Origin of the sequence: Microcoleus sp. CAWBG58 (assembly GCF_020883045.1) — a bacterium.
Classification (GTDB): domain Bacteria; phylum Cyanobacteriota; class Cyanobacteriia; order Cyanobacteriales; family Microcoleaceae; genus Microcoleus.
Genome location: NZ_JAHRFA010000035.1, coordinates 1 through 53,449, shown reverse-complemented (window position 1 = coordinate 53,449; position 53,449 = coordinate 1). Strand labels below are relative to the sequence as shown.

Here is a 53,449-nt window from a genome sequence, read left to right as displayed (position 1 = left end):
TAGATTTAATATTAGTGGCACAGGCCGGAAAGCCTGTGATTTAGCTAGATTTAATATTAGTGGCACAGGCCGGAAAGCCTGTGATTTAGCTAGATTTAATATTAGTGGCACAGGCCGGAAAGCCTGTGATTTAGCTAGATTTAATATTAGTGGCACAGGCCGGAAAGCCTGTTTTTTTATTCTAAAACGGGCAAGATGCCCGTTCCACAACTGCATGAAGTTCTTGTGGAACGGGCATCTTATTTGTCTTTCAACATGGCAGTAAATATCAGCTACATATGCTGTAAAGTCTGTTACTAATCTGCTGTTAACTGTTGCCAGCCAACATCAAAATCATTAACACTAACACCCCGTTAGTTAAATAAAAGATACCAACAACTTGAGTTTCCAACCAGCCGCAGAGTTCTAGATGGTGGTGAAGTGGAGCCATTCTTAAAAGACGCTTGCCAATGCCATCAGGGCCTTTTGTAGCTTTATAATAAGTTACTTGAGCAATTACTGACACTGTTTCAATCAAGAAAATCCCACTGATTATTAATAATATCCAAAGGCTATTTGTTAATAAAGCTACCGCACCCAAAGCACCGCCCAAAGCTAACGCACCTGTATCGCCCATAAATACTCGGGCTGGATTGCGGTTGTGAGCTAAGAAACCTAAACAACTGCCGCTAATGCAGACACAAAATATCATTAATTCTGGCGAAGTTGATGCTAGAGATGCACCTAATCCCAAAAGTGCGATCGCACCCAAGCCTCCCATCAAACCATCGACGCCATCGGTAAGGTTAGTAGCATTGCTTTCGGCAACTAACACAAAACCAGCTAGCGGCCAAAACAAGAAACCTAAAGGCAATACCCAACCGAAAGGCAAAGCAATGTTTGTAGAAATAGTTGGATTGTGGAACATCAACCACAGACAAAAAAGAGCTGCAAAACCTACTTGCAAAGCCAATTTCATCCGAGGTGAAATACCTTTATTCGACTTGCGGCGGAGAATTTGCCAATCGTCGAGCCAGCCGATGAAACCGTAAGCTAAAGTTAAAGCCGATACGGCAACAACATCTGAGTTAAATCTCGACCAAAGTAATGCTACTGCGACTCCTGCTGGTACAAAAAATATGCCTCCCATTGTCGGCGTTCCCGCTTTTTTCAAGTGGGCTTGGGGGCCGTCTTCGCGAATTATTTGTCCGGCTTTCAGTTGCTGGAGTACGGGCACAACCAGATAACCTAAACCCGATGCAATAAGAGCACAAACAGCTAGTGGCATAAATAGCGATGCAGGCGCATCCAAAAATCTACCCGCTGCTACATCTAAACCGATCGCTACAATGCCGAGCCCCAAACCCAGCAGCAGGAATAAATTCCTGCCTGTAAGTTTGAAAGGCATAGTAAAAGGGATTTTCTCATCCACAAAGTTATCCATATCACTCCTCAACACACACCATTTGAGAATAAGCATTTGACAATTCGAGAATAGGGTGGGATACAGGAGATTGGGAAATCTCTTGGTTTTTCTTCCCTGTTTCTGGTTGATTCGTTGACCAGCCAAAAACGTTACAATCCCTAAACTTCAGTAATCGATTCTCCCCAAATTTTAGACTCAAGTTCGGCTTCCGGTTATTCACGAAGCTGCAAGTGAATCTAAAATCTAAAATCTAAAATCGACTCACCATTCTACAGTTATTCGTCCCCTACACCCGCATCATCTTCTGCTTCTTCTTCTAAATCATCGTAAGGACTGTCGTCAACTGCCATCAACTCGGAAATTTCTTCTTCGTGCAGATAGTCGGGTTCTTGGACATCCCTTGCTAAGAGGCGATTGTTAGATTCCAACCAGTCTAAAAGAGAAGATTGCTGCTTTAATGGAATTACATCGGCAGGTAAGTGGCGAGGTATTTGACGCAGAGATGGGTTGTACATGATTATCGGTTTCTAAAGACAAAGACGCGATCGAGATCGAGTAGAACTAATGTTGTGCCGACTGACTGCTCCTTCCATCGAACACTTGCAAATCGGGCATTTAGCAGAGCTAAGGCATTATACCACAGACACTCTTTGGTTCCGGATCGGATAGGATGGCTGACTGGTTCGGGCGATCGCCCCCAATCATGGGCGCCAGGATAACATTAAAATCCGATATTGCCAATCCCTCTTTAGCCATAAGTATTGTAATCTGAGGCGATCGTTTTTGAAAGTATCGCGGGACACTGGGCCAGCCAGCGGTTGGGTTACAACAGTTTCCTGGTTTTGCGTCAAAGCCTTATGGTGAAAGCTTTTTACCTTATTCAACCAATTCTCGAACAACAAATCTCAGGATGGATATAACAGCGGCGATTTTATACCACAAAGACGGTTACGACACCGGAGGGAAAAGACTTTTGGGGCGTCATTCAGCCGGAGAAGGATTTCTCAAAAGCTTAGTCCAACACGGTACTGCTGACTCTCTCTACTGTTGCACAGACAGCGAAGCAACTTTTAAGGAGTTTTGTTCGCGCATCCAACCTTGGCTGCAACAACCTCGGAAAGTCCGCTGGATTTCGACGGATCGACTAGATTTGCTATCTCAACCAGGTACAATCTATCGACCCGATCCCGCCCTTGCCGATATGGTTTGGGGGCGCAGATTTGTCAATCAGCGGGCTTACAGCGTTTGTGGCGTTACCCATACGATCGCCACTAAGTATGTCATGGAATCGATCGGCAATTTGATCACTGCACCAGTTCAACCTTGGGACGCCCTCATCTGTACCTCTAACGCCGTGAAAAACACAGTAGAAGGAGTTCTGAGGGAGTGGTCTGAATATTTAGCGCAGCGCAACGGCGGTCAACCGGAAATTTTGGTGAAATTGCCAGTTATTCCCCTAGGAGTGGATTGCAGCGCGTTTCCGCAGGGTGTGGAAGCAGTTCAAGCGGGCGATCGACAACGCCAAGAACTCGGCATTTCTCCGGGCGATATAGTCGTGCTATTTGTTGGGCGATTGACTTTCTCTGCCAAAGCTCATCCGGTACCAATGTACATCGCCCTGGAACGCGCCGCCCAACAGACAAAAGCCAAAATCCACTTAATTCAAGCCGGTTGGATCGAAGATCCGAGAGAAGAACCCGACTTTAAAAATAGCGCGAAAATCTTTTGTCCGTCTGTAAATGCTATTTTTGTAGATGGCAGAAAGCCGGAAATTAGAGTTAATATTTGGTCTGCCTCCGATATTTTTATTTCGCTTTCCGACAACATTCAAGAAACCTTCGGACTAACACCCATAGAAGCAATGGCCAACGGACTGCCGGCAATTGTTTCCGACTGGAACGGATATAAAGAATCAGTACGGCACGAAATCGACGGTTTTCGCATTCCCACACTCATCCCGCCGCCGGAAGCTTGTTTAGATTTAGCACTAAATTATCTCGACGGCAGTTTGAATTGGCCGACTTACATGGGTCACACTTCCCTAGCCACAGCAGTTGATATTGATGCCTGCACCAACGCTTTGTGCAAATTAATTGAAAACCCGGAATTGAGAAAGCGGATGGGCGAAAGTGCGAGAAAAAGAGCGAGAGATATTTATGATTGGAAAGTAGTAATTGCTGCTTACGAAGAGTTGTGGCGGGAATTAGCAGAAATTCGGGTTTCTGCACCAGAGTCTGCACCTGCAAAAGCCGGGAAGCCGCCTTATCCGCTGGGCGACGATCCATTTCGGGTGTTGGGTCATTATGCGACTAGAACTTTAACTGATGATACGATCTTGAGTCTGGGTGCGATCGCCACACCGGCATTGTTGAGAGAGTTGCACACAATTTGGTTTACGAGCTTCGGTCAAGACCGGAGAATCTCTGTTAAAGTTCAGATAGAGATGTTAAATGCGATCGAGCAAAAAGGTGCTCTCAACGTTGGGGAAGTTCTCAGGCGTTATGCCACAAACGAGCAAGAATCAGCATACCTCTATCGGACGCTACTCTATCTCGTAAAATTTGGTGTTTTAGTCATTGGGAATGGGTAATTGGGAATTGGGAATTGGGAATTGGGAATTGTTAATCCAATAATAACCTGCGGTTGAAACCGTTACTAAACAAACGATGTCCGCCGGACGCCGATTGAATATTAGAGTAAATGTAGGGTGCGAATGCGTACAGAGAAGCCCAATTATAAATCTGAGTAAAAAAACGATTTATTTAGTCTCCGTGCATAACTCATGAACTAATGACAACTGTCAACTGTCAACTGTCAACTGTCAACTGCCAACTGTCAACTGTCAACTGTCAACTGTCAACTGTCAACATATGCTTAAAAAATCTGCACTATTAGAGATAATTGCTGGTAAGAATCGCGGTTTGCTGGCAACTCCAAACGACAAACAGGTGATTTTAAGTGCGATCGCCCAATTGGAAGATTACAACCCCACACCGCGCCCTGTCGAAGCCGCAGAGCTTTTAGATGGCGATTGGCGGTTGTTGTACACCAGCAGCCGCGCCCTGCTGAATCTTGACGGTTTTCCGTTGTTGAAATTGGGTCAAATTTATCAATCCATCCGCGTCAAAGAATCCAAAATTTACAACATTGCCGAACTTTACGGCTTGCCTTACTTAGAAGGAATTGTCAGCGTCGCTGCTAGATTTGAGGCGACTTCGGAACGGCGAGTGCAAGTGAAGTTTGAGCGATCGATTTTGGGTTTAAGCAGGTTAATCGGTTATGAATCTCCTGCCAAATATATCAATGAAATTGAGTCGGGGAAAAAGTTCGCTGCTGTAGATTTTGGATTGGATACTCGCGAACAACAGGGATGGCTGGATGTTACTTATTTGGATGGCGATTTACGGATTGGGCGCGGGAATGAAGGCAGTGTTTTTGTACTGACAAAAGAGTGATTTTGTGAGGTGCGATTAAGTTTAGGAAGGAGGCGATTTAAATCGCGGCTGCAAAACCAAAGTCCGGAGGGTGCGCGGACAAACGAGATGATCGTTACTCCGTCGGTTTTGTCTGTTCTTTCTGTTCCATCGGCATTGACTTTCTGACAGCTAGCACCAACTCCGCTTCGGTACATCGATACAAGTCCCGCATTCGGAATACTTGCCAAACTTCCATTTTGGGTAATGTTCGACCTTTTTCCCAGTTGCGAATTGAAGATTCTGCACATTCGAGTATGTGTGCTACGTCTATAATTTTCAGCCCCGCACGTTCTCTTAAGGCTCTCAGATCCATTGCTGACTGAACCTTTTGACTAAAAAACCGTTAAGCTTTGCCGCTAACTCTTGACGGAAATGACTTGTGTGATGTTTAATCATAGTAGTAGAGGCGTTAGTCCATTCCCGCCAAGAAACTTACTAACGCCCTTTTCTGTAGTCCATAGAGAATACTAAACCATCATGCCACAAAACGGTTATCAAGACGGATTCTTCGCGAATCCTAGTGCGATCGCGTACCAAAAACGCTTTACCCTTGGGCGATCGCCAAACTGATGCCAAATATGCAGCGGACTGTTGTATGTCGGTTTCGCAGGCGATCGGATGCTGAGGGCCACTTGCTGTGTCTGCGTCAACTCGTGCCTCAAGCTTCGCTGCTGTTAGTGTTTGACTTGCAACCCGACTAACATTTGGGGCGATCGCGCGATCGCCCTCTAAAAGTAGGAGGTTTTTTCGCGCGATCGCCCTCTAAAATTGGAAAGTTATGTCAGTTTGAGATTAAACTACAAACTTTAAGCTAAGCTGCACAGGTTTTTATTGTTTAGCTAAAATCAGATAAGCTAGTATAAAACTATCCTTAACTTGTTGGTGAATTATGACTGTGACAACTGCAAAATTCATCCTTCCTGAAGCGGGTCAAATTCCACAATGGCAAGCCGCCACGTGGGAAGATTATATAGCGGCTTGCGAAAATCCGCCTTTAGCAGAAGCCAAAATTTTTTTTTACGAAGGATATCTTTGGATCGACATGGGTAATGAAGGGCCTCAGCACGCCAGATTTAACGATTTGTTTACTATCATATTTTTTGTGTGGTTTACAACTAAAATAGGACAAACTTTTGATTCTCTCAGCGGTTGTGTAATTGAGAAACCTCAAGTGGGTTCAGGTGCGCCAGATAAAGTTTTATACATCGGAGGGGATTTCCCGGAGTGGCAAAAAGGGGAACCGCGCCGCATTAATCTCAATCAATGGCGAGTTCCCGATTTAGTCGGGGAGATTTCTGATACTACTTTGACTAGCGATTTAGATGAAAAAAAGCGCTTGTATGCTGCATTAGGAATTCCGGAGTATTGGGTGGTAGATATTAAGGGCGTGAGAGTGTTGGCATTTCGATTGCAGGAGAATGGGAAGTATCAGGAATGCGATTTTTCGGTAGCACTTGAGGGATTGCCAATTGCTTTGCTTTCGGAGACTTTAAAGCTTTTGAATGAAGGAAATGGAACGGCCGCGATGTGGTTTGCTCAAAAAATTGGAAGTTTGTAGGTGAGAGACTATTCTTATAAAATACTATCTATAGCAGTCCTAAATCAGTCGCAAAATAGATCTAGACTAGAATTCTTACAGGGTGAGGCTCTTGCTCGCATATGCAAGCAAATCATTTAGGATTGCTATATATTTTTGCTATAATTAGTAAGAAGCCATCTTTAATATAACCAATACTTCTTCTCTCACATACTATGCAAATTGTTTTGTCACCTGAAGTCGAAGCCCTCGTGCAGCGTCAACTGACGACTGGCAAATACAAAAGTGCGATCGAAGTTATACTCGCAGGTATTCAACTACTCGAACAACAAGAAGATATTTATCAAGGACGACTGCAAGAACTTCAACGAGATGCACTAATTGGTCAACAAGCATCCCAATGCGGTGAAGTCGTAGACGGTGCAACCGCAATGACACAAATCCGTGCTAATTTGCGATCGCGCTATACTTCATCAGAAGCATGACTCCAAAATTTCGCCTCACTCAACCGGCAATTCAAGATATCGAGCAAATTGCAGACTACATCGCTAGTCAATCGGGACTAGATAAAGCCGATTACTTTTTAAGCAAGCTCGACGAAAGATTTGCCAAAATTGCTCAGTTTCCCAACCTTGGACGACAACGAGACGAGATTTTACCTGGCCTACGCAGTCTCCCGATGATAACTATCTCATACTCTATATGCCGATCGGACAGGATGTAGAAATCTTTCGATTTATCAGTGGTTATCGAGATTTGTCAGCCCTGTTTATTGATGCTGATGATTGAATTAAATCCATCTTAAAATAATAGATGGTTTGGCAGTCGCAAAAATTACTGATTTTCATAACTTGCATAACAAAATTTTACCACAAACTAAAAAACTCACACCTCAAAAATGCTGCGACTCTCCCAAACTCAACTCAAAATCCTTGAAGAATGCCCCCGCAAATTCCAGCATAGCTACCTAGAACTCCTGGCAACTACTGCCTCCCCCGAACACAAAGAAAAACTCACGTGGGGCAGCCACTTTCACCTTTTGATGCAGCAGCGAGAACTAGGATTGTCGATAGAATCCATCACCCAACAAGACCCAGAATTAGGACGATGTGTGGCAGCTTTTATCAACGCCGCCCCCGAATTGTTTGCGAATTCAGAAAATAGCGACCAAATTTTTCGCCAAGCGGAACACCCCCGGATTCTAATTTTTCAAGACTACCTGTTCACCGTTATCTATGACTTGCTAATAGCCGAACCAAGCGCGGCCCAAATTCTTGACTGGAAAACCTATCCCCGCCCTCAAAAATCAAAATGGATAGCCGAAAGTTGGCAAACCAGACTATATTTATACGTTCTAGTAGAAACTAGCGACTATTCCCCGGAACAAGTTTCAATGACATACTGGTTCGTACAATTGCAAGGAGAAGAACCGCCACAAAAACTTACTTTTTCCTACAATCAAATAGAACACGATCGCACAAAACAAGATTTAACCGAATTATTGCAGCAGCTAACCTACTGGCGACAGCCCTATACTGAAGGTGGCGAATTCTTCCCTCAAGTACCAATTATTTCCAATCTTTGCGATTCCTGTCAATTTGCTACTCGCTGCAACCGCACCCAAGACTCTACAGCTTCCGCATCAAATCTTCCAGCAGAAACTCCCACTAATTGGTTGCCAAATCTTGCTATAATCGAGGAAATATCTATTTAACTAAAGCTCGGTCGGGGCGGGTTGAGAGATATTATGGGTGTGAATTAAAGTTTGTTGGCGAACCCGCCGCTACTATAATCGAGGAAATATCTATTTAACTAAAGCTCGGTCGGGGCGGGTTGAGAGATATTATGGATTTGAATTAAAGTTTGTTGGCGAACCCGCCCCTACTATAATTATGGTTAACTTACTCGACATGGCATAATATTATGTCAATCCTGAACGCATTGGAAGACGAAAAACCCAGTTTATACGAAGTTTTGCATTCAGTAACTACAAATCTAGGAAAAAACCCGGTTTCTGAGGTTTGGAATTATAAAATTTTTTCGATCGGTGGGGGCAGGTTTATAGATATTGTCGATTTGAATTAAAATTTTTTGGTGAACCCGCCCCGGCTTGAATTAATGAATTAACTAACCTATGACACAACTACTTCAAGAATGGCAAAATAAACCCTTAACTCAACCCCCAGACTGGTTGATTAAAACTGTCAGAAATTGCGCGCCCGAACTCCCAGGAAACTACGCCGCTGCACTTCTCTGGGATAGAGGAATTCAAAACCCGGAAGAAATACCAGGTTTCCTGAATCCTCAATTTTACCAACCAGCAAGTCCGTTTGAATTCGGATTAGAAATGAACTGGGCGATCGCAAGAATCCAGCAAGCCAGAAATAACAGCGAAAAAGTCGCTATTTGGGGAGATTTCGACGCCGACGGGATTACCTCCACTTCGGTACTTTGGGACGGATTGGGAGAGTTTTTTGTTCAAAATGACCAACTAACTTATTATATTCCCAACCGATTAACAGAATCTCACGGTCTTAATATTCCCGGAATAAACAAGTTACATGAGTCTGGAATTAGCTTAATTATTACCTGCGATACTGGTAGCACAAATATCGCGGAAATCGAATATGCTACCAGCTTAAACATTGATACAATTATCACCGATCACCATACATTACCGGACGATCGCCCGCCAGCGACGGCAATCATCAATCCCCGCTACTTTTCGCCCAACCACCAACTGTTTAACCTGTCCGGCGTTGCGGTAGCTTACAAATTAATCGAAGCATTGTACCACACATTGCCGGATATTCCGGAGCGACCGATCGCAGATTTATTGGAGTTAGTGGCGATCGGCTTAATTGCCGATTTAGTCCAACTTACAGGAGATTGTCGCTACCTAGCACAACTCGGCATCGAACAACTGCAAAAACAAATCACAAATCCCACCCGTCCGGGAGTTGCAAAATTACTCGAACTGTGCAAACGAGCGGGCGATCGCCCAACCGACATTTCCTTCGGCCTCGGCCCCCGAATCAACGCCGTCAGTCGCATTCAAGGCGACGCCAGCTTCTGCGTAGAACTCCTCACCAGCCGGGACAAAAAACGCTGCGAAGAACTAGCAAATCTAACCGAAATTGCCAACACCAGGCGCAAATCTTTGCAAAAAGATGTGGCAAAAGATGCAGCCGAAAAACTAGCAAAACTAGACCTCTCAACCACCAGCGTCATCGTCCTCAGCGACCCACAATGGCCCGTAGGAGTATTAGGATTAGTGGCGGGACAAATCGCCCAAGAATACGGCCGCCCGGTAATTTTATTCTGCACGGAAGGAAGTGAAGAAATCAAAGAAAGTATTCCAGAAACTAAATTTATAGATTCTTTTGAGTCGGATTCAGAAACACTTTATCAATCCCAAATCAAAAATCAAAAATCAAAGATTGCCCGCGGTTCTGCCCGTTCAGCCAATCAAATTGACCTTTACCAATTAGTCAAAGACCAAGCGCATTTATTGGATAGATTCGGCGGTCATCCCTTCGCAGCAGGCTTGAGTCTCCCAGTTGAAAATATCCCGCTATTTACAGATGCTATAAATCAGCAACTGCGACAGCAATACAGCGCAGATAGTTTGACAGCGGCACCAGTTCTAGCAGACTTGAAAATTACAGTTGCAGAATTAGGCAAACAGTTATTTCAAGAACTGAAATTGCTTGAACCCTGCGGCATGGGCAATCCCGCACCAAAATTGCTGATTGAAAATTGCTGGTTTAAGAATATCTACAATAGAAATATTAAAGATTCACAGGGAAAAGAAGTAAAGTATATCAAAACTTCTTTTGAAATTTGGGATGAATCTAGTCATGCAGGCTTTCCCGGCATTTGGTGGGGGCATTACCGAGATGAAGTTCCCGAAGGGCGGTGCGATGCGACTGTCGAACTCGATTTCAATACTTATACGTCGAACTATGAAGTGCGGTTGATCGCAGTGCGGGAACGCACGGATGACAAACAAGTTAGTTCCCAGACTAAAATTGATTGGATATTTGACTGGCGGAATAGAAATAATGATGAAGAGTTATTAGCAGTTAGCACAAACTTGGAATTTGAAATACCGATCGACAATCTAGCTGACAATTCACCAATGCTCGATCGCGAAAACTCGATTATCCTCAAAGAATGCCCCGCAAGCTGGGACGAATTGCGCGTCTGGTTTCGGCAAGCACAGCACACTCAGAAAAAACTCGCGATCGCCTATACTTTACCTCCATTGCTACCACCGCAGCAAATCTGCCAACAGCTAATTGGCATCGCCAAATACCTCAGCCGCACCAACAAACCCGTCACCCGACAGCAACTCCGCCAAAAACTCGGCATCAGTGACACGTCGCTGCAACTTGGATTCACAACGTTAAAACATCTCGGTTTCAAAGTCAATTATCGCGATCGGGCTTTTCACATCACCAGACAACCCGAAGCCAGAGAAATCGGAACTCAAACCTCCAAACCCTTATTCTCTAGCCCCTCAACTCAATTCTTAGTGCCAAATTCCCCCATCGCCGCCCGTTACGCAGCGCAATTCCTAGCCGCAGTCTCCGAAGAACAATTCCGGCGAAAATATTTCTGTGAAGTACCTCTTTCTACCATTGTGTCGATCGCCCGAGAGACCGTTTTCCAAGAAGATTATACAGACACTCTCTTTTAATTGAGACCTTGCACTTTTTTCCGTAATATCAAATCCGATTGCATCGTCCTGTATTCATCTCTATCTTCTCTCTCTGTGTCCTCTGTGTTCTCTGCGGTTAAATCATCTGACGATACAACCGGAAACGATATAACAGGCTTTCGGGCCCGTCCCACAGATCGAATCAGTTTTTTGTCAGGCAAACAGGCAAAATCTTAGATAGTAAATGCTTCCAAACTGTACCCAATTTAAATTCTATATCTCAATCATCTCAATCATCTCCCCCCCTCTCCCATTCTCCCCCTCTCCCATTCTCCCCCTCTCCCATTCTCCCCCTCTCCCCCTCTCCCTCGCAGGGCTGATTCCTGACATGGATGTCGCATCTGAGTTTTAAGAAATATCTTATACCAATTTTAAAAAAGAATGCAACAGTATTCTTCTTTCCCCCCCTTAGCAAGGGGGGGGCTAGGGGGGGTCGAAGACTGTTGCACAATTTTAGAGAATTGGTATTAGTTCTGAATCGATGCCGATAAAATAAGTGGTAGGGCAATGGGAGTTATCCGTTGCGAGTCACGCTCAAAACTCAAAACTCGTAAATCAATACGGAATGCGGGAAACTCAGAGACTTTAGTCCTGAGAGGGAAGCGACGCGAGGGACTTGAGTCCCCGTGTTCTTTATTTTTTCTTAAATATTTTGTGGAGCGAGGTTGAGATGTCTAGTATAATAGCCAAAAGTAGACAATTCAAGCAATATTCAGGAAAACAGAGGTGAATAAAATAAAAAAAATAATGGGAGTTCAGCCAGTATTGCTGTCTCCTAACAAAGAGCTTAAAGCTTTGTTAGAGTATCTCTGTCAACAATCTGGCAAACTGTATAATAGTGGCGTTTATTTGGCTCGTCAGATTTTTTTTAAGACCGGAAAACTGTTGACTGGAAAGTTTGACTTGTCTGTTGAATCGTCAGTTTCAAAATCAATGGTTGCTAAATCATTGCCATCAACACCAATGCAACAAACATTGATGTCTGTCACCGAAGCCTTCAAATCTTTTAAAGAATTAAGAGATTTGTACATCAAAGGTCAATTGCATTTTAAGCCCAAGCCACCGGGATACCTGAAAGGGTCTAAGCTGTTCAAAGTAGCTTATCCTAATTCTGGAGGGTTAAGACCGAAACTTGTTGGCAATCAGTTAAAATTTTCCTTGGGTTTGACGGTGAGAAGGTGGTTTGGAGTTTCTGAATTCTTTCTACCTATGCCATCAAATCTTGATTTTTCTGATGTTAAAGAGTTTACAATTCTCCCTAATAATGGTGCTTTTTATCTTGAGATGTCCTACGAGGTTGAAAAAAAAATACATAATCTGGACATTAATCAAGCGTTATCAATTGATTTGGGAACGGCTGATAATTTAGCAGCTTGTGTCGATACATTAGGAAACTCCTTCTTGATTGATGCTCGTGCTATGAAAGCGATGAATCAATTGTGGAACAAGAAAGTAGCAACGAGAACAGAAGGAAAGCCAGAAGGTTATTGGGATAATTGGCTAGACCGTGTAACCCGCAAACGCAATCACCAAATACGTGATGGTATCAATAAGGCTGCAAAGTTGATCGTCAACCATTGCCTGAAATCCGGAATTGGCACGCTGATAGTTGGGTGGAATGAAGGTTTCAAGTCTAACAGTAATCTCGGCAAAGTGAATAATCAAAAGTTTGTTCAAATGCCTTTAGGTAAACTGAAAAATAGGTTAAAAGAACTCTGTGATTTGCATGGCATTAGGTTTGCTGAAACCGAAGAAGCGTATACGTCGAAAGCTAGTTTTTTGGATGGAGACTCCCTGCCCCAATATGGTGAAAAACCATCTGGGTGGAAAGCATCTGGAAAACGAATTAAACGTGGCTTGTATCAGTCAGCTAATGGCAGGGTGGTGAATGCAGACTTAAATGGTGCTGCCAACATTCTGAGAAAAGTAGCCAGTAAGTTAGGTGTAGGCTTAAACCAACTGGGTAGACGGTGTTTGACGACTCCCAGCGAGAGTTAGACTTTGGATATTACCAAAGCCTATTCTGTCCGCAGAATCTCGGTGTCTTTAGACCTGAGAGTGTCAAAACTTACCACCCCAAACCCAAAACTTCTCCATCGCTTTCACTCGATCGCACATCTCCAATATAAAACCCCTATGCTCCTCTGTCCCCGCTGCCAATTTGAAAATCCCAATCTAAACAAGTTTTGTCAACAATGCGGAAATTCCCTAACTTACAAAGCTTGCCACCAATGTGGAACCCAAGTCGCTGTTAGCGCCGAATTATGTCAGAATTGTGGCGTCACAACAGGTCAAGTGTGGCGGGCGATTATCTGCGGTCGATCGAACTTTCCAGCAGGCGAGCTAGACGAGTCAACTATACTATCAGCCGAGCTTACACAAAAAACCGAGAATTTTCCAGAAACCCGATCGACCCAAAACTCTCCCCAATCGATCGCAGACACCATTAAAACAGAAATCACCGCCGATTCTCCACAACTTGATGCGGCCGAATCCAGCAGCCCAGAAATTAGTGGCGCTGAAATTGTCGTGGGGGCGATCGCCACCGAATCCTTTCAAACAGACCAAAAAAGCTCTAATACAACACCAGAACGCGAAATAACCCCATCGGACAACATTTTCACGACCGTACCACCGCCAGAACCAACCCAGGAAGCAACAGAGAACCCCGAGGGCGCATCTCCCCCATCCCCAACAATCTGGGCCCCCTATTCCGAATATTTAATCCCTTCCCAGCCAGCAGGAGCGTATCTAGACAGCCAGCAGCGCTACCAACTCCTAGAAACCTTGCCAGCAAGAAAACCCTCAGACACAGTATCAGCAACAGTATTGGACTGTCAGCCGCTGCAACTGTCACCCCTCAAAGCAATGCTAGCAGCCAACTCTGCCAGCGTCGCCAAACGCACATCCCCCTACACCGCAGCTATCGAAGCCGGAGAAAATGCGACCAATTCCGCCTTAGCAGAACTTTGCCAAGGCATAGCTGAACCTTATCTGGCACTGCGGTGGCACTTCTCTCACAACCTGCCAGTCATTCACGATAGCTGGTCAGACAACCAACAGGCCGTACTGCTGCTAGAAGACTGTTCGCAATGGCCGCTGCTGGTAGAACGCTGGAGTCAACCCGAAACTTCCACCCAGCAAATTGTGTACTGGCTGCACGAAATGACCGAACTTTGGGCGGCCCTCGAACCCTGGCGCTGCCGCCAAAGCTTGTTGGAACTGACAAATTTGCGGGTCAATCCCGACTCTTCCTTTTCCTTTGCCTCTTTGCGGTTGCAATACCTCTATCCCGAACCCGCCGGCTCAAACCTGCAACTGGTAGATTTGGGGCAATTGTGGCAGGCGATATTTAACCAGTCCGAGCGCACTCAGTTTGGCGCCTTGCTCGAACTGCTGCAACAAATGTACAAAGGCGAGATTAACACTATAGAAGAATTGCGATCGCGCCTGGAAACCGTTCCCCTCGAACTCCAACCCGCACCTTCACCAACCTTAACCCCCACCCGTTTCCAAACAGACATCCCCGATAACTCACCCCCCGAAGTTGTTGGTGAGGTCTTAACTCAGCCCATGCCCGTCCAGATTTACAGTTTAGAAAACGCAGGTCTCACCGATGTCGGCCGCACCCGCGAGCACAACGAAGACTTTTTCAGCATCTGGACTCAGCTTAACAAACTCGAAACATCCTTCGGTCGCATCTTTCAAACCAAAGGGCTTTACATTCTCTGCGACGGGATGGGCGGACACGACAGCGGAGAAGTAGCCAGTCAATTAGCCGCTGAAACCCTCAGAGAATTCTTCCAAACCAGTTGGGAAAATCAACTACCCGAGCCTGATACCATTCGGCAGGGAGTGCTGCTAGCCAACAAAGCCATCTTTGAAATCAATCAAAAGGACGGTCGCTCTGGCATCGGCCGCATGGGTACAACCCTAGTCGCAGTCTTAGTTCAAGACACCAAATTCGCCGTTGCTCACGTCGGCGACAGTCGTCTCTACCGACTCCGAAAGGGACAGACACTAGAAAAAATCACCTCAGATCACGAAGTAGGCCAGCGCGAAATTAAGCGCGGGGTTGACGCCGAAACTGCTTATTCCCGTCCCGACGCCTATCAACTAACTCAAGCCATTGGCCCGCGAGACGGCAATTTTCTCAAGCCAGACGTGCAGTTTTTAGACTTGTCCGAAGATACTTTATTGATTTTGGCTTCCGACGGTTTGACAGATAATGATTTGTTAGAAACTCACTGGCGTGAAACTCTCGCACCTCTTTTCAATCCCCAAGCTAATCTCGAGGAGGGAGTTGCCGACTTGATTGAACTGGGCAACACGCGCAACGGTCATGACAATATCACGGCAATTATCATTCGGGCACAGGTGGGCCCATTTCGATTTTAGACTTTCGATGCTCCAAACTTTTTCTTTGCCGCTCCCAAGCCGGCGGCTGCCAGAGTTAAACCTGCAATTGTTGCAGGTTCGGGAACAGCCTCAGAGTTTTCAGAGCAAGGCTTGACTTCCTCTGCTATTACATATCCGCTGTGGAGGTACATTCCGTTTGATAGGACACCACCATTTTGCTGCCAGCTCATACTGCCTTCTGGCCCCTGGCTATTCCCAAATATTGCCAGATTTGGAAGTCTTCGTATATTTCCAAATACCCAATTTCCCCATACTGTAGGTTCTGCGGAACCGAAAGGGAAAAAACTTGCCGTAACAACTTTTAATTGAGATCGTGGATCCAACGGTGCCCACAACAAAGGTGAAAGTATATTAGCTCTGTCAAAGCTAGCCTGGGACAAGTTCCACGACAGCCCGAATAAAGTTACAGCAAAGTCCTTTACGACAAACCATTTATCGCTAGCCTTAATTTCTAAAGCAGGTTGTCCCAACATTGTTGACGGAAAAATAGCTTCATAAGGAGTCGATTCATCATAGCTGAAAGAGCCTACAGCTACAGGAGTATCCACGCCTTGAAAAAAAGTTAATTTCACTGATGCAGCCTCTGCTGATTTGACTGCTGTCGCCCCCCATCCAAGAACGGTAGCAGCAGCAACAGCAACTTTTTGCCAACTTTTAATCATGTTATTTCGTCCTTAATTTTGATACAATTAAGTAGATATGCTTCGGCAACTAACTCGATCTATTTATCAGTAATAGTACGCGAAATATTTTATTAAAGTTAGATATCAATAGCATCTTTGTGCAATCTTTAATAAAAAATGTGCTTTAATAAAGGTTTGATAAAGCTAAGGGTTAAAATTCTTGTAATAATACCTACTTCGGGAAAGATGCAACAGATCGATCTCTAGTTATTACTTCCTGTTTCAATAGCCAGCTATGACAGTTGGCGCGGGCAAAAAAATTGCCTACCCAGAAGTGGGGCAACTCTTGCTAGTTATTAGCAGATTAATCACATCAATCTAAAATGCTGCTGACTCTTTTAGATCCAGAAAAAAATACCCCTCTGCAACAGTGGAGTTTCGAGAACGAGTCCATTGTCCGCATCGGCCGCTCTCCTGAAAATCATGTTGTGATTCCCAATGCTTTGGTGTCGCGGGATCACGTGGAATTGCAAAGAGTTAAAAGCGGTGCTAACCGCCAGTGGTATTTAGTCAATTCCGGGACAAATGGCACTTTTGTTAACGGTACTCTCATGTCTCAGGGTTGGATATCCGACGGTGCCCTGATCCAATTGGCGCGGGGCGGCCCAATTCTGCATTTCCAAGTTCTGACTATTCAAGTCGGGGGCAAAATTGAGGCGATCCCTACTTTCAATCCTGGCACGCCGCAGTGTACCCACGCTGGAAATCCGCCGGGTAATTTATTCTGCATCCACTGTGGGGAACCGATTAAAGTCGATCGCACAATCCGCCACTACCAAGTGCTGCGAACTTTGGGCCAAGGCGGTATGGGAACAACAACTTTAGCCTGGGATCGACAGAAAGCCAAAGCTCAACAACCGGGAAGTTCTCCCGCAGCTTCTCTGGTAGTTCTCAAGGAAATGAATGCTGACATGGCTCAAATAGTCAAAGCTCAAGAACTGTTTGAACGTGAAGCTAAAACTCTCAAAGCGCTGCACCATCCAGGCATTCCTCAGTTTTTTGACTTTTTTGTCGAAGGTGGCAAAAAATATTTGGTGATGGAAATGCTTCACGGCGAGGATTTAGAAAAACGCATTTACAATCGCGGGCCAGTTGTTCCCCAACAGGCGATCGAGTGGATGATCCAAACCTGTGAAATTTTGGACTACATTCACTCTCAAAAACCCCCGATCGTCCACCGCGATATTAAACCTGCCAATTTGCTAGTGCGCCACCGCGACAATGGCATTACAGTGCTGGATTTTGGCGCCGTTAAAGAAATCGGCACTCCTCCGGGCACTCGCATCGGCGTTGAAGGCTACACCGCACCAGAACAAGACCGGGGACAGCCTCTCCCTCAGTCAGATTTATATGCTATTGGGCCGACTTTGATTTTTTTGCTGACAGCCCAAAGCCCTCAAAAGTTTTACGGAAAAATTGCTAGAGGTTACGGATTTAAGCTCGAGAATATTCCAACGATCGCCCCGAAGTTGCGGGAGGTCATTCTACGAACCACCGCAGCTAAACCTGGGGATCGCTTTCAAACTGCTCAACAATTAGCTAGGGCTCTAGCCACTTGTCTGTGAACGAACCTGACGGTCAACGGAGTACCGTTAGACCGCAGGCTTCTTTTTCCTTTTCTGCAAAGGCTTTTTTGAGTGACGGAGTTCCCCCGCCACTTTGATGATTCAGACCAATTTTTCTAATAAGTTTAGCTGAGTTTTCATCTCGATCCAAAGACTCACCGCATTGACAAGAATGCCACCGCTGAGACAATTCTTTCGGTACTTTGTTGAGGCAGTTCCAACAATATTGAGAAGTTCCCTTTGGATCGACGAACAAAACATTTTTACCCAATTTCCAAGCGACATACTTGAGAACACTAGCAAATTGACCGTGAGCAGCATCAAGCATTGATTTATTCAAGCCACTTTTAGCTGACTGACCGTTCGGCAAGTAAACTAAATTGCCATCCTCGATATCAGTCTTAGATTTGGCACGTCTAGTTAGATTCTTGAGACTCAAGTCTTCAACCACCAAAACATCGCATTTGCCAAACAGCTCATGTGCAACTTTGAATTGAAAGTCAAGTCTCGCCCTAGCTACAAATTGATGCAGCCTATAAATCCTGTCCTTGATAATTTTCCAGGGTTTAGAACCTTTAACTCTCGACGCTAGTTTTGCTTGAAGCCTTGCTAATTTCTGAGCCGACTTCCTCAAGAATCTAGGATTCTCAACTCTTTCAACCTTAGAAAAATAGACGTAATTGGTTATCCCCAAGTCGATACCAAGAGTGTTTTTATCAGTCGGTTGAATTTCTGCAACCGCTACGGGAACTGTCTTATCTTCTAGCGTCAGGCAATATACCACCCGTCTGCTTCCCTGATAACTGTCCCCGTCTTAACTTTAAATCCTGCTGGTATTGAACGATGGAAAACCATCGGTATTTGACCTATCTTCGCTAGGTTAACACAAATTCTATTTTGCTCATCCTTGATAATATCTAAATTATCTAATTGAGGATAAGTAAAAGATTTGTAGTAATGGAATCCCTTGAATTTAGGTTTGCCTCTGCGATTGCCATTTTTGTCAGGCGTGGTGAAGTTTGAAAAGGAAGTTTCCACTCGGTTAACCACATCCTGTAAAACCTGGGAATTCAAGGCTTTGTAATCAGAAAACAGTTTTTTAGTGTTTTTCAGATCCGCTAACTGAATGGTTTGCCACTGCACCTAACCACTCTCAATGTTTGAAAAAACATCACCTTTCCTGGTCAAAGAATTGCCTGAGGAATCCTTCTTTCTACCATCTCTAGTTTGCACTCTAGTCAAAGGAATATTTTGATAAATCTCCTCGACAGAAACTATGGATGCAGTTAAGGGGCAGGCGTTAACAGGTGTTCTCGTCGCTTCCCACCATCTAAATCTTTCACTCAATCGGTAGTTGTACTGACGGCGACAGAGTTCTAGGTGAGTAGTGATTGTTCCTAATTGGGCTTTTGTGGGTTTGAGGCGGTATTTGTACGTGAGTTGCATTGGAAATTTTCTTTTTTCGACCTGCCCACAGTATATTTGGTGTATGCCCGAAATTCAACACCGATATCAAAAGAAATATGAAAAACGACTTTGTGTTCTTCAGACAAGCTGTCAACTATCAACTGTCAGAAGGAAGAGATAAGAGGGAAAAAGTTAGCGACGGAAAATTTATTGATGAAATTTAGCCGATCGCTTTTTTATTTTAATTTCTCCCCCAACCAAAGTCGTCGGTTTCCTCTGTTATTCCTCGTCCCAACCTTCTACAGCTATCAACTCGCTCACGGGGTCTTGCATGGAAAAATCAAACTCTAGGAGCTGCTGTTTCCAGTAAGGCCATTCATCTCCATAAAGTAGAGCTATTTTCCAAATGCTGTCTGTTGGCTGGATAATGCCAGACGTGACGAGAGAATGCACCTGACGTTGGAACTTAACCATCGGCTGTATAACCTGCTGGCTCATAATACCTCTTGAATTGTTTAAATCTTGTGTAATTACCACTTCCCAGCGCACACTTATTACCGCAGTTTCGCCAAGAACAGTCTCGCCAAGATACGTGTAGATTTTTGTCGGGAAGCTACATATTCAACTTGTATCTTAACACAGTTCATTTTGACAAGGGGCTATAAGCAGGACTGAAGAGTCAAGACCGACTGCAAAGAATTAATCATCTTTGGAATGTCCCGCTATATGCTGTCGATCGGCAGTAGGAGGTTTGCCTCCTTGATTATTTCTACATAATAGCAGATGCAATGGCTGCTGAAGGCTGGTTTTTGACAAGGCTGAGGTTCCGAGAAACTGCAATTACTGCTTGAGCGCTGCTACAGCTTAATTTTGGCTTTCGGGCGAGTAAACTAAACCCCACGCACTTGTTTCAGCTTCAACGCTGGCTTTGCTGTGAGAGGGGAGTCCGATCCGACATCTACTAATTATAACTCTACTTACGGCAAAGGTGGTCAAAAATTGTTGGATACTGTTGATCGGCATCCCCGCGACTGTCGATCGAACATTGTAGACCGCCCGACACAGGCGTGCAAGTAAGTTCCGAACCCATCATCGTAAATCCCAAATCTCAAATCTAAAATTGTATGACTTGGAAAAGGCGACACATTCTCACTCTGGCTGATTTTACCTCCGACGAATACGACACGGTGCTGCAAACTGCCGCCAGTTTTCGGGAAGTGCTAGGCCGCCGCACCAAGAAAGTGCCGGCCCTGCAGGGTCAAGTGGTCGCGAATTTGTTTTTTGAACCTTCTACTCGGACTCGCAACAGTTTTGAGTTGGCGGCGAAGCGGCTGTCGGCGGATACGCTGAATTTTACACCGGGAAGTTCTTCTCTGACGAAGGGGGAGACTATTCTGGATACGGCTAAGACTTATCTGGCGATGGGAACGGATTTGATGGTGATCCGGCACGAACAGGCTGGAGTTCCCAGTACAATTGCTTCAGAAATGGATCGCTTGGGTTCGAGAGTCAGCGTTCTCAATGCTGGAGACGGCCAGCACGAACACCCGTCGCAAGGTTTGCTAGACTTATTTACTATTTGTTCTTTGTTAGATGCCGAACGTCCGCGACTAGAACTTTTAGCGGGCAAAAAAATTGCTGTGGTGGGGGATATCTTGCATTCCCGGGTAGCGAGGTCTAATATTTGGAGTTTAACGGCTTCGGGGGCTGAGGTTCATTTAGCCGGGCCGCCGACTTTGTTGCCGCTGTTGTTTGCTGAGTGTGGCAATGGTAGGGAAGGTAAGTTATTTTTGCACTGGCAGCTTGAACCTGCTTTGGCCGATGCTGATTTTGTGATGACTTTGCGGCTGCAAAAGGAACGGATGAGCCAGCATTTGCTGCCGAGTTTACGAGAGTATCATGCTTTGTATGGAGTTACGCGCGATCGGCTGAAACTTTGCAAGCCGGATGTGAAGGTGTTGCACCCGGGCCCAGTTAACCGCGGCGTGGAAATTAGCTCGGATTTGATGGACGATCCGCAATTTAGCCTGATTTCTCAGCAAGTTACCAGTGGCGTAGCGGTGCGGATGGCTTTACTGTATTTGATCGGTGGCGGTAAAGTTTAGGTTCTCAGTTGTTAACGATATAACTTCGGATCTTTGATTATTTGTCACCATCAAAGGCCTCTTGAAAAATAATCGTTACCAAGACCAGCTTGGTAACGATTCAAACTCTTTCTAGAAATGTAAATTGCTCTAGTTAAGAATTAGTCAAGCCACGCAGTAGAAACCCAGCCGCCACCTTTGAGCTGTGCCCAGCCGTGTCTGTAACGACCGGTCAATTTCACATTGTCTCCATCGTATAACTTGCCGATGACATGAGAACAGCGAGTGGCTCGGTGGCGGATATTCAGTCTGCCACCATTGGTGGCAACTTCGGCGTAGCTGTGATGACGGTGACCGCCCCCGCAGCGCTTGTAGTGGCAACCTGCCTGCGCTTCGCCACTCACACTCAGAATAGACAGGGCTACTGCCAGACCTGCAACGCCTACCACGGCAGATTTAGGAATTTTCAATTCCAGTTGGAGCTCGGACTCTGGAGATTCATAAGCAACAAAAGAGTGGCTCAATGCTAGTGCTTCCATAGTTTCCTCGTGATTGTGATTAACGTTTTTTCGTGCAAACTCACTTTATACTCCCCATGCCTAAAGGCGAAGGGATTCTTGATAAATCCGAATCTGGATTTTCACTCGTGGCTATCAAATCGCCCCTACCCACTCAGTTTAGATTTCTCCAAACATTGCGTATAGTTTTTTGACGCTTTCAGACCATCGCTAGCCAAAAGATATTGTACGCTCTACAACCTGCCATTATTTGCTCTTTAACTATTCCGAATCTTCTTGCGTCGGATATGTCAGTTGCCGGGATTTCTCCGTACTAGGATGTTTCAAGACGTAGATGGTTTCTTCTACTTGCTTTGGTGACTTTAACACAACTATTTCGATTAGTGTGTAAAGAAATATTCAAGAGGGTTGAAACCGCAACGGACTTTTTCCGGTGTCGGTAGCCCAAGGCTTGCGTCTGGTTCTTTGGTCAGAACAGGCGCAAGAGGGAGGTTGTTACCGTCTTGCTTTTGCCGAGTATAGGCCAATTTGGCTCAACTCTGCACAGGTATATCATGTCATTTAAGTAGCTTGGTGGAGCAAAAAATAAATAAAGTTTACATTTTCTGCTGAAAATTTGGACTGCGCCGATCGCAATCGGGGTTAAATTAAACTTAACTGTATCATTCAAAAGGGAATAGAGTCATCGCTTTGAGTTGAAGATGGCTGGCAGTGAGTTGGGCATGATACTGCTTATTTTTGCGTGCTTACTGATTGAGTTGCTACAGCCCGATCGACTGTTCGATCGCACAAGTCTCCTACTCATCTTCGGGCACCGTGTCAATTTGGTTCGGGCGAGTTATATTGACCCGATCGCACTGTTACAGCCGTTCGGGGCCATAGACATCTTGCTAAAGATTGACTTTTATGTATCCATGACAAAGATGCAAGATCGATCGCTCGCGACTTGATTTGTGTCAAGATCGATCGAGTTCTCCAGCACCATTTCTTTCGCAATGAACTATAGCGCTGCGCTTTCGATCGGCACAATTCCTCAACGGAATAGTAAAGACAGTTTTGCCATTACCTTAGCTCCTTTGTCTGTAGAGGAAATCTACACTTTGGCAGATGACCCAGCGAACGGAGCCGTGGTAATGATGAGCGGTACAGTCCGCAACCAAACTGACGGTCAAGCTGTAGTTTCGTTAGAATATCAAGCCTACGAACCGATGGCCGTGCGAGTATTCCAGCAAATCGCTACTGAAATGCGCCGCCAGTGGGTCGATGTCAATCGGGTGGTCATTCACCACCGCGTCGGACACTTGCAGGTGGGGGAAATCAGTGTGCTGGTGGCTGTGGGCTGTCCCCACCGGGGGGAAGCCTTTGCAGCTTGCCAGTACGCCATAGATACGCTCAAACACAATGTACCGATTTGGAAAAAGGAACATTGGGCAGATGGTTCTAGCAGTTGGGTTAGTATTGGATCGTGCGAAGTTACCGGTCATTAGTCAGAAGTCGATCGCAGTTTCCGAGTCCAGGAACCAATCGCGATCGGGCAGCGTCAAACACAGTGGAATGTTCGATGAGCCAATTCCACACATGAGCGAATTTATTTCCGTGTCCTGGTCTGCGGTTGTGGCGACCGTTCAAAGAGTGCAATTGCCATCCGAAAAACTCTCTAATTATGACTTAGTGTTGCGGTGTCAGGAAGGAAATCGACCTGAGAGCACTGCCTTTTCAGAACTTTTGAAGCGGTATCAGTCCCACGTAGACAGGGTTCTGTATCACCTGGCCCCTGACTGGCAAGACCGAGCAGACTTGGCTCAGGAAGTCTGGATTCGAGTTTATCGCAATATTAACCGCTTGCAAGAGCCAGTTAAATTTCGGGGCTGGCTGAGTCGCATCGCCACTAATTTGTTTTACGATGAGTTACGCAAGCGCAAGCGGGTGCGAACTCCGCTGTCGTTAGACGTACCCCGTTCTCTGGAAGATGGGGAGATTGATTGGGAACTTCCGGCCGACAGTCCGGGGCCGGATGAAGATTTGACAACCAGAGAATTTTACGATCAGTTGCGAGTGGCGATCGCAGATTTGCCGGAAGTATTCCGCACGACAATTGTGTTGAGAGAAATTGAAGGTTTAGCCTATGAAGAAATAGCGGAAATGACTGGAGTTTCTCTCGGAACGGTCAAGTCAAGAATTGCTAGAGCTCGCCAAAGGTTGCAGTTACAATTGCAAAAATATCTCGACGGTCATTAGCAAGGGTGATTTCCGAGGCGGGTTAAGAAGATTTGGTGAAGTTTGCTGTGACATCAAAGCTTCTATTTTACAATATAAATAAGCAGTAAATCATTCTAATAGCGAAGAGATGCTTCCGCTAATTTTACAAGTGGTGTGAAATATGAATTCTAAATTTGAATCGGATAAAAATCAGAATCATCAAGGTATTGGGGATTCGCTCGCCCAAAGTCAAGGTAACAACAGTTATCCCCAAGGAAATGTAACTACTATGATGCGGGATAGCTTTGAATTGTTGAGTGCCTACATCGATGGCGAAGTGACGGCGGCAGAACGCCGGGAAGTTGAGGAATTGCTGACAAACGACCCCACGACGAAGCGTTTGTACTCGCGACTAATGATGATGCAACAGGCTTTTGGGTCAATGCCCGTACCTGCTGCGGAACAATCTGCACAGGATTTGGCTGCAAAGATTGTGCAGCGCGAGAAACGCCAGACGAAACGGATTTGGGTTTTGGGTGGAGGTGCGATCGCAGCTTTGTTGGTTGCAGCAGTGGCTGGTGTCGCTGGCAGCCGTCAATTGTTTGCTCCCCAGTTTGCTACATCCCCCGTTCCTGCTGAATCTGACGGTTTGATTGTAGCTTTAAACGAGCCTGTAGTAGAGATTGTTAATCCCAACGATTTGATGCTTGGGGTGAATGCACCGGTGATGGATATTCCGAAAGCTGTAGTAAGCCCTCACAAGTCATCGCCCAAGGCGCAGTAAAATTTCTGTTTTGATCGATAACGGAATATTTTTTAAGAAGGCCGGGCGGTTGAAACGGCTTCTATACAAATAAAGCCCACTCCAAGGGGGTTGAATACCTGGCGGTTTGAAACCGCGTCTATACAAACAAAACCCACTCCAAGCGGGTTGAATACCCGGCGGTTTCTTCATTCCGCAGAGGCGGAATTCGTTTGTGCAGTCGCGGTTTCAACCGCCGTCTTATTTTTTGGAATTGGGCTTCATTGAATAGATTGCGATCGGGTTTTAGAGTAATGTGCACGATCTTTAGTTCTACAGTCCTGGACGCACGGGTGGTCAAAAACCGGGTTTTTTACGAAAAGACGCCTTATAGGCTATAGATTACGCAAAAAAACCGGTTTCTTTGGTCTTAATGCGATCGCCAACTGTTCTAAAAACTTTTGGCTATTATATCATTTCTACTGGGTCTCCAGTCTAAAGGTGAACGGGAGGGCGATCGATCGCAATTAAACTCGATCGCCAACGCCCCTAAGTAGGCAGCCAGAGGCCATCGGCATAGGGCCTGACTTCTGTCCAAGGGCGATCGCGCTCTAACTCTTGACTCGCTTCTACCAGCCATCAGAGTTCTTCTATAGTGCATCGCCTCTCACTTCTAGCTTGCTTAATTCTTTCTCGTCCCTCCTCAGAGGCTTTGAGGGTCGTCATTGTATAATTTACTTATTTATTTGTCAATGTCAGTTTTCGATCGGTTTAGCGATCGCCAACTGAGTTTGTCAAGACGCGAGCAACCAAGAGACAATGATAAGGACTACAACGGGAGCATCCCTATTTCGTAAAAACCGTTCGTTTTTTGTGCTTGAGTGCGATCGTCCCCCACAGCTAAGCCTGTATATGCCAAATTGGCTCTATATTTCCAGGGATCCAGATGTTCGCACTCCAGTCTAAGAAAGCCACTCCTTTTTTAACTAAAAAATTACCCATTAAATAATGACAAAGGATAGCAATCTAATGAGAGATAACATGGATGAAATTCCGTCAGGTGGGATAGGCATAAAAGTCCTTGGGAAAATAGCCGATGAGCTAACATATACCCGCACTTATGACAGTCGAAACTGTTTGTTCCTGATGAAACATTATCAACCCCAAGACAGCCCTCAAGCTAGTGGTGTTAAGCGACCGATCGATGTTTTAAATAAATGGTTTCCAAAACAACGAGATACCGAATCCGAAGCCTGTTCAAACCAGCCACTTCAAAAAATTAGCCTTACAAGCAATTCTGATATCAAGGCGGTTGATAAAGTTTTATCTTGGGTCGATCAATTAGAGCATCTACCGATTCCAGAACCAGTTTTTCACCAATGGAGACTTGCCACAATCGAAGGATTTACAAATGCTGTTCGCCATGCTCACAAAGACCTGCCATTAGCAACTCCAATCGAGTTAGAAATAACAGTATTTCCAGAACGCCTAGAAATCAAAATTTGGGATTGTGGGAAGCCCTTTGACTTGGAAGCAAAATTGCAAGGAGAATTGGCAGAAACAAGTCCGTTTACCTGGAACGAGCTGGGATTTACTCTTCGCTAACATGACTGTACGCACGGGTGGCAACAAACCGGGCTTTTTACGAAAAAATGCCTTGTAACCTGCATATTAAGGAAAAAACCCGGTTTCTTTGGTCTATGCCTAAGTTTTAAATTTACCCTAAATAAAGTTTTTTGTCTTGACTGCTAATGCACATGGGGAGACTGCTTCAGCAGTATTGTTGAATCAGAAATATGAGGTACATTCGGCCGCAGATGGCGAGACTCATTTAGCATTATTTGAGGAATTCAACCCGATGATAGTAATTCTCGATTGGAATTTGCCGGATACTACACGCTATCATCTGTGCCAGGAAATGCAGCGCCGTATTAATGTTTTTGTGGTCATGGTTAGCAGCCGTACAGACCAAGCCGATCGACTTAAAGTTCTGTCCGCAGGTGCTGATGATTATATCTGCAAACCATTTGGTCTGGCGGAGTTGGCAATTCGGATCGAAGTTGTGTTGAGACGCATGAGGTGTGTGACTCCATCACGGATTGTATTCGATCGATTTGCGATCGATCCAGCGCGTCGGGAAGTAACACTGAACGACACAGTTATCAGGTTAACAGCGATGGAATTTAAGATATTGCATTTTTTGGCAAGTCATCCGGGTGAATCTTGGAGCCGCCAACAAATAATCGAAAAAATCTGGGGTTGGAAATCGATGTACGCATCAGAAGAGAGAGTGGTGGACGTGCATATAGCGGTTTTCACAAAGATTCGCGGACGTTGTTGGGAAGAGAGCCCTCTTGATTTCAGCGGTTATGTAAGCTGTCAGCCATACCTCATCTTTTTGAGAAAGGCTATATCAGCCAGATTCGCAAGAAAATGGCTAAAGTCGATCGGGCTGTGGCGCAGTTGATTCAAACTGTTGATACAAAGTAAATGATTTTCTAGAAACTTCTTGAATAATTAGGTAAAAGCTGGTAGTGTAGACTGAGAAGAAAAATGCTTTAGCGACTAAAACAGCTAAGACCATGGTCACTTTGAGTCATTATCATTTCCAGCAAATGTTGAACCATCAAGCTGCTGTTAAATATGGCAGTTTTGTAGTAGGCATAACGGAAGAATAAACATCAAAAACCAGTTCAAAGTGTGGACAGAAATTCAAATGGCGCTTTCAATATCTTGTTGAAAGCTTTGAGAGATACCTCCTTGACAGGAGAGCTTGCAGCTTTTTCTGTATTGCCATACAGGGTAGTATCAGGCTTAGTCCTGGATTTGTCGGGTTAAATGTATTATAAAACTTCATTCAGTTTGTAAGCAGGGATAAGCGATTGTGGTATCCAGTAATCAGGATGTTAAAAATAAAACTATCAAACTACGCTAAAACAATAATAAGTTACACAACCGCATGGGGAGGCGTCCAAGCCCTCTGGCATTGCCACATCCGGCATGACAGACAGAAAGTCGTTTGATTATAGTTGACTACTCCCCACAATCGCCGAGCCCAAAGAAGGAGGTTCAGAATGCAGCTAACAGAACGTCACATCATCAAATCTACCGAACACCGTTTTGCTCAGATTGACGAACTAGCTTTCAAATCGAAGAATCTTTACAATGCTGCCAATTATGCGATCCGTCAAAGCTTTGTGTATGGATGGGGCTACATCAATTACAACGAAATGAATCGTTTGATGAAATCTCACGAAGCTTACAAGGCAATGCCCGCCAAAGTAAGCCAGCAAATCTTGATGTTGTTAGATAAAAACTGGAAATCATTTTTTGAAGCTCTCAAAGCTTACAAAAAAGATGCCTCTAAATTTACGGGTCGTCCCAAACTACCTAAGTACAAAGATAAAGTAAAAGGTCGAAACATCCTGGTTTATACAAAGCAAGCGATTAGTAGCAGGCAGTTAAAGAGTGGAATTATTAAACTATCGGGTACTGAGATTTCAATCAAAACCCAAATAAATCCCGAACAAATCTGTCAAGTTAGATTGGTTCCCAAATGCGATGCTTATGTAATTGAGGTAATTTACCATGAACCGGAGCCCACCGCGAACAATAACAACTTCGTAGCTAGTATTGATTTGGGACTGGACAATTTAGCGGCGCTAACTTCAAATCAACCGGGATTTATGCCTTTGTTGATTAACGGGCGACCATTAAAGTCAATTAACCAGTTCTACAACAAACGTAAGGCCCAATTGCAGTCTCAATTAAAAGGAAATCGCTCCTACTCATCACGGATTCAACGCTTGACCCGGTGTCGCCACCAAAAAGTAGATAATTACTTGCATCACACCAGCCGATTAATCGTCGATATTTTGACGGCGCATCAAATTGGGACGCTAGTAATTGGCAAAAATGCACAGTGGAAAACCGGAATTGAATTGTCCAAACGAACTAATCAAAACTTTGTCAGTATTCCTCACGCTAGACTAATTGAGATGTTGGAATACAAAACTAGATTGGTGGGAATTAAAGTGATAGTTCAAGAAGAATCTTACACCTCTAAGTCGAGCTTTTTGAACCTAGATCCAATTCCTGTTTACGGACATATTGATGCGTCGAATGTCATATTTAGTGGCAGGCGAATCAAAAGAGGATTATACAGAACATCAGTTGGTAAATTAATTAACTCCGATGTTAATGGTTCTTACAACATCCTCAGAAAAGCAATCCCAAATGCTTTTAGCGATGGGATAGGGAGCTGCGTAGTTCAGCCGAGGCGGGTTAATCCGCTCAAAGTAAAAGCGAAGGGGGAGGGACTCGAAGCCTCTCATGTCTATAAATGACTATACTTTTACCAGCTATCTGTTCGAGATTACGGTTACAGATTCGATCGCAATACGCTTGGGATCTGAATACCGGGCGGTTGAAACCGCGTCAATACAAACACTCACGCGACGGGAGCGGGTTGAAGAATAAGGTAAGACGCGGTTGAAACCTCCGTCTTATCTTATTTAGTGAAAAACCGATTTTCCCACGTCCCATCGGGCAGCCAGATGCCTCCTAGAGCGCGAACGCGATCGGGTAACATGAAGTATGTCCAAGCTGTGCCTAAGGGTTTGAGGTGTCGATCGCAAATTTCGATTTCTTCCCGCTGATATTCGTTTTGGGTCGGTTCCCGCAGCGGATGATAGTCTTCCAGTCTGTCTAAATCGTCCAAAATAGCGGAATTCGCGAAACAGAGGAGAAAACCGCAGACGATTCCCTCTCCGGCCACCATTGCAGGATAGCCGATCGACAGTGCAAAAAGTTGGCCGCGGGCGATCGCGGGCAAAGCATCCACAACCTTTCCCTCGCAGTAGCGCAGATAGTTGCACTCCCCCGGTTTGAGAGTGCCGTAGACAAAGACTTTCATCGGGTAGGGCCTAATCGCTAGTTTTTGCTATATTAGATGCCTAAGCTAATAGTTTAAGTCTCGCGGGCGATCGCGACCGCAATCTTGATAAATTTCGTTGTTTACCCTTTCTTATAATTCATGACTCTAGCAGTTAGTTTTATTGCTTTTGGACTTCGGCCCTTGTACCTGAGCTCTTTTTTGCCCGACTTACCCCTAGACGGCTTGTTTTCCACTCAAGGGATCATGGTGATGCTGCTAGCCGCCTATGCGGGGGCGATGTGGATGTTTCTCACCAGTGCTCCCAAGGTACACACGGTGATGGTATCGGATCTCGCACAGGCGAGGGAGTTCTATGAAGGTATGCTAAGCCTCCCTGTAGCAGAAGTGCCGCTGCATTACTACTACAATTACGAGCAAACCTTGGGGACAACGGGTATCGACCCCCTGTATTTGTCGCCCAATGTCGGGAGGGGAACGAGCTCTCAAACGATGGGGAGTCCCGAGGGTTTGTGGTATCAGTTGATGAAAAATACGCAACTGCATATTATTAGCGGGGCTGGCGCAGGCGAAAAAAATCGCGAACGTCATGTTTGTTTCGATCGCGATTGTTTGGATCAGCTATTAATGAGAGTACAAACTCGCGGGATTAGTTATAAAATTCGCCGGGAAAAGCCGCTTAATTTTTTGGTTAAGGATTATGATGGCCGAGTTATAGAAATGGCTGAGGTTAGTAATTAGATCGGAGTTTGTCGGTTTTGCGGACTGAAGTCCGAACGATCGAACCAGGTTTGTAGTGAGGACTTCAGTCCGCATCAAATTCTGAGGACTGAAGTCCTCACTACGAACCTGGTTTGTCAATTAATCTTAGCTTAAACGCTGGATTTTTCCGCTGTCGCCGCTGCTTTAATCTCTGCAACTGTCTTGCGGCTGAAGAGTTGGAAATATGAAGAAACAAAGAATTCTTTGACTGGGAAAACGACCAAAGTTAAAGGATTGATTGTGACGATGATATTGCGGACATCGGCTTTAGCTTGTTTGACAATTTGCTGCGCTACCCAGTCAGGAGACATAATGCCGATCGGATTTAAGTTGCTTTTGAACGGCCCTAAAATCAGTTTGCGGACGATACATGGCGCATCCAGCCGTCGCAGAGTGACTAAATCTCCGAGAGCTCGCTTGCTGAGTTCGTACAGGGGACTGACAGCGGGAAGCACTTCTGCTTCGGAAGTGTTGATCCAGACTTCTTTGCAAGCTATATTTTCATTAGTGCGAACTGTTAAGAAAAACAGTTCCATCAGCCGCCACGCCGAAAAAGTGTTAATTTCGTAGGAATTTGCGATCGCCTCTCCGGTTCTTTCTTTGTGTACGTTAATCCCGTGATTGATGACGAGAATATCGATTTTTTCTAACAATTTAGCTAAATCAGCCTCTTCGCCAGCGTGCCAAGTTACGGTTTTTACAGGCAAAATCTCGCCGTCTGCATTCACACTAATTTCCTCATTTCCAGAGGAGAGGGCGATAACTTTTGCACCAGCTTTGTGCAGGTGTTTCAGAAGCAAACGCCCCAAGGTTCCCGATGCGCCCGTGACGGCGACAGTTTTGCCTTTGAGAGAAAGTGCTGTACCCATAAGTTTATCTATTAAGGTGAAAGTACCGCAATAGTAAGCATTTTGATTGTCGAAATGATGCTTCCAGTGGTAAGGTTTATTCACAAACCATTTACCCGGGATAGTTTGGAAGTTTCCCGGTTGGTGGGTGATGTCGGTTAACTCGTCTGCGCCTTTGATACCGATCGCGCGGGCGATCGCACTCAACAAAAAGCTTAAAGTATAAATACAACCCGCTGCTGCGCCCCAGTGATATTCCGGCATCCAGAAATAAGCCGCCACCCACAGCAACAAGCCCAAAACCATCATCGCCGCAGCTTCGGGCACATCGTGACGCCAGTGCGCTTGCTTGTAAATTGTCTCGCTAACGGGCGTCAAATTCGGGCGGAAAACGCGGTGATGCCAATTGTGCAGCTTTTGCAGTGCCGGCACATAATGAGACGCGACGTGATAAAAATCTCGGATGATTTCTGCCCAACAGACAGAAGCTATTGCTAAAGCGCCGACTATCCAGTAATTTACCATGCTCGCAGAATTTATAAATTTGAGATATTATATCATGTCCCGTTAATTACCATCATAAAAACCGTTTGTAGTGAGGACTTTAGTCCTCTCTTTGATGCGGACTAAAGTCCTGACTACAAACCAATTTAATTGTTTTTTTTCGGATATCCTCTGAGATATTGTCATTTTGAAATGATAGCTCAAAATGGCTTTTCTGGCTAGTCTGGAAGTTGACTCAGGCGTTTTAAAATCTGTAAAACGCGGTACAATTCATTGCCTAGATTGGAAATTGTGAATTGATTAGATAAGGAATACTGAGGTATTTCGCCTCTGACTAATTTGACAAAACTGAAGTTAGCACCTGTGGAAATCATCCCAAAAGAAGGAGTTTCTGGATTCGGATCTGCCAGCATATATGTCAGGAGTTGGGAAAGTGCTTCGTCTGTGGAGAAAGCAAGTTGTTTGGATTCAATGACTGTCACCCACAAATTTGCTTTCATAATTAAGATATCTATTCTGCCTTCGATGATTCTGCCTTCGTCTTCTTCTTGAATTGCGATGGATTTTTCGGCTTTTACTTGAAAAGGAGACTCAAAGAGACCGGCAATAAACAAAATCGGGCTGATGATTGTTAGCTTGACTGCATTCTCCAACACAGGCGGGGTGTCTACTAAGTTAAAGTATATGTCTTGGACGCGATCGAGTAATTGTTTCTCAAAGTCAGTTACTTCGGGCAAGTTTTCTTGCCATTCTCGGAAAAATTCTAGATTCCGAACTCGCTGCAAACCGAAGTTGTCTATTAAATAGCGGAGGTTAATATCTCTTGCTTGTAGTTTTTGCATCAGGATTGATAAAAGTTTTTATGGTTATTCGTAAGTTTAGCACGATCGGGATTTTGAACCGCAGATAAAGGCAGATTAACGCGGATTAACGCAGATGAGATACGAGGTGTGTTTATGGGGATTTACGATCGCCCTTTTCCTGTTTTTGGGCGGCTTGCATTTCCAGTAATTGCGGTACTGTGACAAAGCGGTATCCCTGCTGTTTGAGTTTGGGAATAATTACAGATACGGCCTCGACTGTTTCCTGCCGATCGCCACCGCCGTCATGCAACAATACGATCGCCCCCGATTTTGCTTGAGACAGCACGCTGCGGGCGATCGCAGATGCCGGAGGTTGCAGAAAGTCCTTAGGATCGATCGACCACATGACTACTACATAATTTTTCTTTTTGGCGTAATCCGCAAAACCGTTATTTAAGCGGCCACCGGGAGGACGAAACAACAAACTTTTCGCCCCAGTCGATCGATAAATATGAACACCAGTATTATCAATTTCATCGGCTGCTGTTTTTTCCGTGACGTTGTGATAAAAGTGATGCCAAGTATGATTGCCGATCGCATTTCCGGCCTTTACTACTTGTTTGGCAATTTCTGGATTTTCTCGCAAATTTGCACCCAAGCAGAAAAACGTAGCTACCGCGTTATGTTTCTGCAATATCTTTAATATTTTCAAAGTTTCCGCAGTTGGGCCATCATCAAAAGTCAGGGCGATAACTTTCGAGTTGTTGATACTTGCTTCGTAAATAATTTGTCCGCGAAATTGCGCCGGCGGTGCGAAAACTAAAGGTTCTACGAGAGGTTTCGGAGACGGAGTTGCGACGGGAGAAGGGAGTTTTTGGGGTTTGGGCGGTTTCAGAAGGTTTGGCGGGGGATTGCCAAAAGGGGGGATTTGGGCGATCGAATTGGAATTCGCAGTTTTTTGGTTTTCAGCAAACAGGAAAATTAGGGCAAGGGCTGCGACAACTATAAAGGTTTTAATTGCAGATTTTTTAGTGAATTTGCGAGTCATGCACTGTACTATTTGCTGTTAACGATCTAATTATCGCTTACAGCTTTGTCAGCTTGAGAGTTGGCTAAATTAAGTTTTGTTTAAAAACAGCCATTTACGCCACGCCAAAACATTCAGATAAAAGTTTGGCGAATCTTAAAATTATTGTATTTTGGGGCCAATATATCCAATGATTATCTTTCCCGGCCCTAATTCTGTGCAGAAATGAAGTCGCCAAGCTCCCGGTGTCATGCGGACGTGCAAACTAAAAATACGCTTTGTTCCGTCAAGACATTTAATATTTAGCTGCTCTTTAAACTGCTTAAGCCTTGACTCACTTTCTGGAGATACCTTGCTAGGAAGCTGCTCCAAATTGAGCGCTCCGTCTGTCCAATTTTTGGATAAGGTATCAAGCTCAAATAACTTTCTGACAACTTGTCGTAACATTGTTGGATCGACAACGCTTTGTATCTGTGGGTTGACGCAAGCGCAAAATTCCAGGTTGGAGAATAACTCAACTCGACGGTTCCAAAGCTCCAAACCATCAGCAACTCCTGTTTGCTGACGCTTTTTAATCCAATCAGCGTGTTCGAGAACGTGGTTTTTCTGACTAGCATGAACAATCTCTACACTTTCTTCTATCAGCTCCCTATTCTCATCAATTTGTATCAATTCTAACTTGATGCGGCTACCATTCCACAGCGAATCTGAATTCAGACTAATTGCCAATGTTTCAAGATAGTGAGCAACTTTAAAGCCTTCTGCTTGGCTGCCCTGTAAACTTAACTCACAATCTGGATCTTCAACTTTTATTTTAATATTTAGATCGGGAATATCAACGGATAAAGGAGTTTTAGTTGCCAGAGTTCTCAGAAAAGTCCGCTCTTCTCTATTAACTGTAGAATCGTTGCGCCAACGAGAAAGAGGATAGTTTTCTGCAAGAACCATAGCGTGAAAATCTGCTTGAGTGCGGATTCCCTTGAATCCCCAGCGTTTAGCTTCACGCATCGTACTAATTAATTCTGACATCCATTGTTGTGCTGTAGAAATATCAGGAGCAAGATTTCGCGCGGATAGCTCATTAAACACCATCTCCAAATCCATGGCTTATGCTCCTTCCACCGCAGGTTGCAACAAAATCTCCAAACTGTTATCCCACTCATCAAAAAAACCATCCGGCCAGCGATCAATTCGTCCGTTGCGATCGATTTTAGGAGATACTACATCAGTCACAGCTTGTCCTTCTTGATTTTGACGCTGGAAGTAATGCAACTGAACATCCTTCGGGTCAAGTTTTCCCCCGTGAACCGCAAGGCGAATCCCATTTAAAACATGATCGCTGTGAGTTTCGATCGCAACTTGAACGCCACCGCTAGCTGCCAAAGCTAACAATTCACCCATTTTAACTTGTCCTTTGGGATGGAGATGCGCTTCAGGATTTTCAATTAAAATGATTGTACCCGGTGTTGATGCAAGTGCCGCTACAATAATCGGTAAAGTGTAGCTAATTCCAAATCCCACATTAGTTGCACGGTAAGGATTGCTATCTCCATAGGAATATTGAAAACTCATCAAATCGACATCCGATTTGGCATCAATTTTAAGGCGCGTACCCGGACTCACTTCTCCCATCCATGCCTCAACTTGGTCTATTAAATCCATTGATTGTGCTGTGGATTGATCTTTTTGTCTTTGAGTCTTTAATTTTACCTCTGGATGACTGAGACTGCTATTGGGAATAACTTTCCGTCCATTAATAGCCAGAAAATGAGCTGCATATTCACCCTTGATACCTAGTTGACCGAGCTGTCGTACTTGGTAATCCGACATTTCATTAAATGAGCGCGGCCCGATCCGTTCAGCCTGAAGGTAGTGAAAATTATTGCCAAAAAGATTAGATTTATACACTTCCGAGGTAACTTGTTCCAATGCAATATTCAATACATCTACTACCTCTTTGTCATATTTAAAATGCCATACCGCCTCACTGTTGTTTTTCCAAACAATATTAAAACCAATAAAATCGTCTTTTGCTCCCTCAAAAAGTGCATCCTGAGCCGTGCCAACTTTTACAAAATCGCCATTAAGTGCCAACCCTTTTCCTGGCAATAAACCCTGTTGATAAGATTGGCGCAGCAGCAAAAGCGATTGCATGACAGAAGATTTACCAGTGCTGTTTAAACCTGAAAATAACGTTAAATTTTTGAATTTTAATAACTGATTCGCAAAAGGTTTAAAGTTGAGCAAGTGCAGTGAAGTAATCATGCCAGAACCTCCTGAATTATTTGTTCAATTATCCTAAATCTATACTCAATTTTTTCCGCTGCTTGAGAGATAGAAGTCAAAAAATCTCGATCGCTATCTACATAATTTCTAAATTTTTCAATCAATTGCTCCTTATGCTGCTTCAATATATCAAGTTGCTCGTCGTCAAGTAAACTGAGATTAACAGACCAAACTTCAAACAAGGCTTTATTAATTGGAAACTTTTTTTTCTGGTTTTGAGATACTTTACGGAAGGCGTTTTTTTCAAATATTTCCCATGCTGCAACCATCGCCTTTTTGAAACTATTTTCAATGGTTCCTAATTCGGCTTCGGACATATTATTAACCTTGGATAAGGCTTTAGTCAAAAATAAATCTCTTGTTTCAGATTGATAATTTTTATAAGATGTAAGCATAAAGGCTAAAGAACCGAGTATAAATTCCCGATCTTCCATCCGCATTTTTCGCGAATCACTAAGATTAGTAACTTGCTCGAATTCATTAGATTTAGCAAGTTTAGCTAAGAATTTTGTTGCCTTACCAGGGTTGAGAGCATGGCGGATTTCTTGAGGAGACATCGGCAGTCCACCTGTATTAATTCGTTTAAAAATATTATATTTAACTTCAGGAGGCGTACCTTTTTCAATCAAATAAACTGTGACCTGAGTCTCTTCAATTCTTCGCTGGTATCTGCGTTCTATTTCATCGTAAGTTTTGTCCTCTAAATTGAGCAGGTATTCTAGTCCGCATAACTTCAGTGTTTTATCGCTCATAAATTGCTTGAGAGCAGATAGCCGCTGCAATCCATCCACAACTAACCATTTATCTTCATCAGTTGCATCTATATAAAAAGCTGGTAATGGAATCCGAATCAGGATAGATTCAATCAGTCTGCTTTTTGCGTCATCTTTCCAGATGTTTGCATGGCGCTGAAAGTCGGGTGCTAAGTCAAGAGCTTCCTCATTGATTCTTCTTAGGAGTTGCTCGATGGTTGGTTCTCTGGTGAAAATATTAATTTCATCAGGATCGTATATCAATATGTCGGTTTCATAAAGTTCATCACCATTATCTTCTTCTTGACTCAAATTTAAGTCATTAATTATTGAATCTTGGTTCGATACTTGCTGTTCTAGTTCTGGCTGACCTACCATAGGAAATACTCCTTTGTGTTAATTTTTATTATAATTTCGTATTGTCCTAATAAAAATTGGATGACGCTGCGATCCTAACAAGAAGGAACATTTCCAAAAATTATCGCACAAATTGCCGTTTATAGAGACGCTACGAATTGCGTCTCTACAAATAATTGTACTACATCCGGCAAGTTTGCCGCGCCCTTTCATCCTCCGGTTCTTGCCAGCCAAAAGAAAAATGGCTCACCGCATTAATTTGTGGCGTTGCAGCACGAATTGCCCGCATTTGAATCTCCAAAGACGGACGATTTTTCAGAGGTTTTCCCCAATCTCCGGCGATCGCAGGAATGATTTTTGCTCCCGGAGGTGCTAAACTCAAAGTCCGCTGCACCTGCGGCACAATGCAGCTTACATCCCCACAATTGCCGTAAGACATCGCGTGAAATTCTACACCAGCCGGAAACCTGTCCCAAGGCTGCAATCTCGAATCAAATCCCCCTTGATTTATCTTTTGATTTCCATTGGGAAAAAATACTGCTCCTACAGGAATCCCCATCCTTTGAGCTGGTTGAGTTGCCATTCCAAAAAAATCTAAAATCCCTTGGACTGCGTGACCAACGCTTAGTTGCCAGAGGTCTTTTTGCAGAATGCTGGTATCTGGAAGTGGCGGTGTTGGTGTCGGTTTTGGTGTGGGAGTTGCAGGGTTTGGCGATTTTGTAGCGGGAGTTATTGAAGCTGCTTTTGATGTGGCATTTCCCCTTCTAGAAGCTGGAGTTGCTACTGGGATGGCTCGCGGAATTCGCCCCTGCCAAAGAGGTTCTTGCTCGGTTGGATACTGTTTGACTACGGCTTGAACGTCATTAGTATTGATAAATCCTTTAGTCAAATATCGCTGAATTAAGTCTCGTCCTTGCTGATTGTTCGCTCGCTGCAAAAGCATTTGCTGCGATGCTTGGCCGTAAATCCACAAGTCTTGAACTTTGGTTGCAACTGAAGCAGATCCGACACCACGGACATAACGAATGTAGTCGAATAACATTCCTTGTGGCCTGCGCTTGACTATTTGATTTACCAACAAAGAATAGTCTTGCTTTGCTTGCGGATTGTAGGGATCGACAAAGGCGTGGGTGGCGTGACTTTCTCCGGTTTGATCGTCTAAACCTGCGTCTTGAATTACTGTTAAACTTGTCTGATTTTTGCCGTTGAGGGCGAGGGTTTGCTGTCTGTCGGAACGCTGAGCGTAGGTATAGCCAAAGTTCATGGTAAATAACCAGGCATATACTTTTAATCCTCGCTGTTTACCTTTGGCGATCGCCTTTTCTAGCAAATCATACTTTTCGTAGCCGCGATTTCGCAAAACAGAAGGCCAAGCAGTCGGGTTTTCTGCGGCTGGAAGCAAGACTTGACCGTCATAAAACACTTCGACATAGACTTGATTGTAGCCTTTGTTGACAACCTTATCTAATACGCGATCGATCTCTCCAGGCCTGACATCGCAGGGATACAATCGCAGCCAAACTGCTTGGGTTTCGGGCCAAGTTTTTTGGCGGCATTCTGCGATTTCCCGCGCGTGTTTGCTCAAGACGGCAAAATATGCTTGCTGGGATTCTGGTTTTCCTGACAGGGCGGCGCGACGCAAGTCTTCTTTTTGATTGACTTGCTCTTTGGATAATTGGCAATAGGCTGATGTTTGGGCAAAAGCTGGTTGATTTTCGATAAATGGCAAAACAAGCTGGCTGATGAAGCTACTGGTTAAAACAGCAGTTACCGCACTTAAACAGCGTCGCTGGGATTGAAAGTTGGCGATGCGAGTTGGTGCAATTTTCATGGGATAATTGAATCTGGTTTTTTAGTTCAAATTGGGTGGCGATCGCATTTTTGGCGATCGCGCAGACGCACAGCTACAAATTTTCTACTTTTTTTTACCTTAACCCCGTTCAACAACGGGTGCAAGCCCCCCGATTGAGTTGTCGAGATCCCTAATTTTAGATCCAAGTTAAATTTCCCCGATTAATCTGTGGAGTCAATCTAAAATCTAAAATCGACTCACCTAGTTATGGCACAAGTCGATCGCACAATGCAAACGTCAATGGCGGCGAACCCTACAGCAAAATCCTGCAAAAAAAGCGCCTGGGTACAGCCGGCGCTAAAAGCAGTTCATATTTCTACTAAAAATTGTTGCTTATCAAAAATTAAGGATAAAAGATGAATTATTCAAATTATTTTTTATCCCTAATTTTTGAGATTAAGCTCCTCTATTGAGAGCAGCTTCTACTTGCTGAAATTCTGACTCAAGACGTTTTTTCAACTTTTCAGGAACGGGACGGTTTGGATAGGAACTGTAATGTCCAGCCAAAGAGTTTAATGCCGTCCGCATTGTGGTGAAAGATGCCAGCTTGGTAAGAGCGGGATCGCGGCGGTATGCTGCGAAAAAATCATTGATATTTGTACGAGCTGCGGCTTGAGCGGCTGCTTTTTCCGGCGTGCCTTCTGGTAAAGTAAGCGCTGTTCTCAAACTGCTGACTAATCCTAATGTATCTTTGCTGTAGTCTCCGCTCAGACTGGCAGGAACATTGGTACAGCCTGCTACGCCGATGACAACAACTAATACCAGAGCTAACAGACGGGAAATGTAATGCTTCATAAAAAAATCGGTAAGTGGGAAACTCAGTCACGAAGAGTGCTGAGAGAGAAACGACTCGGCGGTTTCAACCGCCGTAAATCTTTCCATTACCGCCTTGGGATTGCTAGATTTGGTGTACTTTTGTAGTGTACTTTCGATGGGACAATTACCATCTCAAACTTCGCAACCCTGTACGCATAATGTTCGCTCCTTTTTGACACTCTCAGGGCTGAAGCCACTGAGATTCTGCTGACAGAGGAAGCTTTAAATCTTACTCTCGCTACGACCGTCAAACGCCGTCTACCTAGTCACCCAAATTAAATTCAGGTTTCTAGCTACTTTTATTTTTTTAACGCTTTCCGAGTCCATCGCTCAGCCAAGATGCGGTACGCTCAACAACCTGCTATTACTTGCCCTTTACTGTCATACTGTCATCAAATTTGCACTCGATCGTTGTTTCCAGGGGCGGGAATTTCACGCCAACTAGGATGTCTCAACACGTAGATGGTTGTTCTTACTCACTTCCCAATCAGAATACAATATTTCAATAGAAATAGCAACAAAGAAAGACACGGGGACTGAAGTAAAGATCGCCGCTTCCCTAGGAAGGGCTGAAGCCACGCTCGTTTCTCGCATCCCGTATTAATTTTTATGAGCATCCCTTTCGGGGTAATGTTAGCTTCGACAAAGTTAACGGCCGGTACTATATTTAGGACACTGATTTAACCCAATAAGTCTGTTTAATCCTAAATTTCTAGAGCAAGGAACTAGCTTCGCATCCCTTGGTAGGTCTTTAAACTCTTACCATTAACGTAGTACGCAAGGTACTTAGTCTGGTCAACTGTGGTTTAAGTCTTAGGCTGGAAGCTCAGTGTCTTTAGACCTGGGTCGTTGACAAGGGTTAGAAAATTGGAAGCGCAAACGGCAATCAAAATTAACCTTTATCCTATCTCGAATTGACCTAATTATGTCAACTTTTTAAGTTTTTTGCATCAATACCATAAAACAGAATTTTTGTCAATATCACCAAAATTAATTGATCGATCTCAAATCTAAAATCAATCCCTCAATCAATCTCAAATCCAATAAGCTGTGGAGCATTTAAACCACTAACAAGGCCCTCCGGGTGCGTCAGCTCTCGCTTGCTTACTAGGCAAGGAAAACGAGAAAGGACTGACGCACCCTACAATACTATTTTAAATGCTCCACAGCTTATCTCAAATCTAAAATTGATTGATTTGTCCGGAAACGACGGAGAGAATTTGAGTTTGTCGCAGCCACTGACTGTCAAAAGCGCCTAGATGAGTCGTTGTAATCAGAGTTTGAAATCGTTCTTGAATTGTTTCTAAAAGTTGATTTTGGCGGCTCAGATCGAGTTCTGCCAGTACGTCGTCGAGCAATAGTAAAGGTGCTTCACCGACGACTTCTTCAATAAGCTGCAATTCGGCTAATTTTAATGCTAGTACGAGAGTTCGCTGCTGACCTTGGGATGCGTACTGACGCGCTGGGGTGTTGTTAATTGTAAATGTAATGTCGTCGCGGTGCGGGCCGACTAAGGTGGTTCCTTGAAATTGTTCTGCGATCGCCCTTTTTTGAATTTTCTCTAAAAATGCTTGCCGTACTCCTTCAAGATTGTCTTTACCGATTAATTCCGAGCTGACTTCAATATTAGCATCGTATTTAACATCTAAAACTTCTGTAGAACCGCTAATTGAACCGTGCCAATTGCGCGCTAAAGGCATCAAACGTTCCAAAATACGATCGCGCCTGCGGATTACCCGAGCACCTGCTGTCGCCAACTGTGCGTCCCACAAGGCTAATTCTGAACTGGGAATGGGGGATTGAGAATCGGGCATTGGGCATTGGGCATTGGGCATTGGGGATTCTGCGATATTTTGGTCTTCGGAAGTTTCTGATCCGATAAATCGCATTTTGTCCAAACTTTGGGAAAATTCTGTTTTTCTGGTTTCTCTAGAACGTTTTAACAGAGCGTTTCGCTGGCGCAAAATTTGGTTGTACTGGTGCAAAATGTGAGCGTAAATCGGCTCTAGTTGGATGACTAGCCGATCGATCCAGTTGCGCCTTCCTTCGGGCCCGCCGCGTACTAAGTCTAAATCCAAACAGGAAAATTGTACTACATTGATGACGCTCAAGAAGTCTAAATGGCGGCGCAGGGGTTCGCCGTTGAGTTTGAGGCTGCGGCGCGCCCCCGATCGCAGAGTTAAGGCTAGGTCGATCGCTCCGGTTTGACGTTCGAGTGTAGCATCTATTTGGGCGATCGGCTTTGATTCGAGGATTAAGTCGCGATCGCGCGATACTCTATGGCTTTTTAAGGTGGAAAGCAATTCTACCGCTTCTAGCAGGTTGGATTTTCCTTGGGCGTTATTTCCTACTAATATGGTTTTGGGAGCGTCAAATGCTACTTTTTGATCGAAGTAGTTCCGAAACTGCCGCAGGTGCAGTGTTTTCAAATACATAATATTAGAAATTAGTAATTAGATGTTTGTAGTGAGGACTTCAGTCCTCTGATTGGATGCGGACTGAAGTCCTCACTACGAACCTACAAGGAGATGTTTTTAGTGATGACTTCAGTCCTCTGATTTTATGCGGACTGAAGTCCTCACTACGAACCTACAAGGAGATGTTTTTAGTGATGACTTTACTCCTCTGATTTTATGCGGACTGAAGTCCTCACTACGAACCTACAAGGAGATGTTTTTAGTGATGACTTTACTCCTCTGATTTTATGCGGACTGAAGTCCTCACTACGAACCTACAAGGAGATGTTTTTAGTGATGACTTTACTCCTCTGATTGGATGCGGACTGAAGTCCTCACTGCGAACGAAGTATTGACATATCCTACTATTTTCTAGCTTTGTACAAGCGCACGAACAGTTTTTCCATTTCAATCCAGACAAACATTAGGGCGCTGAAACCGAAGCAAACTAGCAATTCAAAGGGTGTCAAATAGTGAGTTCCAAAAAATGCTCTCAGCGGCGGAACGTAAATCAGCATTAACTGCAAAGCCGTAGTAACAATCACTGCTCCCCAGACAAAAATGTTGGTGAAGGGATTTAACTCGATCGTTAGCTGAGTGTTAGATCGAATGGCGATCGCGTGACCCATTTGTGCCAAACACAGAGTTGTAAATACCATTGTTTTCCAAGCATCTGGATCGCCGTGTCCGGGAGTGTGAGTATATCCGTAAGCCCAGGACATCATCGCGATCGTCAAAATTGCAAAGATAATCCCGATCCGAACCATGTAAGAACCCAAACCCCGCGCAAAAATACTTTCTCGCGGACTGAAAGGAGGCTTTTTCATGACATTCGGTTCGGCAGGTTCCACGGCCAAGGCTAAAGCGGGAACGCCATCTGTTACTAAGTTCATCCACAAAATTTGTAGCGGAGTTAGCGGCACTCCTCCTAAACCCATTAAAGGTGCGGCGGCAATTGTCAAAACTTCGCCGATATTGCTGCCCAAAATGTACTTAATAAAGCGGCGAATGTTGGTATAAACCACTCGCCCTTCTTCGGCGGCGGCGACAATAGTTGCGAAGTTGTCGTCTAAAAGTACCATATCGCTAGCTTCTTTGCTGACATCGGTGCCGGTAATTCCCATTGCAATGCCGATATCGGCTTGTTTTAAGGCGGGGGCGTCGTTAACTCCGTCGCCTGTCATCGCTACAAATTTGCCTAAACTTTGCAAAGCTTGGACAATCCGCAATTTATGTTCGGGGGAGACGCGGGCGTAAACGCTAACGTGCTCGACTTGTTGTTTGAGTTCTTCTTGACTGAGCTTTTCTAATTCTTGACCGGTGAGAACTCGATCGCCCTCTGTCGCAATACCTAAATCGTAGGCGATGGCTTTTGCCGTCAACTGGTGATCTCCGGTAATCATCACCACCCGAATCCCTGCATCGCGGCACTTCGCCACTGCTTCCCGTACTTCCGGGCGCGGGGCGTCCAGCATACTGACGAGTCCCAGCCAAATCATCTGTTGTTCGCTGGTTTCCTCGGAACCTTCGGGCGGAACGTTTTCCCAGATTTTGTATGCAAACCCCAGGACTCGCAAACCTGCGCTTGCCATGTTGTTGTTTTCGGCGAGGATGCGATCGCGAATTTCCTGGTTTAAAGGTTGTACTCGATCGCCGACGATAATGCCTTGGCAGCGCTCCAAAGTCAATTCGGGAGAACCTTTCGTCAGCATCAAATAATTCTGCTGCTGTCCTTTTTCTACAGGAAAGCCCGAATGTCCCGAATTTCCGGGTACTTCGCAAATTACGCTCATCCGCTTGCGTTCGGAAGAAAAAGGAAATTCCGCCGTGCGCGGCAGCAATTGAGACTGTTTTTCCCTATAAATGCCTGCTTTTCCCGCTAAAGATAGCAGAGCTCCTTCCGTAGGATCGCCCAAAATCTTCCATTCTTGCTGTTCGTGCTGCAATACTGCGTCGTTGCAAACTGCACAGGCAATTAATAAGGATTCGAGTTCTGGATATTCTTCTAAATTATTAATTTGGGCTGATGTATGCCGATCGGTAAAATCTCCGATCGGGGCATACCCGTCGCCTGCAACACTGATAGTACAGTCGCCTGTAGAGACTAGCTGGACTACCATTTTATTTTGAGTCAGAGTACCTGTTTTGTCGGAACAAATGGTTGTTACCGATCCTAAAGTTTCTACAGCAGGCAATTTGCGAATTAGAGCGTTTCGCTTCACCATCCGCCTAGTTCCGAGTGCCAAAGTAACTGTGACGACGGCGGCAAGTCCTTCGGGAACGACAGCAACTGCCATGCTGAGAGAAACTTCTAACAGTTGTTCAAATCTGCTGGTATCCAACCCAATGCTGCCGTTGTCGAAGGTAATCATGCCGCCGATGACGACAATTGCCACTAAGGCTAGGGCACCGGAGACGAGAACATTTCCCAACTGGCTCATCCGCTGTTGCAGGGGAGTTGGTTCGGTTTCTACTGACTGAAGCATGGCGGCAATTTTGCCCAATTCCGTTTGCATTCCGGTGTTGGTGACGATCGCCTTGGCCCGTCCCTGGACAACTTCTGTACCCTGAAAAATTAGATTGAGTCGATCGCCCAACGAAGCATCTTCGGGAAGTTCGAGATCGGCTTGCTTGGTAGCTGCGATCGCTTCTCCCGTCAAAGCAGATTCTCTGACTTGCAGGTTGGAAGCTTCGATCAAGCGCCCGTCTGCTGCTATTTTTACCCCAGCCTCCAACAGCATCAAGTCTCCGGGGACGAGTTCCTTGGCTGCTATTTCCGAAGTTTTGCCGTCCCGCAGGACTCGGACTAGCGGGGAAGAGAGGTTTTTGAGGGCTGCGAGGGCTTTTTCGGCACTTTGCTCTTGGAAATAGCCGAGAATGCCGTTGAGTATGACGATCGCAAAAATGGCGATCGCATCTTTGGGAAAAGTATTTGACCTGATATCTAAGAATGCAGAAACCACCGCCACACCTATCAGCATCAACAACATGATGTTGGTGAACTGATCGACAAAAATCGACCAAGCACTGCGGCCTCCTGTTTCTTCGAGTTCGTTGGGGCCGTATTGCTGCAAGCGTGTTGACACCTCTTGGCTGCTCAAGCCCCCGTCTTTGTTACTGCTTAGCTGCTGGAGGGTTTTATCAATTGCTACGGTGTGCCAAGAAGATGGAGAATTTGAAGACATAAATTACGATCGAGCATGGGGCAATTAGGGGACTGCGGCCGGACAAGCTACAGCCGATGAATGTGGCTGGTGGCAGTAAAAGAGTTTTGAGTTTTGAGTTCTGAATAAAAAACTGCTGAACTTGAGACTCGTATTTGGCCCCGGTTCGATGCCGAGAGACCAGGAAGCTGTCAACTTCACTGCGTCTGGTGGCTCTCTCGCGCCGTTTGTAGACCTACCGCTGACAGCACTTATCCACCTTACAACTAAAAATTAGCAATTTCTCCAGCTTTTACCCAATACCCAACGGCTAAGTTCTGTCTTTAAATGCTGATATTTCGTTCAAAAGCTGAGGTTGTGCCCAGGGCCCTGCCAATCTGTTGAATTCTAGCAACACCAAATTCTGCCAACATCCTGCATCGGGCATAATTTTTGCTTTTTTTCCCTATTCCCCCTAGCTTATTTTAGCAAAACTTAAATCTTGTTAACTTTTCTTAATTATTTGGTTTTGCCCAGAGAAAGGCAATAGGGGCGATCGGTCTGCGGGAGAATTTGGGGCGGGACACGTTCAACAGTTGAAAGTTGACAGTTGTCAGTTTGAGAGCGACCTCTACCTATAAGTCCGAGGATTGGAGTAATGAATAGTCTGATTTTAATTTCTCCCTCGAAGGCGGGCGGGCTTTCAACCAATTCTTTCTGGTAGCGAAAAGGGCGATCGAAGCAAACTCTAGAATTAATTTTTACTGTATTTACATTCTATCTTTCAATTTCTAGCAAAAACCCATCAAATTCTTTGTCATTCTGCTTTGATCCTCGAATTACCTCGAATTGCCTCGAATTTTATCGCCATCGGGCCCTGGAAGATCGCAGACAATCTCTCGATCGGCAGTTTACCGTTGCAATCTGGCATCTATCCCAGGGAGGAGATTTACCAGCATATGGCTCATATCGATTTACCTTCTCACAGAAATAAGTTTTCGTAATAATTTGTAATAAACAAAGAGGAACCAGCATTGTATAAAGGTTATCAGAGGGTTGAAACGACAGGCGAAAGTTAACAAAAACACTGATTAACAAGGTTTGTCGCATCTCATAAAAGATGTAAAATTTTCTAAGGTTTCTTAAATGTCCGTTGCAATGTCACAATAGTGAAGGTAGCGGAAAGGGAGAGATCGAGCCGGCCAGCGCAGTAGCTGGCGTCAACCTTCAACCCTTGCAGGCCCAACAGCCTGAACAAATTTAACTTAACGGTTTTATACCGCAACCAAACTCAATTAACTCAAAGTAGGAGAGTTCGTTCATGTTTGACGCATTTACAAAAGTGGTTTCCCAAGCAGACGCTCGTGGCGAATTTTTGGCTACTGGCCAACTAGATGCTCTCAGCAGCATGGTTTCTGACGCCAACAAGCGGATTGACGCAGTAAACCGGATCACCGGTAACGCATCCGCAATCGTCGCTAATGCAGCTCGCTCTTTGTTTGCTGAACAGCCTCAGTTGATCGCCCCCGGTGGCAACGCATACACCAGCCGCCGCATGGCAGCTTGCTTGCGCGACATGGAAATCATTTTGCGCTACGTAACCTACGCAACCTTCGCAGGTGACGCCAGCGTTTTGGACGATCGTTGCTTGAACGGTCTGCGCGAAACATACCAAGCTCTGGGAACTCCAGGTGCATCCGTTGCAACCGGCGTACAAAAAATGAAAGAAGCAGCGATCGCGATCGCTAACGACCCCAACGGCATAACCCGTGGTGATTGCAGCTCGCTGATGTCCGAAATCGGCAGCTACTTCGACCGCGCAGCTAATGCAGTCGGCTAAAAATAGCAAGCGCAAACATTTCTTCCTGTAAAGAAGCGAGCGATCGCATTATTTGCAAGCAATCATTTTGGTACAAACAAAACAAAACATTAGGGAGACACCAGAACAATGAAAACCCCTTTGACTGAAGCAGTAACCGCCGCCGATTCTCAAGGCCGCTTCCTGAGCAGCACCGAATTGCAAGTAGCCTTCGGTCGTTTCCGCCAAGCAGCAGCAGGTTTGGAAGCAGCCAAGTCTTTGAGCGCCAACTCTGCGCGCTTGATCGACGGTGCAGCTCAAGCTGTGTACAACAAGTTCCCGTACACCCAACAAATGCAAGGGCCAAACTACGCTTCTACCTCAACCGGTAAAGCTAAGTGCTCCCGCGACATCGGCTACTACCTGCGGATGGTAACCTACTGCTTAGTTGCAGGCGGCACAGGTCCAATGGATGAGTACCTGATTGCAGGTATTGACGAAATCAACCGGACATTTGAATTGTCTCCTAGCTGGTATGTTGAAGCTCTCAAGTACATCAAATCCAACCACGGTTTGAGTGGCGATGCTGCAACTGAAGCTAATTCCTACATCGACTACGCAATCAACGCTCTAAGCTAGATTTGCGTGATGCCCGGAAATGTAAGCTGCTGTTAGCTTTAGTGTTAACTGTTGTTTACGATTCCGGGCATCTGCGATCTGAGCCGAGTTTTCCAAATATTTTTTTCAGAACTTCTCAAGCACAAACCGCAGAAAAGTTAGGAATAAAGCATTTGAAACAGCGAGACGAGTAGAAGTGCGCCCTCACTGAAGGCAAGACGATACGAAAGCAGTAATTCGCGTCGGTTGCAGCCAAGTTTTCGGTAACGAGTATTTAATGTCGAGCGAACGAGTTACCAGTGCCAAATCTTTGCTGCTGGAAGGGCAGATTTCAGTTAAAGATTTTGTGCGGGAGTTCATGAGTCCGAAACTTATCGGAAAATTTTTTTTGAATGCAAGGTTCGGTGGCTAAGTTTTTACCCCAAGTGCGGTGAAAAACTACCGAATATCTCGTGTCTAGCGATCGACTTTCGACCCGCTTCCAGCAAATCAACAAACGTGCTGGCAAAGTGGTAACTATTACCACAGCTTAAAGTTTGTAAAGATGTTTTTTTGAAACGTCTTTAGCAAATTAGGATTAATTGATGTGTACAGACAAGCTGCACCGCGAGTGCACCTTAATTTAACACATCTTGGTCTTAGTCCTAAAAATCTCAAGTTCAACCAAGCTTTAAATTTTTGTTATTAATTTAGGAGAAAATCTGGTGGCTATTTCCACAGCAGCGTCCAGACTGGGAACATCCGCATTGAGCGATGCACCCAAGGTAGAATTGCGCCCGAACTACACCAAAGAAGACATTGAAACTGTGATTCGTGCAGTTTACCGTCAGGTGCTGGGCAACGACTATTTGATGAAATCCGAGCGCCTGACAAGTGCTGAATCTCTCCTGCGAGACGGCAGTTTAACGGTGCGAGAATTTGTGCGGGCAGTGGCAAAATCGGAACTGTACAAAACCAAGTTTTTGTACAGCAGCTTCCAAACTCGGACGATCGAACTAAACTACAAACACTTGCTCGGTCGCGCTCCCTACGACGAATCTGAAGTAATTTATCACTTAGATTTGTACCAAACAGAAGGCTACGATGCTGATATTGATTCTTACATCGATTCAATAGAGTATCAAGAAAACTTCGGCGACAATATCGTCCCTTACTACCGGGGCTTTAACACCCAGACAGGTCAAAAAACCGTTGGTTTTACCCGGATGTTCCGGTTATATCGCGGCTATGCCAACAGCGATACCTCTCAGCTAGAAGGCAATAACTCCCGTCTAGCTGTCGAACTCGGTACTAACAGTGCTACGGCTGTAGTTGGGCCTTCTGGTGGTAACGAAGGTTGGGCATACCGGTCTTCGACACAAAACGTAACTCCCAGCAGCGGTTTTGGTGGCGCGGCAGCTTACGGTAAAGAAGGGCGGCTTTTCCGCGTTGAAGTGTCGGGCATTCGCACGGGTGGCTATCCCCGCGTGCGCCACAGCAGCAAGGCGTTTATCGTACCTGGTGAGGATTTGTCCTCGCAAATGCAGAAATTTCAACGCCTGGGCGGGAAAATCGCCAGCATTACTCCCATTTAGTCGTTAGTCATAAGTTGTTAGTGTGAGCGTCCCCGCTCGCGAACAGTAGTCATAGGTCATTAGTCATTAGTAAAGTAAATTTACTAGAGATTGATGGCCCTTGGCTAAGGTCTAATAGCTAATGCAATCCGACTAGATGCAGAAGTCATCAGTTATTAGTGATCAGTCATAGGTCATTAGTCATTAGTAAATTTACTAGAGATTGATGGCCCTTGGCTAAGGTCTAATAGCTAATGCAATCCGACTAGATGCAGAAATCAGTTTTTTGATTAAAATACTGGATTATCATTTTTAATCTGGGCGAATAAGCAGAATTATCGCCGGAATAATCCGAGGATGATAATTAATAATATCCTGGAAGAGGCGATTGAAATTGCCAATTTTCCCAACCCGCGCAGGCGGGTTTTGTTTGTCTGGCAGCGATTTCAAGCGCCGAGTTTTGTAATAAGTAGAAAGGCGCAACAAACAGCACTATTTAACGAAATATAGATCGCACTCAAACCCTCTTGCCTCTTGACTCCTGTGCCATCCCAACGATAAATATTTACGCCAACTTACTTAACTATGAATTATGACTATGAATTATGACGAATCCGACTCACCACCAGCGGGTGTAGCTGAGGGCGAGTCTTTAACAATAGAACAGGCGATCGCAAATTTGCACTCCCAAGACTACAGTCTCCGGTATTACGCTGCTTGGTGGGTGGGCAGATTTCGAGTTAAGGAACCGGCAGCGATTGCAGCTTTGATTGCCGCATTGCAAGAAGAATCAGAACAGACAAAAATCGGCGACTATTCCCTACTGCGAAATGCGGCACGAGCTCTGGGAAAATTGGGCGATAAACAAGCTTTGCCTGCCCTGACTCGCTGTTTGGAATGCGCTGATTATTACGTGCGGGAAGCGGCGGCTCAAGCTTTAGAAATGCTGGGCGATCGCGATTCGATTCCACCGCTGATCAAACTCTTAGATGGGGGCGTAGCTGTAGCCCTGCGAGTCCCGGGCAAATCGCACCTCGTGCAGCCTTACGACTCGGTAATTGAAGCTTTGGGTACGCTGTACGCAACAGAGGCAATACCGCTAATTTCACCTTTTTTAGAGCATCCTGTGGAGCGGGTGCAGTACGCTGCGGCGCGGGCGATGTATCAGTTGACTGGCGATCGCATTTACGGAGATCGGTTGGTAACTGCTTTGAATGGGGATAATTTGCAGTTGAGGCGATCGGCATTAATGGACTTGGGGGCGATCGGCTATTTACCCGCAGCGCCAGCTATTGCGGAAACTTTAGCAGAAAATAGCATGAAATTGATTGCGCTCAAAGGAGTTTTGGAGCATCACCTCAATCAAGAATCATCTCTATCTTTGTCAGATGAAGCGATCGAAGTGATGAATTTAATGGATAGCCTTTTGTAAAGAGCTCAGCACACGATTAACTTAACCACTAATACCCAATCGGAGTGCTGTTTGCTTCGTAACAGCCAGGGATGCTTCTATTAGCTGTTCCCCAAATTTATGCACTTTTTCAACTAAAATCTCTCCAGCACTTTCGGGAGAACCAGCATTAAAAGGCGGCGCGGGATGGTACTCTAAAATTAACTGAATCATTTTGGCGGTTTCCTCGCCGCAGAGCTTGTCGGCAAGGACCAATCCGAAATCGATTCCAGCAGTTACGCCACCTCCTGTAATTCGATCGCGATCGACAACAACTCTCTCGGTTCCAACTTCAACGCCCAGCATTGCTAGCTGCTCCCGAAATGCCCAATGGCAAGCAGCACGGTATCCTTGAAGCAGTCCAGCAGCAGCTAAAATTAAAGAACCCGTACAAACAGAGGTGACATATTTTGCTGTTTTGCCCTGTTGGCGCAGAAAATCCAGTACCTCCGTATCTTGCATCATTTCCACCTGTCCGATCGCGCCACCGGGAACGCACAAAACATCTAAAGCGGGACAGTCATTGAAAGTAGTAGTGGGCAAAATCGTCATTCCCTCGTTACTTGTCACTGGTTCGAGACTCTTCCACAACAACAAAACGCGAGTATCAGGCATCATCGAAAATACCTGGTGAGGGCCGGTCATATCGAGTTGCGTCATGCCAGGAAAAATCACCAAGCCAATATGATATTTTGGTTGAGTTGTCATTTTTCAAATTATTGAATCTTTTGCTATGAATTATGGTATGAAGTAATCTAAAAATTGCACAGTCCCCAAGTGGGTACACTTTGAAGCTATAAATGGCTAATTCTCTTTATTCGTTATTTGATGCGATCGCCCGCGCTCGCGACGAGAGCGAGCTCCGACTCCGGTTTATCGATGGAGTTGGGGAGCATTTTGGAGCGCAGCGTTGGGGCATTTCTTTCCTGAGCGAGCATTCCGGCATTGCTGAGATTGATGTTTGCGGCGTACCCAATGTTAGTGCTTTTTTAGAGCGCTACGAAACAGTCGGTCGAGCCGTCGATCCGGTGCTGCGCTACGTCGCCCTGCGTCACGCTCCCGCTCACGAAGAAATGGTTCTACCATCAGGCGGTTGGAAGCAGTGCGAACTTTACCAGGGCTGTTGTGCCTACTATGACCACGAGCATATTATGACCGGGCCAATTGTCGGCGGAGGTCGCCTCATCGGTACAGTTAATTTTGCTCGCGTGGGTGACAATCCTGCATTTGGTGCGGAAGAAATTGCTAACTTGGGTGCTTTGTGCCTTCATTTATCCGCAAGTCTGGCAACGTTAAAACTGCGATCTATCGAACTTAATTCGCCCTTAGCAAGTCTTTTGACAGCGCGAGAGCTACAAATTGCTGAATTGGTAGCGCGGGGATTAACCAATGCAGAAATTGGGGCAGCGCTGTGGATTACGCAGAATTCTGTCAAACAAGCTCTCAAACGGATGTTCCGAAAACTCAATGTTTGTTCTCGCACTGAGATGATAGCGCGACTTTAAGATGTTTTGAATCTATCTACAATATTCCAGGACTTACAAATCAAGACCAAAGAAATCTGCTTTTTTATATAATCTACGGATTACAGCGAATGATTCTCGAAAAAAGAAAGGATTTCTGGCTATTCGTGCATAAGTCATATATTCTTAAAATTAGCAATCTCAAACCTCAAATTGTTTGTAAACCAGTTGTAAATACTATAAATAAATGGCATTAGAACTAATTCGCGCCGTCGAACAAGCAGATTCTTCCGAAGGCTTGTTAAACGCAGTCAAAGCACTGGCAGCAGCTTGCTCAAAAGAAGCAATTCCTACCTTAATAACAGTCCTCGGCTACAACAACCCAGGTGCCGCCGTGGCCGCCGTTGACGGACTAATTCAACTCGGAGAACCTGCGGTGCTGCCGCTGCTAGAACAGCTTGACGGCTACAATTACGGAGCGAGAGCTTGGGCTGTTCGGGCTTTGGCTGGAATTGGCGATCCCAGAGGTTTAGAGATTTTGCTCGATGCGGCGGCGAATGACTTTGCTTTGAGCGTGCGGCGGGCGGCGGCTAGGGGTTTGGGGACGATTTCCTGGGAACTTATGCCACCACCAAAAATTGCAGATGCTCAACTTCGCACTGTGAAAACGCTGCTGCAAGCGTCCCGAGATCCGGAATGGGTGGTTCGCTACGCAGCGGCGGGAGGTTTGCAAGCTTTGGCTGGTGCTGCGACTGTTAAACCCGATTGGTTGGCGGAAGTTTCGGCAAAACTTGAGGAAATAGCTCAAAGCGATGAAACTTTGGCAGTTAGAGCGCGGGCTTTGCTTGCTAAGGAAAGATTGTTACTTTGCTAGGGTTTGGGCGATCGTCTCTTCCAAGTCCCTTTGTGTGAGAGTGGTTAATATAAAGACTTCTTGTACGGTTTTGCCATGTCTGGCAATGATTTTAAATCCCCCGCGAATGGGTACTGACACTCTTAATGTCATGTGGGGGATGTGTCCTTTAACTTTGTTAATGACGCCTGGGGTAACGGTTTGAATGCCCATTCTGAGAGTCAGGCGCTCTAAAATTGGTATCAAACCTTGAAGGTGAGTAGAGTGATTCCAAACTAGGCGGCCTTTGGGTTGTGCGCTCATGATTTTTTACCAAGAAATTGGGTCTACAGCCCCGTCCTTCTAGGACGGCTTTAATTTTTTAATTATTGCACTATGCCATTTCTATCTACCATCTTAGCCCTAGATAAGCTATCATAGAGATATGCTAAACATGACCTACGAGTACAAACTAGA

General features: G+C 45.0%; 56 protein-coding genes. 32 read left to right on the top strand and 24 right to left on the bottom strand.

What is annotated here, in order from left to right; all coding sequences use genetic code 11:
* Positions 1-265 (top strand): hypothetical protein (locus tag QZ918_RS17220; protein ID WP_293337045.1); only part of this gene is annotated, 265 nt, incomplete at its 5' end.
* A gap of 42 nt (positions 266-307) precedes the next feature.
* On the opposite strand, the gene mraY is transcribed toward QZ918_RS17220, so the two are convergent.
* Entirely contained in the window at positions 308-1,423 is a 1,116-nt protein-coding gene (gene mraY / locus QZ918_RS17215; RefSeq protein ID WP_293337059.1) for a phospho-N-acetylmuramoyl-pentapeptide-transferase, read from the bottom strand.
* A 257-nt stretch (positions 1,424-1,680) separates the two neighbouring features.
* Positions 1,681-1,920, bottom strand: a complete 240-nt coding sequence (locus tag QZ918_RS17210; protein ID WP_293157481.1) for a DUF3134 domain-containing protein — start codon at positions 1,918-1,920, stop codon at positions 1,681-1,683.
* Positions 1,921-2,315: 395 nt separating this feature from the next.
* Between QZ918_RS17210 and QZ918_RS17205 the strand changes: the two genes are divergently transcribed.
* Both QZ918_RS17205 and QZ918_RS17200 read left to right on the top strand, forming a co-directional pair.
* A complete protein-coding gene (locus QZ918_RS17205) occupies positions 2,316-3,995 on the top strand; it encodes a glycosyltransferase family 4 protein (RefSeq protein ID WP_293337043.1) in 1,680 nt (559 codons plus the stop codon).
* Between the two features lie 280 nt (positions 3,996-4,275).
* Positions 4,276-4,860 carry a PAP/fibrillin family protein gene (locus QZ918_RS17200; protein WP_293337041.1) on the top strand — a complete coding sequence of 195 codons (585 nt, stop codon included), beginning with the start codon at positions 4,276-4,278 and terminating at the stop codon, positions 4,858-4,860.
* Positions 4,861-4,954: 94 nt separating this feature from the next.
* Here the strand turns inward: QZ918_RS17200 and QZ918_RS17195 are convergent, their stop codons facing one another.
* A complete protein-coding gene (locus QZ918_RS17195; protein WP_293337039.1) occupies positions 4,955-5,194 on the bottom strand; it encodes a helix-turn-helix domain-containing protein in 240 nt (79 codons plus the stop codon).
* A gap of 265 nt (positions 5,195-5,459) precedes the next feature.
* On the opposite strand from QZ918_RS17195, the gene QZ918_RS17190 reads away from it, so the two are divergent.
* The 9 genes from QZ918_RS17190 to QZ918_RS17150 all read left to right on the top strand — a co-directional run bounded on the left by QZ918_RS17190 (position 5,460) and on the right by QZ918_RS17150 (position 15,539).
* A complete protein-coding gene (locus QZ918_RS17190) occupies positions 5,460-5,582 on the top strand; it encodes a hypothetical protein (protein WP_293337037.1) in 123 nt (40 codons plus the stop codon).
* Between the two features lie 188 nt (positions 5,583-5,770).
* Positions 5,771-6,439 carry a Uma2 family endonuclease gene (locus QZ918_RS17185; RefSeq protein ID WP_293337035.1) on the top strand — a complete coding sequence of 223 codons (669 nt, stop codon included), beginning with the start codon at positions 5,771-5,773 and terminating at the stop codon, positions 6,437-6,439.
* Between the two features lie 194 nt (positions 6,440-6,633).
* The gene (locus tag QZ918_RS17180) at positions 6,634-6,903 is read left to right on the top strand and encodes a ribbon-helix-helix domain-containing protein (protein WP_293337033.1); all 270 of its coding nucleotides are present in this window, start codon (positions 6,634-6,636) and stop codon (positions 6,901-6,903) included.
* Positions 6,900-7,142 carry a type II toxin-antitoxin system RelE/ParE family toxin gene (locus QZ918_RS17175; protein ID WP_293337031.1) on the top strand — a complete coding sequence of 81 codons (243 nt, stop codon included), beginning with the start codon at positions 6,900-6,902 and terminating at the stop codon, positions 7,140-7,142. The genes QZ918_RS17180 and QZ918_RS17175 overlap by 4 nt, the downstream gene beginning before the upstream one ends.
* Before the next feature lie 174 nt (positions 7,143-7,316).
* Positions 7,317-8,132, top strand: a complete 816-nt coding sequence (locus tag QZ918_RS17170) for a PD-(D/E)XK nuclease family protein (RefSeq protein WP_293337029.1) — start codon at positions 7,317-7,319, stop codon at positions 8,130-8,132.
* 209 nt (positions 8,133-8,341) lie between these two features.
* On the top strand, positions 8,342-8,503 hold the full coding sequence (locus QZ918_RS17165) for a hypothetical protein (RefSeq protein WP_293337026.1): 162 nt from the start codon (positions 8,342-8,344) through the stop codon (positions 8,501-8,503).
* Between the two features lie 49 nt (positions 8,504-8,552).
* Positions 8,553-11,120 (top strand): single-stranded-DNA-specific exonuclease RecJ, encoded by a 2,568-nt coding sequence (locus QZ918_RS17160; protein WP_293337024.1) that lies wholly within the window; start codon positions 8,553-8,555, stop codon positions 11,118-11,120.
* Positions 11,121-11,867: 747 nt separating this feature from the next.
* On the top strand, positions 11,868-13,139 hold the full coding sequence (locus tag QZ918_RS17155) for an RNA-guided endonuclease InsQ/TnpB family protein (protein WP_293337022.1): 1,272 nt from the start codon (positions 11,868-11,870) through the stop codon (positions 13,137-13,139).
* A gap of 138 nt (positions 13,140-13,277) precedes the next feature.
* Positions 13,278-15,539 carry a serine/threonine phosphatase gene (locus QZ918_RS17150; protein ID WP_293337020.1) on the top strand — a complete coding sequence of 754 codons (2,262 nt, stop codon included), beginning with the start codon at positions 13,278-13,280 and terminating at the stop codon, positions 15,537-15,539.
* Here the strand turns inward: QZ918_RS17150 and QZ918_RS17145 are convergent.
* Positions 15,536-16,222, bottom strand: a complete 687-nt coding sequence (locus QZ918_RS17145; RefSeq protein ID WP_293337018.1) for a PEP-CTERM sorting domain-containing protein — start codon at positions 16,220-16,222, stop codon at positions 15,536-15,538. The genes QZ918_RS17150 and QZ918_RS17145 overlap by 4 nt on opposite strands.
* A 344-nt stretch (positions 16,223-16,566) precedes the next feature.
* Here QZ918_RS17145 and QZ918_RS17140 point away from each other — a divergent pair, with 344 nt between their 5' ends.
* A complete protein-coding gene (locus tag QZ918_RS17140) occupies positions 16,567-17,808 on the top strand; it encodes a protein kinase domain-containing protein (protein ID WP_293337016.1) in 1,242 nt (413 codons plus the stop codon).
* A 13-nt stretch (positions 17,809-17,821) separates the two neighbouring features.
* Here the strand turns inward: QZ918_RS17140 and QZ918_RS17135 are convergent, their stop codons facing one another.
* The 4 genes from QZ918_RS17135 to QZ918_RS17120 form a co-directional block, all read right to left on the bottom strand.
* Entirely contained in the window at positions 17,822-18,592 is a 771-nt protein-coding gene (locus QZ918_RS17135; protein WP_293337014.1) for an RNA-guided endonuclease InsQ/TnpB family protein, read from the bottom strand.
* A complete protein-coding gene (locus tag QZ918_RS17130; protein ID WP_293337012.1) occupies positions 18,577-18,951 on the bottom strand; it encodes a hypothetical protein in 375 nt (124 codons plus the stop codon). The genes QZ918_RS17135 and QZ918_RS17130 overlap by 16 nt, the downstream gene beginning before the upstream one ends.
* On the bottom strand, positions 18,952-19,254 hold the full coding sequence (locus QZ918_RS17125) for a helix-turn-helix domain-containing protein (protein ID WP_293337010.1): 303 nt from the start codon (positions 19,252-19,254) through the stop codon (positions 18,952-18,954).
* Between the two features lie 240 nt (positions 19,255-19,494).
* Positions 19,495-19,713, bottom strand: a complete 219-nt coding sequence (locus QZ918_RS17120; protein ID WP_293158117.1) for a DUF4327 family protein — start codon at positions 19,711-19,713, stop codon at positions 19,495-19,497.
* Between the two features lie 626 nt (positions 19,714-20,339).
* On the opposite strand from QZ918_RS17120, the gene QZ918_RS17115 reads away from it, so the two are divergent.
* Positions 20,340-21,320: an aspartate carbamoyltransferase catalytic subunit gene (locus tag QZ918_RS17115; protein WP_293337008.1), complete on the top strand. Its 981-nt coding sequence runs from the start codon at positions 20,340-20,342 to the stop codon at positions 21,318-21,320.
* A gap of 140 nt (positions 21,321-21,460) precedes the next feature.
* Here the strand turns inward: QZ918_RS17115 and QZ918_RS17110 are convergent, their stop codons facing one another.
* Positions 21,461-21,838, bottom strand: a complete 378-nt coding sequence (locus tag QZ918_RS17110; protein ID WP_293337006.1) for an SH3 domain-containing protein — start codon at positions 21,836-21,838, stop codon at positions 21,461-21,463.
* Between the two features lie 701 nt (positions 21,839-22,539).
* Between QZ918_RS17110 and QZ918_RS17105 the strand changes: the two genes are divergently transcribed.
* The 4 genes from QZ918_RS17105 to QZ918_RS17090 all read left to right on the top strand — a co-directional run bounded on the left by QZ918_RS17105 (position 22,540) and on the right by QZ918_RS17090 (position 24,800).
* Complete coding sequence (locus tag QZ918_RS17105; RefSeq protein WP_293158108.1) at positions 22,540-22,767, top strand: hypothetical protein; 228 nt, start codon at positions 22,540-22,542, stop codon at positions 22,765-22,767.
* Between the two features lie 45 nt (positions 22,768-22,812).
* Entirely contained in the window at positions 22,813-23,304 is a 492-nt protein-coding gene (locus tag QZ918_RS17100) for a molybdenum cofactor biosynthesis protein MoaE (RefSeq protein ID WP_293337004.1), read from the top strand.
* A gap of 91 nt (positions 23,305-23,395) precedes the next feature.
* Positions 23,396-24,055, top strand: a complete 660-nt coding sequence (locus QZ918_RS17095; RefSeq protein WP_293337057.1) for a sigma-70 family RNA polymerase sigma factor — start codon at positions 23,396-23,398, stop codon at positions 24,053-24,055.
* Positions 24,056-24,197: 142 nt separating this feature from the next.
* Positions 24,198-24,800 carry an anti-sigma factor family protein gene (locus QZ918_RS17090; RefSeq protein WP_293337002.1) on the top strand — a complete coding sequence of 201 codons (603 nt, stop codon included), beginning with the start codon at positions 24,198-24,200 and terminating at the stop codon, positions 24,798-24,800.
* 118 nt (positions 24,801-24,918) lie between these two features.
* Here the strand turns inward: QZ918_RS17090 and QZ918_RS17085 are convergent, their stop codons facing one another.
* Positions 24,919-25,080 (bottom strand): hypothetical protein, encoded by a 162-nt coding sequence (locus QZ918_RS17085; RefSeq protein ID WP_293337000.1) that lies wholly within the window; start codon positions 25,078-25,080, stop codon positions 24,919-24,921.
* Between the two features lie 707 nt (positions 25,081-25,787).
* On the opposite strand from QZ918_RS17085, the gene QZ918_RS17080 reads away from it, so the two are divergent.
* The 3 genes from QZ918_RS17080 (at position 25,788) to QZ918_RS17070 (ending at position 29,104) form a co-directional block, all read left to right on the top strand.
* A complete protein-coding gene (locus QZ918_RS17080) occupies positions 25,788-26,363 on the top strand; it encodes an ATP-binding protein (RefSeq protein WP_293336998.1) in 576 nt (191 codons plus the stop codon).
* A gap of 136 nt (positions 26,364-26,499) precedes the next feature.
* Complete coding sequence (locus QZ918_RS17075; protein WP_293336996.1) at positions 26,500-27,225, top strand: response regulator transcription factor; 726 nt, start codon at positions 26,500-26,502, stop codon at positions 27,223-27,225.
* A 607-nt stretch (positions 27,226-27,832) separates the two neighbouring features.
* Positions 27,833-29,104: an RNA-guided endonuclease InsQ/TnpB family protein gene (locus tag QZ918_RS17070; protein ID WP_293336994.1), complete on the top strand. Its 1,272-nt coding sequence runs from the start codon at positions 27,833-27,835 to the stop codon at positions 29,102-29,104.
* Between the two features lie 164 nt (positions 29,105-29,268).
* Here QZ918_RS17070 and QZ918_RS17065 read toward each other — a convergent pair whose 3' ends face one another.
* The gene (locus QZ918_RS17065; protein ID WP_293336992.1) at positions 29,269-29,673 is read right to left on the bottom strand and encodes a gamma-glutamylcyclotransferase family protein; all 405 of its coding nucleotides are present in this window, start codon (positions 29,671-29,673) and stop codon (positions 29,269-29,271) included.
* 120 nt (positions 29,674-29,793) lie between these two features.
* On the opposite strand from QZ918_RS17065, the gene QZ918_RS17060 reads away from it, so the two are divergent.
* On the top strand, positions 29,794-30,393 hold the full coding sequence (locus QZ918_RS17060; RefSeq protein WP_293144617.1) for a VOC family protein: 600 nt from the start codon (positions 29,794-29,796) through the stop codon (positions 30,391-30,393).
* 131 nt (positions 30,394-30,524) lie between these two features.
* Here the strand turns inward: QZ918_RS17060 and QZ918_RS17055 are convergent, their stop codons facing one another.
* The 11 genes from QZ918_RS17055 to QZ918_RS17005 form a co-directional block, all read right to left on the bottom strand.
* Positions 30,525-31,787, bottom strand: a complete 1,263-nt coding sequence (locus tag QZ918_RS17055; RefSeq protein WP_293336990.1) for a bifunctional sterol desaturase/short chain dehydrogenase — start codon at positions 31,785-31,787, stop codon at positions 30,525-30,527.
* Between the two features lie 197 nt (positions 31,788-31,984).
* The gene (locus QZ918_RS17050) at positions 31,985-32,608 is read right to left on the bottom strand and encodes a restriction endonuclease subunit R (protein WP_293336988.1); all 624 of its coding nucleotides are present in this window, start codon (positions 32,606-32,608) and stop codon (positions 31,985-31,987) included.
* A 112-nt stretch (positions 32,609-32,720) separates the two neighbouring features.
* Entirely contained in the window at positions 32,721-33,617 is an 897-nt protein-coding gene (locus QZ918_RS17045) for a polysaccharide deacetylase family protein (RefSeq protein ID WP_293336986.1), read from the bottom strand.
* A gap of 141 nt (positions 33,618-33,758) precedes the next feature.
* On the bottom strand, positions 33,759-34,700 hold the full coding sequence (locus tag QZ918_RS17040; protein WP_293336984.1) for a hypothetical protein: 942 nt from the start codon (positions 34,698-34,700) through the stop codon (positions 33,759-33,761).
* A gap of 3 nt (positions 34,701-34,703) precedes the next feature.
* Positions 34,704-35,861: a DUF3696 domain-containing protein gene (locus QZ918_RS17035; protein WP_293336982.1), complete on the bottom strand. Its 1,158-nt coding sequence runs from the start codon at positions 35,859-35,861 to the stop codon at positions 34,704-34,706.
* Positions 35,858-37,012 carry a DUF262 domain-containing protein gene (locus QZ918_RS17030; protein WP_293336980.1) on the bottom strand — a complete coding sequence of 385 codons (1,155 nt, stop codon included), beginning with the start codon at positions 37,010-37,012 and terminating at the stop codon, positions 35,858-35,860. Before QZ918_RS17030 ends, QZ918_RS17035 begins: the two co-directional genes overlap by 4 nt.
* Before the next feature lie 160 nt (positions 37,013-37,172).
* The gene (locus QZ918_RS17025) at positions 37,173-38,822 is read right to left on the bottom strand and encodes a family 10 glycosylhydrolase (RefSeq protein ID WP_293336978.1); all 1,650 of its coding nucleotides are present in this window, start codon (positions 38,820-38,822) and stop codon (positions 37,173-37,175) included.
* A gap of 417 nt (positions 38,823-39,239) precedes the next feature.
* The gene (gene psb27 / locus QZ918_RS17020; RefSeq protein ID WP_293336976.1) at positions 39,240-39,638 is read right to left on the bottom strand and encodes a photosystem II protein Psb27; all 399 of its coding nucleotides are present in this window, start codon (positions 39,636-39,638) and stop codon (positions 39,240-39,242) included.
* Positions 39,639-40,840: 1,202 nt separating this feature from the next.
* Positions 40,841-42,094: a DNA replication/repair protein RecF gene (locus tag QZ918_RS17015; protein WP_293336974.1), complete on the bottom strand. Its 1,254-nt coding sequence runs from the start codon at positions 42,092-42,094 to the stop codon at positions 40,841-40,843.
* Between the two features lie 386 nt (positions 42,095-42,480).
* Positions 42,481-45,300 carry a cation-translocating P-type ATPase gene (locus QZ918_RS17010; protein ID WP_293336972.1) on the bottom strand — a complete coding sequence of 940 codons (2,820 nt, stop codon included), beginning with the start codon at positions 45,298-45,300 and terminating at the stop codon, positions 42,481-42,483.
* 477 nt (positions 45,301-45,777) lie between these two features.
* Positions 45,778-45,969: a hypothetical protein gene (locus tag QZ918_RS17005; RefSeq protein WP_293336970.1), complete on the bottom strand. Its 192-nt coding sequence runs from the start codon at positions 45,967-45,969 to the stop codon at positions 45,778-45,780.
* 116 nt (positions 45,970-46,085) lie between these two features.
* Between QZ918_RS17005 and QZ918_RS17000 the strand changes: the two genes are divergently transcribed.
* The 8 genes from QZ918_RS17000 (at position 46,086) to cpcE (ending at position 50,659) form a co-directional block, all read left to right on the top strand.
* Positions 46,086-46,262, top strand: coding sequence for a hypothetical protein (locus QZ918_RS17000; protein ID WP_293336968.1), 177 nt, complete (start codon positions 46,086-46,088; stop codon positions 46,260-46,262).
* Positions 46,263-46,579: 317 nt separating this feature from the next.
* Positions 46,580-47,098, top strand: coding sequence for a C-phycocyanin subunit beta (gene cpcB / locus QZ918_RS16995; RefSeq protein WP_293144652.1), 519 nt, complete (start codon positions 46,580-46,582; stop codon positions 47,096-47,098).
* A gap of 108 nt (positions 47,099-47,206) precedes the next feature.
* The gene (cpcA, locus tag QZ918_RS16990; RefSeq protein WP_293144655.1) at positions 47,207-47,695 is read left to right on the top strand and encodes a C-phycocyanin subunit alpha; all 489 of its coding nucleotides are present in this window, start codon (positions 47,207-47,209) and stop codon (positions 47,693-47,695) included.
* A gap of 214 nt (positions 47,696-47,909) precedes the next feature.
* The gene (locus QZ918_RS16985; protein WP_293145166.1) at positions 47,910-48,086 is read left to right on the top strand and encodes a phycobilisome rod-core linker polypeptide; all 177 of its coding nucleotides are present in this window, start codon (positions 47,910-47,912) and stop codon (positions 48,084-48,086) included.
* Positions 48,087-48,126: 40 nt separating this feature from the next.
* Positions 48,127-48,207 carry a phycobilisome linker polypeptide gene (locus QZ918_RS33120; RefSeq protein WP_293145169.1) on the top strand — a complete coding sequence of 27 codons (81 nt, stop codon included), beginning with the start codon at positions 48,127-48,129 and terminating at the stop codon, positions 48,205-48,207.
* A 171-nt stretch (positions 48,208-48,378) separates the two neighbouring features.
* Complete coding sequence (locus QZ918_RS16975) at positions 48,379-49,248, top strand: phycobilisome linker polypeptide (protein ID WP_293144658.1); 870 nt, start codon at positions 48,379-48,381, stop codon at positions 49,246-49,248.
* 336 nt (positions 49,249-49,584) lie between these two features.
* On the top strand, positions 49,585-49,737 hold the full coding sequence (locus QZ918_RS16970; RefSeq protein ID WP_293336964.1) for a hypothetical protein: 153 nt from the start codon (positions 49,585-49,587) through the stop codon (positions 49,735-49,737).
* Between the two features lie 82 nt (positions 49,738-49,819).
* Positions 49,820-50,659, top strand: a complete 840-nt coding sequence (gene cpcE, locus QZ918_RS16965) for a C-phycocyanin alpha-cysteine-84 phycocyanobilin lyase subunit CpcE (protein ID WP_293336962.1) — start codon at positions 49,820-49,822, stop codon at positions 50,657-50,659.
* 21 nt (positions 50,660-50,680) lie between these two features.
* Here the strand turns inward: cpcE and QZ918_RS16960 are convergent, their stop codons facing one another.
* On the bottom strand, positions 50,681-51,385 hold the full coding sequence (locus QZ918_RS16960; RefSeq protein ID WP_293336960.1) for a DJ-1/PfpI family protein: 705 nt from the start codon (positions 51,383-51,385) through the stop codon (positions 50,681-50,683).
* A 92-nt stretch (positions 51,386-51,477) separates the two neighbouring features.
* On the opposite strand from QZ918_RS16960, the gene QZ918_RS16955 reads away from it, so the two are divergent.
* Both QZ918_RS16955 and cpcF read left to right on the top strand, forming a co-directional pair.
* Positions 51,478-52,182, top strand: a complete 705-nt coding sequence (locus QZ918_RS16955) for a helix-turn-helix transcriptional regulator (RefSeq protein WP_293336958.1) — start codon at positions 51,478-51,480, stop codon at positions 52,180-52,182.
* A 205-nt stretch (positions 52,183-52,387) separates the two neighbouring features.
* Positions 52,388-53,014, top strand: a complete 627-nt coding sequence (gene cpcF / locus QZ918_RS16950; RefSeq protein ID WP_293336956.1) for a C-phycocyanin alpha-cysteine-84 phycocyanobilin lyase subunit CpcF — start codon at positions 52,388-52,390, stop codon at positions 53,012-53,014.
* Here cpcF and QZ918_RS16945 read toward each other — a convergent pair.
* Positions 53,003-53,296 carry a DUF2103 domain-containing protein gene (locus QZ918_RS16945; RefSeq protein WP_293336954.1) on the bottom strand — a complete coding sequence of 98 codons (294 nt, stop codon included), beginning with the start codon at positions 53,294-53,296 and terminating at the stop codon, positions 53,003-53,005. The genes cpcF and QZ918_RS16945 overlap by 12 nt on opposite strands.
* Positions 53,297-53,449: the final 153 nt, after the last annotated feature.

Excerpts from the sequence above, each read along its gene's own strand:
- mraY (WP_293337059.1), bottom strand. The coding sequence starts at position 1,423 with ATGGATAACTTTGTGGATGAGAAAATCCCTTTTACTATGCCTTTCAAA.
- QZ918_RS17210 (WP_293157481.1), bottom strand. The coding sequence starts at position 1,920 with ATGTACAACCCATCTCTGCGTCAAATACCTCGCCACTTACCTGCCGAT.
- QZ918_RS17205 (WP_293337043.1), top strand. The coding sequence starts at position 2,316 with ATGGATATAACAGCGGCGATTTTATACCACAAAGACGGTTACGACACC.
- QZ918_RS17200 (WP_293337041.1), top strand. The coding sequence starts at position 4,276 with ATGCTTAAAAAATCTGCACTATTAGAGATAATTGCTGGTAAGAATCGC.
- QZ918_RS17195 (WP_293337039.1), bottom strand. The coding sequence starts at position 5,194 with ATGGATCTGAGAGCCTTAAGAGAACGTGCGGGGCTGAAAATTATAGAC.
- QZ918_RS17190 (WP_293337037.1), top strand. The coding sequence starts at position 5,460 with ATGCAGCGGACTGTTGTATGTCGGTTTCGCAGGCGATCGGATGCTGAG.
- QZ918_RS17185 (WP_293337035.1), top strand. The coding sequence starts at position 5,771 with ATGACTGTGACAACTGCAAAATTCATCCTTCCTGAAGCGGGTCAAATT.
- QZ918_RS17180 (WP_293337033.1), top strand. The coding sequence starts at position 6,634 with ATGCAAATTGTTTTGTCACCTGAAGTCGAAGCCCTCGTGCAGCGTCAA.
- QZ918_RS17175 (WP_293337031.1), top strand. The coding sequence starts at position 6,900 with ATGACTCCAAAATTTCGCCTCACTCAACCGGCAATTCAAGATATCGAG.
- QZ918_RS17170 (WP_293337029.1), top strand. The coding sequence starts at position 7,317 with ATGCTGCGACTCTCCCAAACTCAACTCAAAATCCTTGAAGAATGCCCC.
- QZ918_RS17165 (WP_293337026.1), top strand. The coding sequence starts at position 8,342 with ATGTCAATCCTGAACGCATTGGAAGACGAAAAACCCAGTTTATACGAA.
- QZ918_RS17160 (WP_293337024.1), top strand. The coding sequence starts at position 8,553 with ATGACACAACTACTTCAAGAATGGCAAAATAAACCCTTAACTCAACCC.
- QZ918_RS17150 (WP_293337020.1), top strand. The coding sequence starts at position 13,278 with ATGCTCCTCTGTCCCCGCTGCCAATTTGAAAATCCCAATCTAAACAAG.
- QZ918_RS17145 (WP_293337018.1), bottom strand. The coding sequence starts at position 16,222 with ATGATTAAAAGTTGGCAAAAAGTTGCTGTTGCTGCTGCTACCGTTCTT.
- QZ918_RS17140 (WP_293337016.1), top strand. The coding sequence starts at position 16,567 with ATGCTGCTGACTCTTTTAGATCCAGAAAAAAATACCCCTCTGCAACAG.
- QZ918_RS17125 (WP_293337010.1), bottom strand. The coding sequence starts at position 19,254 with ATGCAACTCACGTACAAATACCGCCTCAAACCCACAAAAGCCCAATTA.
- QZ918_RS17120 (WP_293158117.1), bottom strand. The coding sequence starts at position 19,713 with ATGAGCCAGCAGGTTATACAGCCGATGGTTAAGTTCCAACGTCAGGTG.
- QZ918_RS17115 (WP_293337008.1), top strand. The coding sequence starts at position 20,340 with ATGACTTGGAAAAGGCGACACATTCTCACTCTGGCTGATTTTACCTCC.
- QZ918_RS17110 (WP_293337006.1), bottom strand. The coding sequence starts at position 21,838 with ATGGAAGCACTAGCATTGAGCCACTCTTTTGTTGCTTATGAATCTCCA.
- QZ918_RS17105 (WP_293158108.1), top strand. The coding sequence starts at position 22,540 with ATGATACTGCTTATTTTTGCGTGCTTACTGATTGAGTTGCTACAGCCC.
- QZ918_RS17100 (WP_293337004.1), top strand. The coding sequence starts at position 22,813 with ATGAACTATAGCGCTGCGCTTTCGATCGGCACAATTCCTCAACGGAAT.
- QZ918_RS17095 (WP_293337057.1), top strand. The coding sequence starts at position 23,396 with ATGAGCGAATTTATTTCCGTGTCCTGGTCTGCGGTTGTGGCGACCGTT.
- QZ918_RS17090 (WP_293337002.1), top strand. The coding sequence starts at position 24,198 with ATGAATTCTAAATTTGAATCGGATAAAAATCAGAATCATCAAGGTATT.
- QZ918_RS17080 (WP_293336998.1), top strand. The coding sequence starts at position 25,788 with ATGAGAGATAACATGGATGAAATTCCGTCAGGTGGGATAGGCATAAAA.
- QZ918_RS17070 (WP_293336994.1), top strand. The coding sequence starts at position 27,833 with ATGCAGCTAACAGAACGTCACATCATCAAATCTACCGAACACCGTTTT.
- QZ918_RS17065 (WP_293336992.1), bottom strand. The coding sequence starts at position 29,673 with ATGAAAGTCTTTGTCTACGGCACTCTCAAACCGGGGGAGTGCAACTAT.
- QZ918_RS17060 (WP_293144617.1), top strand. The coding sequence starts at position 29,794 with ATGACTCTAGCAGTTAGTTTTATTGCTTTTGGACTTCGGCCCTTGTAC.
- QZ918_RS17055 (WP_293336990.1), bottom strand. The coding sequence starts at position 31,787 with ATGGTAAATTACTGGATAGTCGGCGCTTTAGCAATAGCTTCTGTCTGT.
- QZ918_RS17050 (WP_293336988.1), bottom strand. The coding sequence starts at position 32,608 with ATGCAAAAACTACAAGCAAGAGATATTAACCTCCGCTATTTAATAGAC.
- QZ918_RS17045 (WP_293336986.1), bottom strand. The coding sequence starts at position 33,617 with ATGACTCGCAAATTCACTAAAAAATCTGCAATTAAAACCTTTATAGTT.
- QZ918_RS17040 (WP_293336984.1), bottom strand. The coding sequence starts at position 34,700 with ATGGATTTGGAGATGGTGTTTAATGAGCTATCCGCGCGAAATCTTGCT.
- QZ918_RS17035 (WP_293336982.1), bottom strand. The coding sequence starts at position 35,861 with ATGATTACTTCACTGCACTTGCTCAACTTTAAACCTTTTGCGAATCAG.
- QZ918_RS17030 (WP_293336980.1), bottom strand. The coding sequence starts at position 37,012 with ATGGTAGGTCAGCCAGAACTAGAACAGCAAGTATCGAACCAAGATTCA.
- QZ918_RS17025 (WP_293336978.1), bottom strand. The coding sequence starts at position 38,822 with ATGAAAATTGCACCAACTCGCATCGCCAACTTTCAATCCCAGCGACGC.
- psb27 (WP_293336976.1), bottom strand. The coding sequence starts at position 39,638 with ATGAAGCATTACATTTCCCGTCTGTTAGCTCTGGTATTAGTTGTTGTC.
- QZ918_RS17015 (WP_293336974.1), bottom strand. The coding sequence starts at position 42,094 with ATGTATTTGAAAACACTGCACCTGCGGCAGTTTCGGAACTACTTCGAT.
- QZ918_RS17010 (WP_293336972.1), bottom strand. The coding sequence starts at position 45,300 with ATGTCTTCAAATTCTCCATCTTCTTGGCACACCGTAGCAATTGATAAA.
- cpcB (WP_293144652.1), top strand. The coding sequence starts at position 46,580 with ATGTTTGACGCATTTACAAAAGTGGTTTCCCAAGCAGACGCTCGTGGC.
- cpcA (WP_293144655.1), top strand. The coding sequence starts at position 47,207 with ATGAAAACCCCTTTGACTGAAGCAGTAACCGCCGCCGATTCTCAAGGC.
- QZ918_RS16970 (WP_293336964.1), top strand. The coding sequence starts at position 49,585 with ATGATAATTAATAATATCCTGGAAGAGGCGATTGAAATTGCCAATTTT.
- cpcE (WP_293336962.1), top strand. The coding sequence starts at position 49,820 with ATGACTATGAATTATGACGAATCCGACTCACCACCAGCGGGTGTAGCT.
- QZ918_RS16960 (WP_293336960.1), bottom strand. The coding sequence starts at position 51,385 with ATGACAACTCAACCAAAATATCATATTGGCTTGGTGATTTTTCCTGGC.
- QZ918_RS16955 (WP_293336958.1), top strand. The coding sequence starts at position 51,478 with ATGGCTAATTCTCTTTATTCGTTATTTGATGCGATCGCCCGCGCTCGC.
- cpcF (WP_293336956.1), top strand. The coding sequence starts at position 52,388 with ATGGCATTAGAACTAATTCGCGCCGTCGAACAAGCAGATTCTTCCGAA.
- QZ918_RS16945 (WP_293336954.1), bottom strand. The coding sequence starts at position 53,296 with ATGAGCGCACAACCCAAAGGCCGCCTAGTTTGGAATCACTCTACTCAC.